35 protein-coding genes (1 of these 35 only partly in view) are annotated in these 57,671 nt (G+C 35.2%); 15 read left to right on the forward strand and 20 right to left on the reverse strand.

What is annotated here, in order from left to right; genetic code table 11:
• Positions 1-12: 12 nt before the first annotated feature.
• Complete coding sequence (locus tag AAYQ19_RS04935) at positions 13-1,332, forward strand: ComEC/Rec2 family competence protein (RefSeq protein WP_343534506.1); 1,320 nt, start codon at positions 13-15, stop codon at positions 1,330-1,332.
• Between the two features lie 227 nt (positions 1,333-1,559).
• Here the strand turns inward: AAYQ19_RS04935 and AAYQ19_RS04940 are convergent, their stop codons facing one another.
• From AAYQ19_RS04940 to AAYQ19_RS04955, 4 genes are all read right to left on the reverse strand, one after another.
• A complete protein-coding gene (locus AAYQ19_RS04940; protein WP_343534508.1) occupies positions 1,560-3,329 on the reverse strand; it encodes a RagB/SusD family nutrient uptake outer membrane protein in 1,770 nt (589 codons plus the stop codon).
• A 6-nt stretch (positions 3,330-3,335) separates the two neighbouring features.
• Positions 3,336-6,620, reverse strand: coding sequence for a SusC/RagA family TonB-linked outer membrane protein (locus tag AAYQ19_RS04945; RefSeq protein ID WP_343534510.1), 3,285 nt, complete (start codon positions 6,618-6,620; stop codon positions 3,336-3,338).
• Between the two features lie 72 nt (positions 6,621-6,692).
• A complete protein-coding gene (locus AAYQ19_RS04950) occupies positions 6,693-7,616 on the reverse strand; it encodes a FecR family protein (protein ID WP_343534512.1) in 924 nt (307 codons plus the stop codon).
• Between the two features lie 83 nt (positions 7,617-7,699).
• The gene (locus tag AAYQ19_RS04955; protein WP_343534514.1) at positions 7,700-8,224 is read right to left on the reverse strand and encodes an RNA polymerase sigma-70 factor; all 525 of its coding nucleotides are present in this window, start codon (positions 8,222-8,224) and stop codon (positions 7,700-7,702) included.
• 267 nt (positions 8,225-8,491) lie between these two features.
• On the opposite strand from AAYQ19_RS04955, the gene AAYQ19_RS04960 reads away from it, so the two are divergent.
• On the forward strand, positions 8,492-9,556 hold the full coding sequence (locus tag AAYQ19_RS04960) for a phosphatidylinositol-specific phospholipase C1-like protein (RefSeq protein ID WP_343534516.1): 1,065 nt from the start codon (positions 8,492-8,494) through the stop codon (positions 9,554-9,556).
• A gap of 266 nt (positions 9,557-9,822) precedes the next feature.
• Here AAYQ19_RS04960 and AAYQ19_RS04965 read toward each other — a convergent pair whose 3' ends face one another.
• The gene (locus AAYQ19_RS04965) at positions 9,823-11,760 is read right to left on the reverse strand and encodes a metallophosphoesterase (RefSeq protein WP_343534518.1); all 1,938 of its coding nucleotides are present in this window, start codon (positions 11,758-11,760) and stop codon (positions 9,823-9,825) included.
• 173 nt (positions 11,761-11,933) lie between these two features.
• On the opposite strand from AAYQ19_RS04965, the gene AAYQ19_RS04970 reads away from it, so the two are divergent.
• Positions 11,934-12,854 carry a bifunctional helix-turn-helix transcriptional regulator/GNAT family N-acetyltransferase gene (locus AAYQ19_RS04970; protein WP_343534520.1) on the forward strand — a complete coding sequence of 307 codons (921 nt, stop codon included), beginning with the start codon at positions 11,934-11,936 and terminating at the stop codon, positions 12,852-12,854.
• A 145-nt stretch (positions 12,855-12,999) separates the two neighbouring features.
• On the opposite strand, the gene AAYQ19_RS04975 is transcribed toward AAYQ19_RS04970, so the two are convergent.
• From AAYQ19_RS04975 to AAYQ19_RS04990, 4 genes are all read right to left on the reverse strand, one after another.
• Positions 13,000-15,663: a beta-1,3-glucanase family protein gene (locus AAYQ19_RS04975; protein ID WP_343534522.1), complete on the reverse strand. Its 2,664-nt coding sequence runs from the start codon at positions 15,661-15,663 to the stop codon at positions 13,000-13,002.
• A gap of 176 nt (positions 15,664-15,839) precedes the next feature.
• Positions 15,840-19,796, reverse strand: coding sequence for a family 16 glycosylhydrolase (locus AAYQ19_RS04980; RefSeq protein WP_343534524.1), 3,957 nt, complete (start codon positions 19,794-19,796; stop codon positions 15,840-15,842).
• A gap of 218 nt (positions 19,797-20,014) precedes the next feature.
• Entirely contained in the window at positions 20,015-22,945 is a 2,931-nt protein-coding gene (locus tag AAYQ19_RS04985) for a triple tyrosine motif-containing protein (protein ID WP_343534526.1), read from the reverse strand.
• A gap of 271 nt (positions 22,946-23,216) precedes the next feature.
• The gene (locus tag AAYQ19_RS04990) at positions 23,217-23,852 is read right to left on the reverse strand and encodes an HAD family hydrolase (protein ID WP_343534528.1); all 636 of its coding nucleotides are present in this window, start codon (positions 23,850-23,852) and stop codon (positions 23,217-23,219) included.
• Positions 23,853-24,068: 216 nt separating this feature from the next.
• Here AAYQ19_RS04990 and AAYQ19_RS04995 point away from each other — a divergent pair, with 216 nt between their 5' ends.
• The gene (locus tag AAYQ19_RS04995) at positions 24,069-25,238 is read left to right on the forward strand and encodes a BT3233 family polysaccharide utilization protein (protein WP_343534530.1); all 1,170 of its coding nucleotides are present in this window, start codon (positions 24,069-24,071) and stop codon (positions 25,236-25,238) included.
• Positions 25,239-25,343: 105 nt separating this feature from the next.
• Here the strand turns inward: AAYQ19_RS04995 and AAYQ19_RS05000 are convergent, their stop codons facing one another.
• On the reverse strand, positions 25,344-26,465 hold the full coding sequence (locus tag AAYQ19_RS05000) for a LacI family DNA-binding transcriptional regulator (RefSeq protein WP_343534532.1): 1,122 nt from the start codon (positions 26,463-26,465) through the stop codon (positions 25,344-25,346).
• 370 nt (positions 26,466-26,835) lie between these two features.
• On the opposite strand from AAYQ19_RS05000, the gene AAYQ19_RS05005 reads away from it, so the two are divergent.
• The 9 genes from AAYQ19_RS05005 to AAYQ19_RS05045 all read left to right on the forward strand — a co-directional run bounded on the left by AAYQ19_RS05005 (position 26,836) and on the right by AAYQ19_RS05045 (position 40,950).
• The gene (locus tag AAYQ19_RS05005; RefSeq protein WP_343534533.1) at positions 26,836-27,285 is read left to right on the forward strand and encodes a NanQ anomerase/TabA/YiaL family protein; all 450 of its coding nucleotides are present in this window, start codon (positions 26,836-26,838) and stop codon (positions 27,283-27,285) included.
• 2 nt (positions 27,286-27,287) lie between these two features.
• A complete protein-coding gene (locus AAYQ19_RS05010; RefSeq protein ID WP_343534535.1) occupies positions 27,288-27,956 on the forward strand; it encodes a bifunctional 4-hydroxy-2-oxoglutarate aldolase/2-dehydro-3-deoxy-phosphogluconate aldolase in 669 nt (222 codons plus the stop codon).
• A 4-nt stretch (positions 27,957-27,960) separates the two neighbouring features.
• Positions 27,961-28,773: an SDR family oxidoreductase gene (locus AAYQ19_RS05015; RefSeq protein WP_343534537.1), complete on the forward strand. Its 813-nt coding sequence runs from the start codon at positions 27,961-27,963 to the stop codon at positions 28,771-28,773.
• A gap of 17 nt (positions 28,774-28,790) precedes the next feature.
• On the forward strand, positions 28,791-29,978 hold the full coding sequence (gene uxuA / locus AAYQ19_RS05020; RefSeq protein ID WP_343534539.1) for a mannonate dehydratase: 1,188 nt from the start codon (positions 28,791-28,793) through the stop codon (positions 29,976-29,978).
• A 342-nt stretch (positions 29,979-30,320) separates the two neighbouring features.
• On the forward strand, positions 30,321-31,949 hold the full coding sequence (locus tag AAYQ19_RS05025) for a hypothetical protein (RefSeq protein WP_343534541.1): 1,629 nt from the start codon (positions 30,321-30,323) through the stop codon (positions 31,947-31,949).
• A 120-nt stretch (positions 31,950-32,069) separates the two neighbouring features.
• Complete coding sequence (locus tag AAYQ19_RS05030) at positions 32,070-36,161, forward strand: two-component regulator propeller domain-containing protein (protein ID WP_343534543.1); 4,092 nt, start codon at positions 32,070-32,072, stop codon at positions 36,159-36,161.
• A gap of 399 nt (positions 36,162-36,560) precedes the next feature.
• The gene (locus AAYQ19_RS05035) at positions 36,561-37,748 is read left to right on the forward strand and encodes a glycoside hydrolase family 88 protein (protein WP_343534545.1); all 1,188 of its coding nucleotides are present in this window, start codon (positions 36,561-36,563) and stop codon (positions 37,746-37,748) included.
• 84 nt (positions 37,749-37,832) lie between these two features.
• Positions 37,833-40,247: a glycoside hydrolase family 2 protein gene (locus AAYQ19_RS05040; RefSeq protein ID WP_343534547.1), complete on the forward strand. Its 2,415-nt coding sequence runs from the start codon at positions 37,833-37,835 to the stop codon at positions 40,245-40,247.
• Positions 40,248-40,386: 139 nt separating this feature from the next.
• On the forward strand, positions 40,387-40,950 hold the full coding sequence (locus tag AAYQ19_RS05045) for a DUF2911 domain-containing protein (RefSeq protein ID WP_343534549.1): 564 nt from the start codon (positions 40,387-40,389) through the stop codon (positions 40,948-40,950).
• Positions 40,951-41,335: 385 nt separating this feature from the next.
• Here AAYQ19_RS05045 and AAYQ19_RS05050 read toward each other — a convergent pair whose 3' ends face one another.
• The 3 genes from AAYQ19_RS05050 to AAYQ19_RS05060 are packed head-to-tail and all read right to left on the reverse strand — an operon-like array spanning position 41,336 to position 45,161.
• Positions 41,336-43,537, reverse strand: coding sequence for a xanthine dehydrogenase family protein molybdopterin-binding subunit (locus AAYQ19_RS05050; protein ID WP_343534551.1), 2,202 nt, complete (start codon positions 43,535-43,537; stop codon positions 41,336-41,338).
• 8 nt (positions 43,538-43,545) lie between these two features.
• Entirely contained in the window at positions 43,546-44,526 is a 981-nt protein-coding gene (locus tag AAYQ19_RS05055) for an FAD binding domain-containing protein (protein ID WP_343534553.1), read from the reverse strand.
• Positions 44,523-45,161, reverse strand: a complete 639-nt coding sequence (locus tag AAYQ19_RS05060; protein ID WP_343534555.1) for a 2Fe-2S iron-sulfur cluster-binding protein — start codon at positions 45,159-45,161, stop codon at positions 44,523-44,525. Before AAYQ19_RS05060 ends, AAYQ19_RS05055 begins: the two co-directional genes overlap by 4 nt.
• A gap of 367 nt (positions 45,162-45,528) precedes the next feature.
• On the opposite strand from AAYQ19_RS05060, the gene AAYQ19_RS05065 reads away from it, so the two are divergent.
• A complete protein-coding gene (locus tag AAYQ19_RS05065) occupies positions 45,529-46,665 on the forward strand; it encodes a cysteine desulfurase family protein (protein ID WP_343534557.1) in 1,137 nt (378 codons plus the stop codon).
• A gap of 126 nt (positions 46,666-46,791) precedes the next feature.
• Here the strand turns inward: AAYQ19_RS05065 and AAYQ19_RS05070 are convergent, their stop codons facing one another.
• Together AAYQ19_RS05070 and AAYQ19_RS05075 are read right to left on the reverse strand one after the other, a co-directional pair.
• Positions 46,792-47,415, reverse strand: coding sequence for a nucleotidyltransferase family protein (locus AAYQ19_RS05070; RefSeq protein WP_343534559.1), 624 nt, complete (start codon positions 47,413-47,415; stop codon positions 46,792-46,794).
• Complete coding sequence (locus AAYQ19_RS05075) at positions 47,384-48,514, reverse strand: XdhC family protein (RefSeq protein WP_343534562.1); 1,131 nt, start codon at positions 48,512-48,514, stop codon at positions 47,384-47,386. Before AAYQ19_RS05075 ends, AAYQ19_RS05070 begins: the two co-directional genes overlap by 32 nt.
• Before the next feature lie 226 nt (positions 48,515-48,740).
• Here AAYQ19_RS05075 and AAYQ19_RS05080 point away from each other — a divergent pair, with 226 nt between their 5' ends.
• Positions 48,741-49,073 (forward strand): YegP family protein, encoded by a 333-nt coding sequence (locus AAYQ19_RS05080; protein WP_343534564.1) that lies wholly within the window; start codon positions 48,741-48,743, stop codon positions 49,071-49,073.
• A gap of 58 nt (positions 49,074-49,131) precedes the next feature.
• Here the strand turns inward: AAYQ19_RS05080 and AAYQ19_RS05085 are convergent, their stop codons facing one another.
• From AAYQ19_RS05085 to AAYQ19_RS05105, 5 genes are all read right to left on the reverse strand, one after another.
• Positions 49,132-49,623, reverse strand: coding sequence for a hypothetical protein (locus tag AAYQ19_RS05085; protein WP_343534566.1), 492 nt, complete (start codon positions 49,621-49,623; stop codon positions 49,132-49,134).
• 158 nt (positions 49,624-49,781) lie between these two features.
• Complete coding sequence (locus AAYQ19_RS05090) at positions 49,782-51,719, reverse strand: glycoside hydrolase family 43 protein (RefSeq protein WP_343534568.1); 1,938 nt, start codon at positions 51,717-51,719, stop codon at positions 49,782-49,784.
• Positions 51,720-51,748: 29 nt separating this feature from the next.
• The gene (locus AAYQ19_RS05095; RefSeq protein ID WP_343534570.1) at positions 51,749-54,304 is read right to left on the reverse strand and encodes an alpha-L-arabinofuranosidase family protein; all 2,556 of its coding nucleotides are present in this window, start codon (positions 54,302-54,304) and stop codon (positions 51,749-51,751) included.
• Entirely contained in the window at positions 54,304-55,674 is a 1,371-nt protein-coding gene (locus AAYQ19_RS05100; RefSeq protein WP_343534572.1) for a beta-L-arabinopyranosidase, read from the reverse strand. The genes AAYQ19_RS05095 and AAYQ19_RS05100 overlap by 1 nt, the downstream gene beginning before the upstream one ends.
• A gap of 149 nt (positions 55,675-55,823) precedes the next feature.
• Positions 55,824-57,671 carry the 3' portion of a glycoside hydrolase family 2 TIM barrel-domain containing protein gene (locus AAYQ19_RS05105; RefSeq protein ID WP_343534574.1) on the reverse strand. Its footprint extends 573 nt past the window's final position, so the window shows 1,848 of its 2,421 coding nt (coding positions 574-2,421); its start codon lies beyond the right edge, outside the window — the gene reads right to left on this strand; the stop codon is at positions 55,824-55,826.

The raw sequence follows: 57,671 nt of genomic DNA on the forward strand, positions 1-57,671 counted from the left end.
TTCAAAATTATTATGGCAGACATTTACAAAGTAATTATCAGTCTTTATGCTGATGTTTACAAAAATATTGGGGCTGATGGAAAGCCAAAAGGAAAGAATAACACAATCCTAATGGGATCATTTGTCAAACTTTTACCGGAGGAAAATAATAATTGGCAAAAAATCCTAGCTTTTGGAAAAGAAGGCTGGATTGATAAAACCTCTTTAGGTTTTTCGCCAGCATTAAAGTGTTTTTATGTAGATGTTGGTCAAGGCGACGGAGCACTGCTCGAAGTTGGCAATGACGAAAACGGACTCAAAATAATTATTGACGGAGGACCAAATGATAATTTAAGCAATTATTTAAGCAAATGGCAATACAAATATTATTTTGACAAAAACATAAAAGTACATCTTGATTATATTTTTATAAGTCATTTTGATAAAGATCATTATCAAGGTTTAATTGACATTATTAATGACGATCATTACACCATCGGAACAATTTATCACAACGGAATTGCAAAGTTCAACAATAAAAAAACGAACTTTCCAAAACAGGAATACAATACCGAATTAGGAAAAAAATCGAAACACAATGGCGAATATTATCTTGAAACTACATTCAATACTTTAGCTGAATTTAATACTTTAAAAGAAAAAGGCGGTATGCTGGATTTACAGGAAAAATTTCTGAATGCAGTAAATACTGCCACAAGTCAAGGTCGTCTTGGTGACTTCGTACGTTTGGATCATACTAACGGCATAATTTCCTCGAAATCTATAAACAACAAAGATTTCAAAATTGAAATTTTAGGACCTGTCACTTCCAAAATCGACAACAAGGTAGTCTACAAATATTTTGATGATGAAGCCCACACTATAAATGGCCACAGTATTGTGCTGAAAATAACCTACGGAAATCGTTCTTTTTTATATGGCGGCGATTTGAACATTCCAGCCGAAGATCATTTACTGGAACATTATAATACGTCAAATCCGTTTGAGGTTGATGTGGCAAAATCCTGTCATCATGGAGCATCAGAATTTACAACTGCTTTTATGGCAAAAGTTAATCCGTATGCTACTGTAATATCGTCCGGAGATAATGAAAGCTATTCACACCCTCGTGCAGATGCCATTGGCTGTGCCGGAAAATACACCAAATCAAAAAGGCCGTTAGTTTTTTCTACCGAATTGGCCCGCTCATATTCAGAAGGAAGTACAAGAGTCAAATACGGAATGATCAATATGCGTTGCGACGGCGACAATATTATTATGGCACAAATGAAAGAAGCTGTAAGCAGTGGAAGTGTTTGGGATTTATACGAACAAAGTTTTTTTAATGAATGATTTTGTTTTAGGTTTTAGGTTTCAAGTTTCAGGTTTAACCGCAAAGTACGCAAAGGTTTCGCAAAGCACGCAAAAAATATAAAACTTTACGTTCCATAAAGTCAACTTGAAACCTGAAACTTGAAACTTGAAACTTTTTAAACTTCAAACAAAAAAAAGAAGCCTGTCTTTTCCAAGACAGGCTTTCTAATAAAAAATAAATAAAAATAAACTAACTAAACACAACTTTAGTTATAACCTTGATTCTGTGTAAATTGTTTTGTAACGTCAATTGTTGATTGCGGAATTGGGAATACTCTTCTAAAAGGTTGTGAAGCTGCTTTAGCTGTTCCTGGCAAATCAAATTTTCCAAAACGAATCATTTGTGGTCTTCTGTATAACTCCCAATACAATTCAAAACCAATTTCATTATATAATTGCGTTGCATCAAGTGAAGTAAGCGCTTTTCCTGCTACACCTCCAAATAAAGCTTCTCTCTTTCTGCTTGTACGCAATTTGTTTAAATCGTCCATTGCCAAACCTACGCTTCCTTTTCTGAAGTAAGCCTCAGCCCTCATGGTGTAAATTCCACCTAAACGGAATAATGGAATATCAACATTACTGTTTCCGTTTCCTCCTTCTGGATCAAATTCATATTTAAACACACGTGCTCCTTGATTGATTTCGTTTTGAGCAAAAACAGCTTGAGCAGGGTTTTTGAAAGTCAATGATGGTGTAAAATCCATTCTTGTTGTAGTACTTTTTTCCATGTATAATGGAGAAACTTTGATACGTCCGTTGATCATTTCTAAAGAACCTGATGACAATAATATTGGTCCGTATTGTGGTCCGTATTCAATTCCTCTATTAAAGTGGAACCAAGGTAAATTAGCACTTTTCGGAACAATATCAGTTGCTGGAACACTTACATCAGTTCCGTCATTTTTAAACCAAGTTCCATCAGCATATTGGTATTTTTGTTGAAATCTTGGATCATCATGATTTCCGTCCCAAGTTGCGAAAAATTCTGGAGTTGTACACGCTGCGTTAGTTCCTCTGTTTGCTGCAGAAGTTCTTTGGTTACGTTCCATACACACATATGCAAAACTGTTTGAACCATTTCTGATGTAATCAATCTTTTGAGAAATCGCAAAAATCAATTCTTTTCCATTCTCATTATCTCTTGCAAAGTTTTTGAAATAATCACTTTCTAAAGAATATTTCCCAGAATTGATTAGTAATGAAGTGTAGTAAATTACACGATCCATATCGGTTCCACCACCTGAAACTGCTCCTTCGCTGAAATTAAAGTTTGAAGTCGCGTTAAAACGATCTTTAAACACAGCACGGTTCAAATACATTGTTGCTAAAAACCCATAAGCCGCTTCTTTTGTAAAACGTCCGTGGTGCGTTTGTTGCTCGCCCATGCTTGCTAAATCTGGAATCAAAGCTTCAACATCTGTAATCAATTTATCGATTTGAGTATCAGCTTTTAAAATTTGCAAAGGTGCATTAGGATTCATTGGATCTCTAAAAGGCGCTTGTCCGTACAAATCCAAAGTAGTGTACAAGTAATACGCTAAAAGTCCTTTGGCTTCTGCCAAAAATAATTTCTTCTCCGGAATTGAGCTTTCTTCAACCGATTGAATTGCAGTCAACGAACGTGTGATTCCGTTAGTCAATTTGTTCCAGTTGTCACCAACAATCGCGTTATCCGATTTCCATGTAAATTCATGCATGTCTCTCCATTTTCCTCCATCTCCCCAGTCACTTCCACGCGTTGGCAAAATCGCTTCGTCTGTTGTATATTCTTGCAATGAGAAAACACCACCATGATCTACAAAAGTTCCGTCTCCTAATCTATCATAAGCAGCTGCAAGAGCGCCTGCCGGATTTGAAGCATTATCTCCCAAAACTTCGTCCAAAACTACTTCGTCAAGATTTGTACAGCTGGCAAACAACCAGATAAACGAGAACAATGCAATTGATTTGATACTAAAAAATGTATTTGTCTTCATAATAAATTATAGTTTTAAAGTTGCTCCAAAACTGAACGTTCTAGAAGTTGGATAAGCCGCATAATCAATACCAATTGATTGGTTTCCACCGTTTGATTTCGGGCTGTTGATTAACGGATCAAAACCTGTGTAATTTGTTATTGTAACTAAGTTCTGTCCTGTAATGTAAAGTGTCAAACCATTTATCCAATTGATTCCTTTTAAATCAAAATTGTAACCAATACGAGCTGTATTCAATCGGATGAAATCAGATTTTTCTAAGAAAAGTGTCGATAAAATTGGAGAGTTTGTTGGATTTGCACCAGATTCATAATAATTTGTAGCTACGTTACGATCAGAAGCTAAGTTGTTTATGTTTAAAGCATTCAATCCTGTGTTGTTCAATAAATAACCACCTGTTTGACCAATGATTGAGAAAGAGAACGTAAAGTTTTTGTATCTCATATCACTGTTAAAACCGTAATAGAATGTTGGCAATGCACCTTCAATAATAATTCTGTCGCTGTTGTCGATTTTACCGTCTCCGTTTTGATCTTTGAAAATATTTGCTCCATTTGCATCAAAACCAATGTGTTGCAATAAGTAGAAAGAACCCGCCGCGTAACCGCTTTTGTAAATATTAGCATTTACACCAGATTGTCCTGGTCCTGAAATTGTTCCAGTCAAAATTTCTGAAACTGGCAAATCTTGAATTTTGTTATTCAAAGTCGCACCGTTCATATCGATATTCCAAGAAAAATCTTTTTTGTCAATGATTTTTGAACCTAACATAAATTCAAAACCTTTGTTGATGATTTTTCCGTCGATATTTGTCCAAATTGTCGTTGTTGGGCTTAATGCTTGTGATGGCACGTTCAAGATCGCATCTGTAGTCGTTTTGTTGAAATAATCAAAAGTTCCGTACAATTTGTCATTCCATAAATTGAAATCCAAACCTAAATTATATTGCGTAACAACTTCCCATTTCAAATCAGGATTTGGTGTTCTGTTTACTGAAACTCCATTTACCAAATTCAAATCGCTGTATAAATAATATCCGTCAGCTCCTGAAAGCGAATAACTTGCTTGCGTAATTTTGTTTTCAACTTCTTGATTTCCTGTTTCTCCCCAGCTTGCTCTTAATTTCAAGTTGTTAACCGCTGTAACATCTTCTAAGAATTTTTCTTTAGAAATATTCCATCCCAAAGCAAATGACGGAAAGTAACCATACTTGTTGTTTTCTCCAAAACGAGTCGAACCGTCAGCTCTCATTGAAGCCGTCAAAAGATATCTGTTATTGAACGTATAATTTAATCTTCCAAAATAAGACTGAAGCTCATTTTCTTGCGCATATCCAGAAACTCCAGATTGTGTTCCCGTAAAACCAGGATTTATAGATGGAGGCACGCCAACACCTTGATTTGCTATTCCATCAACACTGAAAGCTGTTCCTGATCTTTCAAATTTTTGGTATGAAAATCCACCTAAAGCTTCGATTTTGTGTTTATCCAAATTCAAATTGTAAGTCAAATAATGCTCGATCAAAGAGTTTCTTGAATCTAAATTATTTTGAACATATTTCCCTTTCGGATTCAAATCAGTTAAGTTTGGAAAAATAGTCGTATTTCTTTCTGATGCCGAACGGTCGAAACCAATGTTTAACTTATATTCTAATCCGTCAACGATTCTTAACGATGCTTCTAAATTTCCTAAAACTCTCAATGTACGTGTTACGTCATCATAAATGCTTAACAAATAAGCTGGATTATAATGCGCGTTCATGTTGAAGTTCGTGTAATTTCCTTTCGAATCAAAAACTGATCTTGTTGGGTTTGCCATCAAAGTATGCACGATCAATTGTCCATTAGAACCTCCGTCATCACTTGTTGGAACACCATTATCTTTAGTCTCACTTGCTGTAAGATTCATTTTTACTTTCAAACGTTTGTTGTCCAAAAACGATTCTGCCGCATTAATTCTTCCTGACATACGTTTGAAATTACTTTTATTGATAATTCCCTCTTGGTTCATTTGTGCAATCGAAGCGTAGTAATTTCCAGACTCCGTTTGTTTTGAGAATGCCAATGAATTATTTGTTGTAATAGCAGTTCTAAAAATTACATCTTGCCAATCTGTATTTCCTCCGTGATCAAACGCTGGATCTTTGATTGCTTTTCTATATTGATCTGCATCTAAAACATCAAGTTTGTGTGCAACATTAGAAATTCCTGTGTAAGAGTCAAAAGTCAAAGTTCCTTCGCCTTTTGATCCTTTTTTAGTCGTAACCAAAACAACTCCGTTTGATCCTCTTGCACCATAAATTGCTGCTGCCGAAGCATCTTTTAAAACTGTAATCGATTCGATATCACTTGTATTCAAAAAGTTCAATGGATTTTTAGCCGATGAATTTCCGAAACCAACATTACTTCCAGACGGACTCACATCATCATTTGACAAAGGCACACCGTCAACAACGAATAAAGGCGTACTTCCGCTTCTAATAGATCCAACACCTCTAATCGTAACATTTACTCCCGCTCCTGGCTCACCGCTTGTATTCACTACTCGAACTCCGGCAACTTTTCCTTGCATTAAATTATCTACAGAAATGTTTACACCTTGTTTGAAACTTGCTGCTTCAAGTTGTGTAACTGCACCTGTTACATCTTTTTTAGACTGTTTTCCGTAACCTACAACCAAAACTTCGCTTAACTCAGAAGTATTTGGTTCTAACTGAATGGTCATGAAAGTTTTTTGTACAGCAACTACTTTAGTTTTGTAACCTAAATATGAAACCTCAATTGTTTTTCCATCGCCCACCGTAATTTCAAATTCACCATCAAAATTAGAAACAGCGCTGTTTGACGAACTTGTTTCCATAATCGTTGCACCTGGAATTGGCACATTGTTTTCATCAACTACTTTTCCTTTTACTTTAACTCTGTCTGCCGCTTTTGTAGTTGTAGCTTTTGGCGCCGCAGTTTTCTGAATCAAAACTAATTTTCCGTTGATATTATAATTGAAATTTGCTTTTTTTGAAAGATCATTCAAAATTGCAGAAACAGTTTCGCCAGCAAAATTTACTGTATAAGTCGTGTTATCAGCAATTACAGCTTGTCCGTAGCTGAATTTGTAATCGGTTTGTTGGCTCAATTTTGAAAATATAGAAACAAGAGTTGCTTTTTCTATTTTATTTTCTAAATTTGATTTTTTTACTAAAACTGTTTTACTATAACCTGTCTGCAAGGCTAGTAAAGCTAGAACTAAAAAGAAAAGACTCTTTAGATTTAAATAAGAAGTTTTAAAATACATGATTTAAGTTATTGGTTTTTTTACGATACTTAATTTATTCAAAGGCAGTTGTTCTCAGCAACTGCTTTTTTTTTAATCCACTTTTACTATTTCGCCATAAACTCGGAATTTAAGGTTGGTGATATACTTTATTTGCTCTAAAACATTCTCTAATGTTGCGTCTTTCTTAATGAATACCGTTAACGGCGTTGCTAATACGCGTTCATTATCATACTCAAATGAAACTCCGTATTTATATTGTAAAATGGTGATGACTTGTTTAAGTGTGGTTTGATTCAGCGTAACATCGGTGTTGTACCAATTCACCAAAAATGATTTGTCTGCCAATTGTTTGCTCAATTTATTCGATTCGAATAAAGCTTCTTCATTTGGGACCAAATCAACGCTTTGTCCTTTTGAACTCACGTTTACTTTTCCGGTTACGACAATCACTTCGCATTTTGATTTTGAAAGCTGAATGTGAAATGATGTCCCAACTACTCTAGTTTTGATTTCTCTTGAAGTAATGATAAAAGGATGTTTTTTGTCTTTGGCGATTTCAAAAAATGCATTTCCTTTTAATAGAGTAACTTTTCTTTCCTCTCCCTCAAATTTTTCAGGATATTGGAATAATGAATTTGCTGCCAGATAAATTTTCGAGCCGTCACTTAATTTGATAGATTTGGGAATCGATGACGTTTTAAATGATAATTGCTTTTCGACTGCAATTTTGGGTTTCAAGAAAAATCCTAAACCAACAAGAAAAAGAATACTGGCAGCGGCCATATATTTTAAATAAGGATAAAAAGTTTTCTTTTTTCCTATTCGAAGCTGAATATTATCGTATATATCTTGAGAAACTTCATCAGGATTTCCCATTGAAGCATCATCCCATTTTGATTTTTGATATTGAGTAAAAGCAAAATCATTCAACAGATTTTCCTCGGCAATTGTTGTTTTGTTTCGTGAACTTTTATCTACTAAATGTTCTAAACTATGTGTGATTCTTTTTATCATAATACTTATTGTTACCTATAAGTACCAGAATCTTGAAATCGTACTATCGGCAAATATTATGAAAACATCAACTGAAAGTTATCTTAAAAGTTTTTATGAAAAATAATGAATGGCGCCAGCCAAGCCAAGTCTTTCAAGCCTTCGCGCAATTGTTTTAATGCCGATGAAATTTGGTTTTTCACTGTTTGTTTCGAAATTCCAAGCTCATCTGCAATCTGATCGATTGACATATCCTGAAATTTGTACATCAATAAAACTTCTTTTCTTTTCTCCGGAAGTTTATCTAATAAGGCATAAAGCAAATCCATCAATTCGGGATCAATCGATGCAAAATTGTCAATGATATAATCTTCAAACTGATCTTCTAAAATTGTCTTATCAAAGCGATTATTTTGATAGTGTTTGAAAACCTGATTTTTTACGGCACGAAATAAATAAGGTTCGATCGCATTAATATTAAGGTCGTCTTTTCTTTCCCATAAATCAATAAAAACATCCTGCACAATATTCTGCGCCAAGTCTTTATCCTGAGTCATCGTATAGGAAAAAGCATTTAGCTTTTTCCAGTATTGTGTATACGTTTTTTCAAAAATTTCAGGGTTTTTCATGGTGACTTTTGGTAGCATTTGGTGTTGTAAAATAAGGAAATACGGCACCAATACTTTTTGCCTGAAAGTTATCTTTAAATTAAATTATGAATTGCTTTGTTTTAATAATACTACTATTTTTGAGGAAAAATGATATTTGGTTTGCGATTTCTTTTCGTTTAGCTAACACAAAAAATAAATTGCAATCCTATTTTAGTAACCTCTAAAAAAGCAAATTCTCTTTTTGCTGCGTCCTCAATAGTTCCACAATCCTAATTTCATAAAATCATGAAACAAATTCTGCTTGCAGCATTATTTGCCGGGGCTTTTCAATTAAGTAACGCGCAAAATGACAATTTAAAAATCAATCAAATTCAAGTTATTGGTTCGCACAACAGTTATCGCCATGCCATAGAAACTGACTTATACAATACCATTCAAGCAAAAGATACCTCGCGTTCATTAAAAGGACTGCAATACACACACATTAGCATTTCCGACCAATTAAATAAAGGACTGAGAAATTTAGAAATCGATATTTATGCCGACGCAAAAGGCGGGAAATATGCACATCCAAAAGGTTTGGATATTGCAAAATCTGAAGAAGCTTACGACCCAAACGGAGAAATGAAAAAACCAGGCTTCAAAGTTTTCCATATGCCCGATATTGATTTTAGAACTTCTTGTTATACGTTCGAAATCTGTTTGCAGGAATTAAAAAAATGGTCGGATGCTCATCCAGATCATGTTCCTGTGTTTATTACTCTGGAACCAAAAGACGGCGATGCTAATTTCTTCGGAACAAAACCAGAGGATTTTACTGCCGAAGTTTTTGACCAAATGGATAAAGTAATTCGCAAAGAATTAGGAAAAGATAAATTAATAACGCCAGACATGGTTCGCGGAAAATACAAAACGCTTGAAGAAGCTGTTCTCCACAACAACTGGCCAACGCTAAAAAATGCGAGAGGAAAATTTTTATTCTTATTAGATAATAACGGCGCAAAAAGAGATTTGTACGCATTGAATCATCCGTCCCTTAAGGGACGCGCCGTTTTTATTAATGCAGAGCCAGGAAAACCAGAAGCGGCATGGTTATTCCGAAATAATTCTGAGGATCCATCAATTTCTGATTTGGTGAAAAAAGGCTACATCATAAGAACTAGAGCCGATTCTGATACTAAAGAAGCTCGCGCGAACAATTATTCACATTTTGAAGCCGCAAAAAAATCAGGCGCTCAAGTGATTACCACAGATTATTATTTGCCGAGTACGTTCTTTAATTCTTCGTATCAAATTAAATATGACGATGGGACTTATGTTAGGACAAATCCAATAAACGGAGCGAATTAATTTATTTAACGTTTATTTTGTTTCAGGTTTCAGGTTCTTATTGGAACCTGAAACCTGATTTTTTTTGTAAAGAAAATGGCGCACAGATTTTACGGGTTAAACGGATTGGCACAGAATTGTCTTCCTGAGCGAAGTCCAAGGACACTTTTGTTGAGACATATTGAGAGTTTTTGCGCATATCCTTCAACTTCGCTCAGGAAGACAAAAAAAATCCGCGACAATCAGTTAAACCAGTTTAAATCTGTGTGCCAATTTAATCCAATAATTTATTTCATACTCCTAATCTCGCCCGATTTCAAATCAACCGTAAAATGATCTGCTGGAACTTCGTGCATGAATTTATTGAAGATAATCAAGAATAATTTCATTTGTTTTTTAAGAAGTGTCTCATTCGAAGCATCATTATTTTCCAAAAACAATTTCGATAACACTTTATATTGTTTTGCTCTTTCTGTTCCAACATCAATTAGAGCCAATTCATCGGCGCTTCTAAAACGGTAAAAATCAATCAAAAGATCATTTCCTGTCCAATTGAAATCTTCAAATTTGAAATTATTTTGAGTTAACATTTGTTCCGATTTCAGTTCTGCTTCCTTCCATTCTTTCTCAAATTGGGATTTATTTTTCAGAATAAAATCAAAATCCTTATCTGATTTAATATTGGCTAAAACCAATAAATCTCTGGCAGAAACATTCAGAATAAAATCTTTAAACGCAGAAGGCCAATCGTCTTTTAGAAAACGAAGTCGGACTAATTCCTTCAAATGAAAATCGGTAAACTCATGATAACTTTTGGTTTTCAAAATAGCTGCATTCCAAATGTCCTTATCATTTTGACTTTCCAAAAACTGATATTCCATTTTGTACAAATCAAAAAGTTCATCAAATCTTGGCACATTATCAATCGTAATGGTTTGAATATCTACAAAATTATTTTTTTGAATCGTCAACAATTTATAAGCCGGAATATATGCTGCAAGCGAAGGTGTTTGAATATTCACCAAAGTATTGCCGTTTTTGGTTGTTCGCGTTCCCGTATCATTAATGTGCATGTGGCCTCCAAAATGAATTTTCAAACCAGCATCAGCAAAAACCTGCGCTACTTCTTCAACCGGAACTCGGTTTAATTGCCACTTATTTGGCCCTAAAAGTTCTTTAATTTCCGCGGAAGCGTCATCATTAAAATCAATCATTGGAAAATGGCTAAAAGCAATCAACGTTTTTCCTTGAAGTTTGGCTTGCGCCGAAATATCCTGAACCCACTTTATAAGGTGTTTTTTGTTGGAAAGTACATTATTATAACCTGTACTGGCTTCAGAATAACTTTTGGAATCTTTTGGATCTTCTCCATTTTTCTTCGGAATGTAAACATTTCCGTCAATCGCCATCAACCAAAGACCGTCAATGGGTTCTACAACATAACTTACATCTGGAACTTCGTAGCCTGGTGCAACTTCATACACTCTATTTTTCAGAGCTGAAGCTTCGATAGCTTTTGAATAATTATAGTTTTGACTGTCGTAAGACGAAAAAGGAGTTGCCCAAAACTTGTTTTTTTTATTCGGATAAAAACCGAAATTCTTGAGATCATCGGTTATGCCTAAATAACCCATTTTAGCAATATCGGCTGTTATGACAACTGGCTGTTCGATATTCATGTTTGGCTTATACATGCCGTCTTTGCTAAAAATGGGTTGGCTTTTTCCTTCTTTCCCTAAAAAATCTTCTTTCCCCGATTCCTGAGCAAATGGTCCAACCGGATCATGATTTCCAGTGGTTATAAAAAACTCAATACCATATTTTTTTTGATATTGATCTAAAATTCTTTGCAATCCGCGCACGTGTATCGGTTGTCCGTCATCGGTGTAATCGCCTGGAAGCGCAACGTATTTTATCTTTCTTTTTGAAATATCTTCCAGCGCTGCGATGAAGGCAAAATAATTTTCATTGAAAATTCTCGTCGAATGTAACTGCGAGGCCATCGTTCTTATTAACGCATATTTTTTTGTTTTGGTATTCAAAACACCTTTAAAATCATTATCTGAGAATGTTCCAAACAAATCTTGAAGATGAACATCAGACAAAAAAGCGACCTGAACGCCTTCTAAATTCTTTGTTTTTTGAGCCGAAATAGTATAATTGGAAAAAATAAAAAAGAAAAGAACTGCGTATATTTTATATAGAGGTAAAAATTTAGGATTCATAAAAATGGGAGGATTTGAGGCATTTAAAATGGTTTGGCAATTTTATAAATTTAATCGCTCAACATCTTTATCTTATTGTTATCGAATGATAATGTTTTCTTTTAAATTATATTTAGTTGACAAAAGCAACTATATTTCATATATTTGTAATCTAAAAATCAATTTTTCAAATTATGAATACGCTTACTTCAAAAATTAGAAGTTTCAATCGCTTTTATACTACACATTTAGACATTTTAAGCCAGCATTATCTTGACAGCAATTATTCTTTGACTGAAGTTCGAATTCTGTATGAAATCAGCGAAAGCGAAATGATTACGGCTCAAAAAATTGCACAAATCTTGAACTTAGACAAAGGATATTTAAGCCGAATTTTAAAACGTTTTTTGAAAGAAGATTTAATTGAGAAAGTTTCTTCTAGCGAAGACAAACGCGCATTTCATTTAAAACTGACTTCAACAGGAAATACCTTGATGAAAGATTTTAATTTGAAATCTGAAAAACAAATTGAAAACAAAATTGAAAATCTGAATTTCTTTGAAAAAGAAAATTTAGTGCAATCCATACAAACTATAAAAAATCTTTTGACGGAAACTAAACCAAGTCCAGAGGATATAAGTTACCGATATAACATTTCTCCTGGCGACATTGGGTATATTATTTATTTGCACGGATATATTTATGGAAATGAATCTAATTTTTCAAATGAATTTGAAAAGTATGTCATCAAAACCTTTTATGATTTTTTAGAAAAATATTCTCCCGAAAACGATCGCCTTTGGATGGCGGAATACAATAACAAAATTGTAGGTTGCATCGCCATTGTTCATCAACCAAAAGAAGAAGCGCAATTAAGATGGTTTCTTCTAGATCCCGCTTTCAGAGGTTTAGGAATCGGAAAAAAACTTTTAAATGACGCAGTAGCTTTTTGTCGTGAAAAAGAATTCAAAAATGTCTTTTTGCTTACCACAAGTCTGCAAAATACAGCACTTGAAATGTATAAGAAAGTTGGTTTTCAACTTACAAAGTCTGAAGAAGTGGAAGAATGGGGAAAAACTTTCAATGAAGAACGATACGATCTTAAATTGGATTAGAATTATAAAATAAGAAATGTATTGTTTTTTTTTAATCTTCTTTCGAACTTCTAAATAATAGAAAAGGCTGTCATTTCTGACAGCCTTCAATTACATTAAAACCTAAAATTAATGTATTTAAAGCCATATGGCGAATGGCTATAAATTATTTTTTGATAAATCGTCTGGTCGTTTGTTTGCCATCTTTTTCAAAAACAATAAAATAAATTCCTTTTTTCAAATGTGAAACATCCACACTATTTGAGTTTATTTTTTGTGATGAAATAGTTGTACCAGATTGCGAATCAATAATACTTACATTTCCGCCAGAAACATTGCTGGTAACAAAAAGCGTATTATCGGTCGGACTAGGATAAACATTCAAAACAGTAGTTTCGGGTTCGGTTTCTACAGTTTGTGAGGCCATTTTAGCTGTTCCGCCAGTTTTTGTAATTTTAATCCAGTTAATATTCATTCCTGTATTTTGAATGTAAATTCCAAAGTTGTAAGTTCCCGCATTTACATTTACGGTTTGAGAAACTGTTTGCCAATTTTGCCAGCCACCAGTGTTTGGGATATCAACATTTCCTAAAACAATTGATCCTCCATTTAAATCAGAAGATAATTTACCTCCAGTAACCGCACTTGCAACTCGGTATTCAATCAAATAAGAACCCGTAGTAGGGAAATTAATATTGTTATAAGCCATCCAATCACCAGTTTCTGTATATCCCACGTTTGATCCTCCACCAGTGTCTGTTGTGGCTTCAACCTGAATTCCACTCATGGCTGAATAATCCTCAGCCTGAATTAAAACTGAAGTTTGAGAACTCGTTGCCGGAATTAATTTCCATTGTCCACAAGTCTGATTGTTATTGTCCCATTGCTGTATAATAGCGCCAGAAGCTGTACTTGCTCCAGCAACCTCTACAATTCTACCACTGTGACGCGCAACAATTTTATAATAACCGTCTCCAGTAGAGACCAAAATAAACTGCTGATTTGTTGTTGCGTTATAAGGATATTGCTCTAAACGTGCTCCATTTGCTTTGTTAAAGCCATTAATATCTAAAGACAAACCACTGTGATTTGCAATAATCTTATACATTCCATCTCCCAAATGTGTAAATACAAATTTCTGATTGTTTCCAGAATTAAGTGCACCCTGGTTAATTCCAGCGGCATTTGCCATACTAGAATTCCAAACATCCATATATAAGCCACTGTTTCTATTTTGAAGAAAATAAGTCTGATTTCCTAAAGTTGTGGTTCCATTTGCAATAATACGAATTGAGCTTACTTTGTCATTCCAAGTTGTGTTTAAACAAGAGTTATCCGAATTAATTACGGTTGAAGCACCTGCAAAATTATCGTCCTGATATAAAATTGCCTGATAACCTTGCGTAATTTTAAGCGACGAAATATCATCATTTAAAACGCCTAAAGTATTTAAACGCGCTAAATTATAATCACCAATTGTTAATCCGCCAGAAAAGCCCGTATAATTACAATCTTTATAAACCGTAACTACATCTGTTGTAGCGGGAACAGAAGGCACAGTTCCGGCATATCCTCCAAATACCGCAATTACTTTTGTAGGTTGAGGCGAATGTAAGGATGGCGATTGATCTGCAACATCATCATAGGCAAATCCGTAAGCAAGATTATCAATACTGATTCCTGGTAAATGCCAGAATTTTGAATAATGATTGGTTGGATTTACCTGATAATATTTCGAAGCATCATACCAATTTTGTTGTCCCGGATTTGTTGTTGTAACATTTACAACATGCCTGTTTATAGCGGCAGTTAATTGTGCCTGAATTACTAAATCCAGATCGCCGTCTACAAGTCTTCTGTCCAGAACACCTTTTCCTTCAAGAGCTTCCTGCGTTGATGGTCGATATTGAACTCTTCCTGTTCGTCCCACAAATCCACCTGATTGTCCAACCATTTCCAGTTGTTCACCTATAACTCTTCCTTTAAAAACTCCGGCATCTCCAGCATAAAAAATTAAATCTTCATTTTTGTATTTGTTCCAAATTGCATCAATGTATGATTTTAAATAATTAGCTTGTGGGCCAGCTGTAGTCCCTCCTGTTCCATCGGCAAAAGCTGGAGTTTTAGAAGGCGCTGTAATTTCGCCAGTTGCATCATTAACACAACCTTGAAATTCGGCTGGAACATTTGCTTTAAATGCTGCCACGATATCAGCGTGTTTTTTTAATTCTCCAACACGTTTCTGATAACCATTTGCTCCAAATAATTCAAGTCCCATTGGATATTTATACGAATCAACGCGAGTTGGATTCCCGAAGAAACCATATTGATTGTTACTTAATTCAATCATTTCGTAAAGAATTCCCTGATTTGGATCTGTCGCATTTTGCGGATTTGGAGATGCATAACCTGAAGGCGCACCACTAGCTCCAAAAAAGTAGAAATACAATTGTTGCCCTTTTGATATAAAAACCCTGCAACCTGCAATTAATGGCAAAGTGAAAGTTTTATTGGGAATTTCACTCAATTTTGTAAAGCAAGCCGCGTATTTAGAATTTTGCCCCGGTCCTGTATTTCCCCCGATCGTTGGTCCTGTAACCGTATTATAAGAGGAATTCATTGGCAAAACCTGGCTTGTTTTGGCATCTACCCAAACATGGTTTCCTGTGGTATAATCTATACCTACAATGGCCACATAGAGTTCATTATCATTAAATGTCGAAGCATTTGTAATTGTAAAAGGAATTGGACCTTGCCCGTACATAACATTTGATAACACTAAAAATAGTGTTGCCAGAAAAGAAAATCTTTGAAGTTTAATTTTTTTCATATCTAAATAATTTTGGGGTTATGTAAATAGATTTTAAACCAAAGCCACTTCTTTATAATGACTTTTTTTTTATGATCCATCAGGTGTAATTATTGTGCTATTCTTAAATTTAAACTTCAGTTATTGAACCGATATTTTTTCTTAAAATTTAAATTACACCCAATGGATTTTTTTGATTATTTCTTAATCAGTTTTTTAGACCAGCTTTTTTGGTCTGATTTGAAGTTCAGAATATAAATGCCACTTTTAAGTTTACTGACATCTATTGTACTTTCATTACTTTCCGATTTTGTCTGAAGTATCAAAGTGCCCGAATTATCATAAATTGTGATCACTTTATTGTCTAAATTATCTGGTGATGAAAGCTGTACATAATCGCTTGTAGGATTTGGATACATTGTAAAAATGGCTTCTGCTTCCTGAGGCTCTTCAATACTATTTAATGCTTTTTTCGCAGTCGACGCTGTTCCATAAGCTTCAATTTCATACAACGAATATCCGTATGGAGCCAAAGCTTTTGCGGTACATAAAATCCTGATGTATCTTCCTGTTCCGCTTACGGCTAGATCATCTGTACCTCCGTCACTTGCCGTTTGAGTATTTATGGTTTCGTTTTCAGTAAAAACATTATCCGTAGAAATCTGAATTTTATATTGTGTAGCATAAGCTGCTTCCCATTTTAGAACAACCCTATTAATGTTGTAATTGCTTCCCAAATCAACATAAATCCACTCTGATGCATTAGCAAAAGAACTTGCCCATCTTGTTCCGGCATCACCATCTGTGGCTTTGGCCGATGTAAATGTTGCATTTTCTTCTGTAGACGCTGTTGTAGTTTTAGCCAAGGCCAAATTCACATTCGGGTTTGGCGCAATAGTCTTAACTGTTACATCACTGAAAACTCCTGTTGTCAACGTTCCGTTTGCGTGAGAAGTAACCGCCATTCCCACATAAATTGTACTTGCCATTGCTATAGTTCGTGCTGAGCCAATTTGCGTCCAAGTTGTTCCATTATCCGAGGAATAGGATGTAAATACATTTCCTGATCGTACTAAACGAACCCATTTTGGCGCAACTCCTCCAACACCTTCAAAAACAGTAGTTCCAGAAGTTGTATCTCTTGATAAAAACTCAATACCAGCACCCGGGCTTGCATCGGTCATGGCGTGTTTGGAAGTTGGTGTAAGCGTTTCACGAAACATAACTCCCGCTTTAGCGTATGTACTGGTATTAGTTAATGAATTTACTTTTGCAATAATTTCAGCATCACCTGTTATAGGCTGATATACATATTGAAACTGATCACTTCCTTCCCAAATATCGTTTCCTGAGCCTTTTATTGTGAAAGTTCCGCTAGCATATGTTGCTTCTCCTGCAGGTGTAACAGCTCCCAAATCTGTACTAACCCAAGGAGATGGCAATCCTGCTGGTGGATTTTCTGTAGAAACTAAGTCTAAAGCTCTTATGTTATCAAAATAATAGGTGTTTCCAGAGCTTGTTCCAGGTTCAAACAAAAACACAAAACGGCTAATTTCGCTATCCAATGTTGAAGCATCTGGCGAACTTGCATACGTAAAAATTACAGTATGCCATGCATTTGTTTGTTTTACAACGCCTTGATAAACACTATGTCTTCCGGCAGGATAATTTGACGGAATCGAAGCATTACTTTCAGCTTGCCACGAAATTATAGAACCAACTGGTGCCGAAGTATAAACATCCATTGCAAATCTTTTAGTTCCGGCTTTGAAATCACCAATATTTGCCATTGTTGTATTGAATGAGAAATTATCATACAACTCGGTTGATTTACGAACGTATTTTGCCACGTTCGATGAAGTATTTATTCCGCTTGCATTTGGATTTGCCGTGTTTGGAGTATACGTTCCAATGGCATCTCTAAAAGTAATATTGTGTGTATTTTGATAATCTTCATACACAACGCCTGGATTAAATGTATCCGGAAGTTTTGTTGAACCAATTCGAATATTGTCAAAATAATACGTATCACTTGTATAAGAGCCCGAATTGAACAACAAAACCATTTGGTTGACAGCAAGATTTGAAGTTCCTAAATCTGGACTTGAATTATAATAAAAAGTCAGTGTTTCCCATTGATTTTGTTTTGTTGTAATCGCTACGTAATTACTATTTCTTCCTGTTGGATAATTTGCAGGGAGTGAAGTTGCACTGTTTTCTAAATTCATACTAACCACAGTTCCAATTGGCGCTGTGGTATAAACGTCAATCATTACTTTGTTCGTCTGATTTTTTATTAAACCTGCATCTTCAATTGTGCTTTGTGTATTAAAGAAAAGTACATCATATTGTTCTGTTACATTTCGAACGTACTTTGCCACATTCGCGGAAGCGTTAACAGAATTTGATCCCGGATTTGCCACAACAGAATAAGTTCCTGTTGTTGTTCCTTTTATAATTTTATTGATTCCGTCGTAATTTTGCAGAACATCTGTCGCAATAATTGGTTTTTCTGGCGCCGCTTTTGTCAGCAAATTATCAAAATAATATGTCGCTCCCGAATTAGAATTAGATTCAAAAAGAATTACAACATTATTGATTGACAATGCGCTTGTATTAGGATCAATTACTTTTTCGAATTCAAATTCTATAGTTTCCCATTTGTTTTGAACTGTAGTAGTCGCTTTAAATCCGCTATGTCTTCCTGAAGGATAATTAGTAGCAGTCGTAACTAAACTGTTTTCTAACTGCATTGAAATTTTCGTTCCAACAGGCGCAGAGGTATAAATATCAAAAGAAAGTTTTTTTCTCCCATAAACATAATCATTCGCATTTGTAATGGTTACATTTTTAATATTCAAGACATCATATAATTCTGTTGAATTTCGAACATATTTTCCAACCAAAGTCGAAGTGTTAATTCCTGTGGCCGAAGGATTTGCAACAGCTTCGGTCAAAACACCCGTTTTAACAGGGTAAAGCACGTTTCTGTTCGTTTGGAAATCTTCATGAATTTTCTCCACCGGAAGCGGAACTTCTGTTGTTACGGGTAATTTATATGTATTCGCATTACAACCACTAACTGTTGCGGCAACCGAAACATCTCCACCCGTTGTTCCCCAATTAACTGTAATTGCATTTGTTCCTTGTCCAGAAACTATAGTTGCTCCAGACGGAACTGTCCAATTGTAACTTGCACCAGAAATTGTATTGATTGAGTATGTTTTACTGGCTTCATTTTGATACACTTTATTATCTCCAGTTACTGCATATTTAAAGCTTCCGTCATAAACGCGCACATAATCAACTTGTAACTTTGCTGGAAAATCACCCGGAATTGGTGCTACACCAGAACCATTTACACTTGTGTAAGGCGTTCCTGCACTACCAACAGCAAGATTTAAAATGATATAAAATTGATTGTCATTAAATGGCCATCCTCCATTTACAGTAGTATTTGGCGTTGCGGTATGGAATAAAACATCGTCAACATACCATTTAATGATATTTGGCCCCCATTCTACTGCATAAACATGGAAATCAGACGACAAATCTGTTGGAGAACTGTAACTTCTTCCTGTGAAGTGATAACCGCCGCCATCATAATGAATGGTTCCATCTATCGATTTTGGATTTCTGTGTTTAGCTTCCATAATATCGATTTCACCCGTATATGGCCAGTTTCCTACACCATTTGCAGGCAACATCCAAAATGCTGGCCAAGCTCCTTGTCCGTTAGATAACTTCATGCGAGCTTCAACTCTTCCGTATTTAAAAGAGTATTTTCCATCCGTAATTAATTTTGCCGAAGAATAAGGCTGATCCGGATAAGCTGCATTTGGATTGTATTTGGCTTCAATGTTGAGATAGCTGTTTGATCCTTCTTTTACAATTGTTGCCTGATTTGGATCGTAGCGTTCTGCTTCCGCATTTCCGAAGCCACATAGCGATGGACAACCATTTCCTGAGACACTTTGCCATTTGGAAGCATCAACGGTCGTACCATTAAATTCATCAGACCATACTAAAGTATTACATTGTGCATGAGTCTTTAGAAAAGGCATAATTACAAATAATGCCGTAATGCATAATCGTTTAAATAAATAGGAATTTCGTTTCGGTGGTCGGCCGAAAAAAGAGTCATTTTGTTTCATTTTTTTTTTGGTTTATTTGTTAGTAAAGCACATTCGTTCGATAAAAATCTATTTCTAAAAACAGACTAATATTCCGACGAATACAGCGCAATATTAATTAATAAACCAGTCAAAACTTACATTTTCGACTACGGTTTGACTACGGTGTTCATAAAAAATTGTAATAAATAGCGTTCAAAACCAATAAAACTGCTTGAGATTTTACCTATAATAAAATTTTAAAAATTGAGGATAAATTCAGTAATGTTAGCATCAGAAGGCAACTGCAATTTTTTCCTTATGCGGTATCGCGTATCTTCAACACCTCTTACAGAGATCCCTAAAAGCGGCGCAATTTCCTTTGTATTAAAGTTCATTCTAAGATAGGCGCACAAACGCATATCGCGGGGAGTCAATTCTGGAAATCTGGCTTTGAGCCTTTGCATAAAATTGTCATGAAGTTGGTTGAAGATTTCTTCAAATTCGTTCCAATGTTTGTCGCCCTGCAATTCATGATCAATCAACTTATTGATTTTTGCAAGTAAATTAAAATTCACAGTTGGATCATTTTTCTTGTCTATTTGTCCAATAAGTTCTTTAATTGAAAGCAGAATCTCATTCAAATGTATCAGATTGACAGTATTCGAAGCCACTTTCGCATTTTTAAGATTGATGGTTGCTTCGAGGTTTTCACGCATTATTGCCATATTTTCTTGTTCCAAAGCTAATTTTTGCTCATTAAGTTCTGCTTTATTTCGAAGCAGTTCTTTCTCCTGACTTAAAATTAACTGTTGTCGTTCACGCTCAGCAACCCTTTTTTGGTATTGAATAATGATATAAATCAAGATTACAAATAGTGCCAAATATAAAATATACGCCCAAGTTGTCCTGTACCACGGTGGCAAAATTTCGAAACTAAAAACTGCTTCCTCGCTTACAACATCATAAATGTTTTTTGCTCGAACATGAAATACATATTTATTTTCAGGAAGATTTGTATATTCCTTTTCCGTCTGAAGGCTATATTCTGACCAAGTTGGTTCAAAACCTTCAAGCCAATATTCATATTTAGTTGCTTCAGCATCATCAAAACAAAGCGAGGCAAACGAAAAATGCATGGCATTATTAGAATAAGGTAAAACAGCAACTAATTTATCATTGATCGATCCTGTTTTATTTGGCAAAACATCATATCGGCTGGAGAATAACAAACTGTCTTTTGGAAAAATACATTTAACTTCAGAAATAACAGCTTTGTATTTCATCTCATAATTTTTCCTCTTAGAAGCACTATAGTGAATTAATCCATCTTGAGTTCCAAAAAAAACATCGCCACTTAGAGTAGTCTGAATATTTTCAAATCCAGGAACATACAAATAACGAAGTTTTCTAAAAGGCAATTCTTCAATTTTAAATTGTCCATTAGATTGTTTGCTCATTTTTCCAGTATTTTCTCCCGAAACATACCAAATGTTGTTTTGATTATCTGGTTTTAGCAAACGAATATGATTTTCTAATCCAAGATATTGTTTAAAAACAGGGTCTGGAATCATTTTTTCAGAAGACAAATTTTGTTTGTAAACACCTTTTGTTGTTCCAAAATAAATTTGATTTTCAATCTTAAAAGTATTCAAAAACAAACTCGACGGAAAGCCGCTTTTGTCATTATAAAACTGAATTTTTGAAACTGAATCGAATTTTTCGGAAAACTTCAGTTTAAAAATTCCCTTATAACCATGTGCAATCCAGACATTTCCTTTACTATCTGTTTCGATAACGCGACAACTTTCTTCAAAGCCTTTTATTTTGTGTTGATAAACCCAAGAATTGTTTGTTTTCTTTAAAAGATACAAACCTGTATAACCGCCAACTAACAATAATTCAGGATGATTTGGCATAAGAATTCCTTTCCATGCGCCATCAATTTTGGCTAACGCTTTCGCAGAATTTCCATTGATTTCAAATATTCCGTTTTTTTCAAAAGCCAAAAGTGTGTTGTTAAAAATGCCAATATTCCAAACATTTTCAGACATTCCAGCAATATGCTGAAAGCTTATATTTTCTCGTTTTCCATTTTTATAATCTTCCCAATCGATCCAGAACAAACCATTATCTGTACCGATGTACAATTTATTTTGATAAATCTGACTACAATATATTTTGGTTTCAGAATTAGAACTATCCAAAATTCTAGATAAAGGTGAAGAAATCTGGATCAACGAAATTCCTTCTTTTAATGTTACCCATAAATTCCCCTCTTTATCTGTTCTAAGATTAGTCACATAATCATTTTGCAGACCCATTTGTTTATCAATATGCTGAATCATTTTTCCTTCACCATTTATGACTATCAATCCAGTTTGACGGGTTCCAATCCCAAAATAACCATCTGAAAGCTGGATTCCTGCCGAGATTTGATTCTGCTTCAATAAATAATCTGCTTCAGTTGCAAAACGTTGGACAATTTTATTTTTATAAGTGAAAAGACCATTTTTCTGTGTCAATAATAAAAGTCCATTTTGAATGGCAAAGATTTTCCTAATCTGCATTCCGGCAAATTTTTTGCCATCGCCGACAGCTACTAATTTATCATTCTGCAATTTCAAAAGACCTTTTACATTATCGGTCACAAACAATTCATTGTTGACTTCAAAGAAATCATCAAAATTTTCTTTTTCCTGTAAAACTTTGATTTTATTATTTTTATAGATAAATATTCCTTCATAAGAAAAAAAAATCACCTCATTATTTCGGACAATGGTACGCTGAACATCACCAAAATTGCGAGCTGAAACCGGAATCAATTTTACTAAAGAATTATATTGATACTGACCGTTTGGTAATTGAATTACATATCCCAAATCGCCTTGCGCTCCAATATAGATTTTATCTTTTTTATCAATCGCCATAGAGCGGATCATACTTCTATTTTCTGGTTGTGTTACGATACTCCATCTAACGCCATCAAATTGCATGATCCCAAAATGATTGGCAAAAAACATCATACCTTTTGAATCCTGCAATACATCCCAATTTTCTGATGCTGCTTTGTATGATTTTGAAGTGTAATTAGTAATAAAAGGGACCCCAATCTTTTTGATTTGAGATTTGATGATTGGCGAAATAAATAATAAGGATAAAACTAAAATTCTAATTTTAAATTTTGTCATTCTCATTTTGTCTGTAGGTTAATTTTGTGATCTTAAGAAATCACGATCTATAAAATGCCCCTTTGGGAAAAGGCTATTTTATGAGAAAACCATGCTATTTTCTTTGCAAATCATTACAAATTCATCATAAAATACTTGCTAAAAAAACGAATGCATAAAATCAAATATATGAAATTTAATTTTAATGTAACAAATTACATTCAAATAAGAGAATATGATAATTTAAAAATTCTCAATCCCAACCATGAATTTTGACAAAATTATATCCGAATTAGAAATCAAGTTTTTCAATTAATTCTTCATAAGAACTAAAAAGCTCTGCTCCCTCATCTTTTAAATCTTGATTATTGTAGCCGTTGGCGAAACCGTACACTTTAAATCCGCCTTGAATTCTGGCCTTTACTCCTGCTTTGCTGTCTTCCAAAACAATGCAATCTTTCACTTCGAAACCCATTTCTTGTGCAGCGTGCAAAAATATTCCAGGCTCTGGTTTCCAACTGTTGATTTGATACGAACTGAAAATTTTATTTTCGAATTTATCCAATAAACCCGCTACTTCAAGATTCAACCTTATTTTTTCGACCGGGCCACTGGAAGCCACGCAATACGGAATTTTTAATTTTTCGATAAATTCGACAACACCTTCCATTGGTTTTACCTGTGTTTTGAAAGCTTCAAAACTTTTTTGACGATATTCTTCTTCAAAATTTTCAGGAAGTTTTTGATCAATTGCTTCTTCAATATGTCGGAAACAATCTTTTAAATTTCGTCCGTTAAAATTGCGGTAAGCATCTTCAATATGCATTTCGAAACCATGTTCTGATGCCATTTCAAGCAAAATTCCATTCCCAATTTTTTCCGTATCGACTAAAACTCCATCGCAATCAAAAATTATACATTTAACCATTTTACTGATTTTCACTTAATTAGAATTCATACTTGTACAAAAGACAAGTATTGAAATTTACTAAAAAAAATCCAAGCCAAAAAGCCATTGAAATGCAAACCCTACCAGATATTCAATACTTCTGTACAAAATTACCCTACTTCTGTATTTGTATGTGGCATTTGATTTGTAATTTTATAATCCTATCGAACCTATTAAAAATAAAAAAATCAAATTGTGAAAAAACAACTTTTTCTACTAACCCTTTTGACTGGCACATTTGCCTTACATGCTCAAAACAAAACAATCACAGTAAGCAATTCCCTAAAAATTGATCGCGAATTTGAAACAGTCGAATTGACTAAAAAAGCACTCGGATTAGATGCCAATGCTAAATTGGAAAATTACGCCATAAAAGATAAAAGCAACAACACTTTCGTAGAAACCCAAACGGTAGATAATGACGGCGACGGAACGGCCGATGTATTATTATTTCAGCCAAAACTCAAAGCTTCATCCAAACAAGATTTTGAAGTTTTTGTGGGAACAAATCCGAATGCTTCGAAAGTAGTTAGTTGTTATTCTCGTTTTGTTCCAGAACGAACAGACGATTATGCGTGGGAAAATAACAAAGTCGCTTTTAGAACCTACGGACCTGTAGCACAAAAAATGGTGGAAGATAAAGTTCCAGGCGGTACTTTAACGAGCGGAATGGACGCGTGGCTGAAAAGAGTCGATTATCCAATTATCAATAAATGGTACGAAAAAATGACTTCTGGAAAAGGAACGTATCATAAAGATACTGGCGAAGGTTTGGATAATTTTCATGTGGGCGATAGCCGTGGCATTGGCGGAATTGCAGTAAATGTAGATGGGAAATATTATTTTTCTAAGAATTTCATCAGCTGGAAAACCATCACGACGGGTCCAATTAGAACGAGTTTTATTTTGACTTACGCCGATTGGGATGCGAAAGGAAACAAGATAACCGAATCAAAATTAATTAGTTTAGATTACGGAAGTTATCTTTCTCGTTTTGAAACTACGCTTACCGGAGCAAAAACAATTTCAGTTGGATTGACTCTTCATGAGAAAAAAGGAACTATTGGTACAAACCTAAAAAATGGCTGGTTGAGCTACTGGGAACCAATCGACGATTCTGAAATCGGATTAGGATTAGTGGCTCCAAAAAACACTTTAGCAAGTTTTGACAATCACGTTACAAACGAAACTGATTTAAGCAATTTGTATGGAAATATTCCGCTTAAAAACAACAAGGCAATTTATTACACCGGTTTTGGATGGAAAAAAGGAAGTCCGTTTCAAAACAAACAAGAATGGGAAACGTATTTGACTTCTTTTGCAGAAAAAATTAATAATCCGCTTATTGTCAAAGTGAAGAAATAAAACTATTGGCCACGGGTTTTACGGATTTAAACAGGTTCATACTGATATACTTTTAAATATAACCTGTATAAATCAGCCTAAATCCTTAAAACCCGTGGGCTAATATTATCTTGAAGAAGGCAAATAATTTTCTTTTAGTATAATTTCTAAAGGAATATAGTGCGTGTTTTCGGCCGGCTCTTTAAGAACTAACTTTTTGTATAGATAATTAATTCCCATATAGCCTTGCTCCTCTGGCCTTTGGTTAATTAAGAAATCAATAACGCCCTTATTCAAATATTCGACATTCTCTTTCAATAAATCGAAGCCAATAATTCGCACGCCCTTAATATTGTTTTTTTCTAAAAATCGAGCGACAATATAAGCTCTTGAATTAGGCACAAAAACACTGTGAATGTCTTTAAACATCTCAAGATTGAGCTGGTCTGTTCCAGAATCTTTTACAGTAATTTCCGAAAACTTAAAATTGGTAAGATCATTATTATCTTTAAAATAAGAATAAAAGCCATCTATTCGTTGCAGATATACGGATGTACTTTCAATTTCTCTTGCAATTTTGAAAATCAAAACTTTCCTTTCATTTTTTACTGCAAAACTAATTAGTCTTCCGGCAAGGTAACCACTCTGAAAAGCATTTTGCCCCACATAAGCATGTTTGCTTTCTTCAGAAATATTTGAATCGATCATCACAACTGGAATATCCTTCTTTTCATATTCCTTTAAAAACCGAATGGAGTCTTCATAAAAAATAGGTGCAAAAAGCAATCCTTCGCAATCAAATTCCAAGACTTTTTTAATTTGCTTCTGAAAAGATTCTGTATTAAAATCGTAGAAAAAATAATCCAATACAATTCCGAATTTCACAAATTCTGCTGCCGCTTTTTCTACTCCCGAAATCTGACTTTTCCAATATTCCAAATTTTCATACTTCGGCAGAAAAACTGCAATATGAAATTTCTTATTTAATGCTAAATTACTCGCTAAAATATTTCGTTTATAACCATACTCTTCGATAATAGCATTCACCTTATCGACGTTCTCCTGAGCTACCTGTCCACGATTGTGAATAATCCTGTCGACCGTTCCTGGTGAGACATTAGCAAGTTCTGCAATTTTTTTAATCGTTATAATATCGCTTATTTTTAAGTTAAAAAATTCTATTAGCTCTGTAAAATTATTATTTTTTTTATCAAATATAAGTTGTTTTACATCACTTTTTATATACATTTGTAAAAAACCGTGTGCGTACACGCAAAAATACACAAACCATCAAAAACAGCACTATTTTTTGTGATATTTTTTTCGCTTTAGCGGAATGAAAAAATTTAATCAAAATTAATAATGATTACTGATTCAAAAAGTTCATTATCAAATATTTTAATCGAATCATTTAAACAAAAACTATAAATAATACAAAACGATAAAATAAGCTGTTTCAATTGTTTAAATTCAAGCGAAAAGCAAAACATGACAACAGGAATATAAATAACACGTAAATTACTAAAAACCAGTATTTTAAAATATTTTATCTAAACAAAAAAGTAAAGACTATTTGTTCTGTAAAAACAGACAATAATAAAATATAAAACCAAATAAAATGATAGTAGACTCATTACACAATGCAGCAAAATATTATGGATTACATCCGAATTTCAAAAAAGCTTTTGATTTTGTAAATCAGAATGATATTAGCGAGCTTGAAGAAGGCGTTATCGAAATTGCTGATGGACTTAAAGTAATTGTAATTGCAGGACAAGGAACAACTAAAGAGGAAAGCATAAAAGGTTTCGAATGCCATGACAAAAATATCGACATACAAATTGTTGTAAAAGGTCCAGAAACTTATGCATGGAAGCCAAGAGAGAAATGTGTAAGTCCAAATGGAGATTATAGTGATGAAAAAGATGTTCGTTTTTTTCATGACAAACCAGATATGTTTTTTCAGTTGCAGGAAAAACAGTTTACTATTTTATTTCCAGAAGATGTTCACGCCGCTATGATTGGCGATGGTCAATTGAAAAAACTTGTTTTCAAAGTAAAAATTTAATCATGAAATCTATTCAAAATACAATTGAAATTATTGCAAACCAAGGCATGCTCCCTTTGTATTTCAATACCGATCAAACAGTCAGTATAGAAGTATTACGTGCTCTATATAAAGCAGGAATCCGAGCAGTAGAATATACAAACCGTGGCTCAGAAGCTTTAGCAAATTTCAGAAAGATGGTTGAAGTACGAAATGCCGAAATGCCCGAAATGCTTTTAGGGATTGGAACCATTAAAAATGAATCACAAGCCAAAGATTTTCATAGTGCAGGCGCTGACTTTTTCATCAGTCCGGGTTTTGTTCCAGAAGTTGCGAACTTTCTAAAAAGCAACAACTTATTATACGCACCTGGATGCATGACGCCAACCGAAATTATTGCAGCTGAAAATGCTGGCGTTTCATTCATAAAACTTTTTCCTGGAAATATCCTTGGTCCTGACTTTATGAGCAGCATCAAAGATGTTTTTCCTAATTTGACTTTCATGGTCACTGGTGGTGTTGATACTACTTACAGCAGTATTCAGAGTTGGTTTACAGCTGGCGTAAATGCAGTTGGATTAGGAAGCAAATTGATTACTAAAAAGCGCATGATTGAAGAAGATTATGCAACCATCGAAAAGGAAACAAAAACGGTCCTAGACATTATTCAGACTACTAGAAAACAATCATAACTACATGGATTCATTATTAAACTTAAAAGGAAAAATTGCGCTTATAACAGGCGGTGCCGGCGTACTTGGAAGCAACTTTGCTAATGTTTTGGCCAAACAGGGCGTTATCGTTGGAATTGTTTCTCAATCGCTTCAAAAAGCGGAAAATACAGTAAAAACAATTGAAGAAAACGGCGGTCAAGCTTTTGCTGTTCAAGCCAATGTTTTGAATAAAGAAGAAGTAGAAAAAGTACGAGATCATATCGTTGAAAAATATGGCCGTCTGGATATATTGATCAATGCGGCAGGTGGAAATATGCCTGGGGCAACGATCCAGCCAGACCAAGCGGTTTATGACATGAAAACTGAAGATTTACAGCAAGTAATCGATTTGAATATCATTGGAACAATGCTTCCTTCTCAAGTTTTTTCGTCACTTTTTGCAAAACAAAAACAAGGAAACATCATCAACATTTCATCTGCTTCGGCACAAAGACCTTTGACAAGAGTTGTGGGTTATTCGGCTTCAAAAGCAGCAATTGACAATTTCACGCAATGGATGGCTGTTGAACTTGCCTCAAAATACGGCGAAGGCATTCGTGTAAATGCTATTTCTCCAGGTTTCTTCATTGGTGAACAAAACCGCGCCTTGTTGCTTACTCCAGAAGGAAATCTTACTCCTAGAGGCGAGAAAATCATCGGACAAACTCCAATGGGACGATTTGGAACCCCTGAAGATATAGACGGTGCCCTTTTATATTTATGCAGCGACATGTCAAAATTCGTTACCGGAACAGTATTAAAAGTAGATGGCGGTTTTGCTGCTACAAGTATTTAATTTTTTAAAACACAAAAATGGAACAAACATTAAGATGGTTCGGGCCAAATGATCCAGTTTCTTTACAAGATATTGCACAAACCGGAGCAACCGGAATTGTCACTGCTCTACATCATATCCCAAATGGAGAAGTTTGGAGCATTGATGAAATCATTAAACGAAAAGTTGAAATTGAACACCAAGACGGCGATCCTAAAAAAGGAGCTTCTGGCTTGACGTGGTCTGTTGTGGAGAGTATTCCCGTTCATGAAGACATCAAAAAGCAAACAGGAAGATACCTTGAATACATTGACAATTATAAAGAAAGTATTCGAAATTTGGCTTTGTGCGGCATCAAATGCGTATGCTATAATTTCATGCCGGTCTTAGATTGGTCAAGAACAGATTTATCCTATACTGTTGAAGACGGCTCTAAAGCGTTGCGTTTTGATATTAATGCTTTTGCTGCATTTGAATTGTATATTTTAAAACGTCCAGGAGCAGAAAAAGAATATTCTGAATCACAAATTCAAAAAGCAAAAAGCTATTTTGAAACAATGACTGCAGAAGACAAAATCAAATTACAGCAAAATATTCTCGCAGGACTTCCTGGAGCTGAAGAAGCGTATACTGTTGAAGATTTCTTGGTAACATTAAGTGCTTACAATCATATTGACAGGCAAGCCTTAAAAAATAATCTGTTTCACTTTTTAAAAGAAATTATTCCGGTTGCGGAAAGCAAAGGCGTTCTAATGGCCATTCATCCTGATGATCCTCCCTACCCGATTTTAGGCTTACCGAGAGTTGTCAGCACCGAAGAAGATTTGATCGAATTAATGAACGCAGCTCCTTCAAAATCAAACGGATTCACGATGTGTACAGGTTCATACGGCGTACGCGCCGATAACGATTTACCGGGAATAGTAAGACGTCATGGTGATAAAATGAATTTTATTCACTTAAGAAGCACACAGCGCGATGAAGAAGGAAGTTTTTATGAAGCAAACCACTTAGAAGGTGATGTTGATATGTATGAAGTCGTAAAAGCGATTCTTGAAGTTGAAAAAAGAAACAACAGCAAATTGCCAATGCGTCCGGATCATGGACACCAAATGTTGGATGATTTGAAGAAAAAAACAAATCCGGGGTATTCTGCGATTGGCCGTTTGAGAGGTCTTGCAGAGTTGCGAGGTCTTGAATTAGGAATTAAACGTTCTTCTTTTTAGGGACTAAGGCTCTAAGATACTAAGGCACTAAGTTTTTTTAAGCTTTGTGTTTTAGTCTCGCAATCCCGATAGTTATCGGGAGCTAAGACGCAAAGTTTCAAGTTCTATATGTCATTCCGAGAAACGAGGACACGAGCGACAGCGAACTGGCGTAGCAATCTTCACAAGTAGCTCCGCATAGAGTATCTCCACTCTTTGTAGAGCTCCTTGTGGAGATCCTTCCTTCGTCAGGATGACAAAAATCCGCTAAATCTGCGGAATCTGCGAGAGAAAAAAACTTAGTGCCCTTAGTGACTTCGTGGCAAACAAAAAAACTAACTAACCAAAATAACCACCAAAACCATGATTCGTCAAACCATTTTTATCTGTTGCTGTCTTTTTGCGAATAGCATTTCAAGTCAGCAACTGCCAAAAATCTTGTCGGATAAAACGAATTATCTGCCAGATTTTAGTTATGCGGGGTATCATTTCGGCGAAAGCCAAATTCCTGAAGCAAACGGGAAAATTATCAATGCAACAGACTTTGGTGTTAAAGCCAATGATAAGTTAGACGATTCAAAAGCGCTTTTAAAAGCTTTTAAAGCCGCAAATGCTGTTGACGGAAATGTGATCCTCCAATTGCCGGCTGGCAGAGTTATCCTAAGCGAAATTCTCTATATCGAAAAAAGCAATTTTGTACTTCGCGGTGCGGGTTCTGCTGAAAATGGCACGGAGATTTATTGCCCAAGACCGATGATGTATCTTAAGGATTCTGAGGCTTTATCAGAACTTCGTGAATATCTCACAACTTTGGACAAAAGACAACGCGAACCTGAAAACAATATTGACTTGCCTTTTTCACAATATGCTTGGTCTGGGGGTTTTATCTGGACGCAGGTTCCTGGCGAGCGTGTTAAATCATATTTGGACAAATACGAACCTGAATCGAATCCTTTGGCAAAAGTCAGTTCAGGGAAAATGGGCGAACATATTATTTCCGTTTCAGATGTGAAAGGCTTGAAAATTGGCGACATTGTCGAATTGCAATTATTTAATAAAGATGGCGAAAAAGGCGAAATTGTAAAAGACTTATACCAAGGAGCAAACGTAAAACCGGGTTCGCATCACTGGAAATACCCGAAACTTCCTATTGTAAGGCAACAAGTTGAAATCATCAAAATATCGGGTTCAAAAATCACTTTAAAAACGCCTTTAACCATTTCGATCAAACCAAGTTATCAAGCGCAATTGGTAGAATGGAAACATTTGAATGAAGTGGGAATCGAACATCTTCGTTTTACTTTTCCTGATATTCCAAGAGTGGCGCATCACGTTGAACCAGGAAATAACGGAATTTTCTTGACAAGACTTTTCAATAGTTGGGTAAAAGATGTCAAAATCACCAATGCTGACAGTGGAATATTAGCAGAGGAGGTAGCAAACACTACAATTCAGGATATTACAACAGACGGAACACATTTGGCGCACTACACTGTCACTTTAGGCGGTGTTCATAATATTTTGGTGAAGAATCTAAAAATATACAACTCGGCTGTTCATCCTTTAAGCTTCAACACCTTTGCGACTAAAAACGTCTATCAAGATTGTGAAATATTTACAGATCCCGTTTTAGACCAACATTCTGGAGCGAATCATCAAAATTTATTTGACAACATTACAGTTCATTTAAAAGCCGACAAAAATAATGGTTATGCCGTATTTGGTGGTGGTGGCGCCGATTATTGGAAACCGTCACATGCGCCTTTTAGTACATTTTGGAATTTAAACGTTCAGGTCGAAAATCCAGATCCAACAAAACCTGTTTTATTGTACGGAATGAAAGACGGTGCTTTTGCCAGAATTGTTGGCGTTCACGGAAATACAAAATTTGAAATCAAATACGACGTCGATCCATACATTGAATTTTTGAACGCATCAATAGAAAAAGCGCCTTCGCTATATGATTATCAGTTAAATAAACGCTTAAAATAGGTACAAAGAATCAAAAGGCACAAAGTTCCAAAGGTTTTTCACTCGCAAGTTAACCTTTGAACCTTTACCCCTTTGTCGCTTTGCACCTTAAAAATAATCTTAACCAAAAAAATAAATGCTATGAAATACACGAGCGTCTTTCTAGTTTTTCTTTTTATTTCAGGAAATCTGTTTTCCCAAAATAAATTTCGCCTTAAAAATTTCTCAACCACCGATGGGCTTTCACAGAGTTCGGTTATTGCCATTCATCAGGATAAATTTGGACAAATGTGGTTTGGAACCCGTGATGGTCTGAATAAATATGATGGAAGCCGATTCACTGTTTACAGGAATAACATTTCTGACAAATATTCCATCAGCAATAATGATATTCTATCTATAGAAGAAGATAATTCAGGGAAAATCTGGGTAGGAACCTACAACGGACTAAATTGCTATGATCCCGTTTCAAATCGTTTTACAAGATATTTAACAACCAAAGTCAATCATACCATAAACAACAGTGCGGTTTGGAGTCTTCGCGAAATTGGCAACGAAATATGGATTGGAACTTCAAATGGCTTAACGGTTTACGATAAAAAAACCTCAAAATTCAACTCTTTTTTTCATTCGGATGCTGATGCTTCTACCCTTCCAGCCAATAATATCCTAAGCATTTTAAAAACCAAAAAAGGTGAAATTTGGGTTGGAACTACAAAAGGTCTGTGCCAATTAACAAGCCGAAGAAATGGGAAGTTTTCATTTAAAAACTTTCCTTTAAATCCTGTTGACTTATTGACTGTACAATCTGTGATTGAAGCACAAGACGGCTCGTTATGGGTGGGGACAAAAAATAAAGGGCTTTTAAAATTCGACACCAAGAAAAAATCGTATGTTTCCTTTTTACCTCAAGAAAAATATCGTGAAATCAATACCGAAATTAGATCGTTAGTAATTGACAAACAAGGTTCGCTATGGATTGGTGCTTATGACGGAATTTATATTTTAGGCAAAGACAACAGTTTACAAAAAATCAATAGTAGTAATAACAGCACCGGAATCGAAAAAGTGAAATCCATATTTATGGATAAAAAAGGCTCGATTTGGATTGGCTGTTATTATAAAGGCGTAAATCTGTGGGATATTTCAAATGTCAATTTCTCCAATTACAATAAAACTTCAACCAAGATCCCGATGAGTTTTGATGTTGTAAGTTCTATTATTGCCGATAAAAATCAGAATATTTATTTCGGAACAGAAGGTGGCGGTATTACAATTTTCAATAAAAACACCGAAGTTGTAAACTACATCAACAGCAAAACCGGGCAAACTCATAAAGATGACATCAAAGCAATGTGTCTTTCTGAAGATCATATTTTATGGATTGGAACCTTTTCTAAAGGACTGTCAGCTTACAATACGATTTCAAAAAGAATTGAAGACAATCGAATTGCACCAGATTTAACCGCTTTTTTAAAAGAAAGCGGTGTCTACTCGATAAAAACGGAAGGGCCTATTTTATGGATTGGAACATTCGGAAAAGGATTAATTCGTTACAATACAATTAATAAGACTTTCGACCTAATCGGAAATGATGATACAAAACCTGTTTTTTTAACTAATAATATTATTCGAACCATTTTAGTCGACAAACAAAATTCGCTTTGGGTTGGAACTCAGAATGGTCTGAATCACATTCCATTACGTAATTTCAATACACAGAAATATTCGATACAACATTTCTTTTTCGATAATGCTACTTTAGCAGGCGATGATATTTTAACTCTCTTTCAAGACAGTCAAAATAAAATTTGGGTAGGTACTAAAGCAAAAGGATTACATTATTTTGACGGAAAAAAATTCAACCGAATTAATCTTAAAGTTGGAAATACAAATATTACGGCAATTCACTCGATTTTAGAAGATGACGATAAAAACCTATGGATCAGTACAAATCAAGGAATTATAAAATACAATCAGAAAAAGAAGTCGGTTTTGCTGTATGATCAAAAAGATGGTTTGGCAAGTAACGAGTTCAATGATAATTCGGCTTTGAAATTAGGCTCGCATCAATTTTATTTTGGAAGCCCTTCGGGAGCATCGTTTTTTGATGCGGATAAAATTTCTCTAAATCAGCATGCACCACAAGTTTTAATTACCGATTTGAAAATCAAAAACGAGACAATCAATGCACATGATAAAGATGGGATTTTAGAACAAAGTATTGGTTTCACTAAAACCATTACTTTAGATTATGACAAAGCAAATTTCTCCATCAATTTTGCGATTCCAAATTACATTCGTTCCAAAAACAATCAATATAGCTACCGTTTAGTGGGCTTAGAAAACAACTGGACAACCACTAAAAACAGCGAAGCAAATTTTGCCATTCAAAATGCAGGAACATACACTTTTGAGGTTCGTGGCGCTAATAACGACGGTGTTTGGAATCAAACTCCAACCACTTTAACCGTAATTGTAAATCCAGCCCCTTGGCGTAGTATGTGGGCATTTTTGCTTTACGGAATCATAATCGGATCAGGATTATATGGTTTGATTTGGATCATGAAATCAAAAACCAGATTGAAGCAAAAATTAGAACTGGAATATCTGGAAACACAGCGTATTGAAGAAAACAACAAATTGAAACTGGATTTCTTTACTAATATTTCGCATGAATTCAGAACGCCTCTGACCTTAATTTTAGGTCCGTTACAACAAATACTAGCCGATTATAATGGTACTAACGAAATGTACAAGAAGCTTTTAGTCATTGAAGGAAGTGCCAATCATCTTTTGAGTTTAATTAATCGTTTGATGGATTTCAGAAAACTGGAAAATCATCAAGTTTCATTGGAATCGGCAAACGGAAATATTGTCAAATTCACTAAAGAAATCTTTTTATCCTTTATCGAATATGCCAAAGATGGCGGTTACGATTACACTTTTGAAACTGAAAACGAAGAAATTCTGGTTTATTTTGACCGATACAAATTGGAACGCGTTTTTTATAATTTGATTTCGAATGCTTTTAGATATACACCAAAAGGCGGTTCGATCAATGTCAAAATAAATCAAGACTCACAAAATCTTTTTATTGCTGTTGAAGATTCAGGTGTTGGAATTTCGGAAGAGCACATTGACAAAATTTTTGATTTGTTTTTTGAAATTCCGATGCACAATCAGGTTCAGAAAAATTACAATAAAGGAACCGGAATTGGGCTTTCGATTGTAAAAAACATTGTCGAACTCCACAAAGGCAAAATTGATGTTACGAACAAAGCTACTGGAGGTGTAGTTTTCAAAGTGACTTTGCCGCTTGGACGCGAACATCTTTTAGACAACGAAATTATTTCAGATTTTAAAATCAGTGATGATATTGAACAATACAATGCGCAACTTGAACCTTCGGAAATTACCGAAAATGAAGATCTTGAGGATTTAATTGTCAATGAAGAAAAACAAACCATTTTAATTGTTGAAGATCATAAGGTTTTGAGAAAATTCATGAAAAATCTTCTCAAGAAAGACTACAATATTATTGAAGCTGAAAATGGTAAAATTGCATTAGAAAAAGCGCTAAAATTTGTACCTAATTTGATTATCAGTGATGTCATCATGCCGGAAATGGTAGGAACCGAATTATGCTCTAAAATCAAAGAAAACATCAAAACGAGTCATATTCCAGTCATATTGCTGACTTCAAGGTCTTCGTTGGTCTACAAATTTGAAGGATTAGAAAGCGGTGCGGATGACTACATCAGTAAGCCTTTCAATTTAATGGAATTCAAACTTCGCGTAAAAAATCTTTTAAATACAACTGAACGCTTAAAAATCAAATTCTCAAGTGAAGACAATTTTATTCCATCAGAAATCACAGTTTCTTCATTGGACGAAGAACTATTGAAAAAAGCTTTCAAAATTGTTGAAGAAAATATTTCGAATGAACAATTCGATATTCCGTTTTTTTGTTCAGAATTAGGTGTCAGCAGAACCATGTTGTTTCTAAAAATAAAAGCTTGGACAAATTGTACGCCAAACGAATTCATTCATGAAATCAGATTAAAACGTGCTGCGCAATTATTGGAACAAGACAAGTTGACGGTTTCTGAAATCAGCTATAAAGTGGGCTTCAATAACCCGAAATATTTCAGCAAATGCTTCCAGAAAAAGTATGGTGAAACGCCTTCACAATATGCTGACAAATTTTACAAATCTTCAACCGTAATCTAGCAATCCTAGTATTTTAAGGGCTTAAAAAAGGGTATCTGTATTTTTAGATACCCTTTTTTGTATTTATATATCGTTTTCGGCTTCTACATTTGCGGTATGAAAATCAAAAAACCGAACTATTCGTTTCTTCAAACTTTATTTGTCGTAATCATAATCGGAATGAGTTTATTGCTTTTCTATTTTATCTAACCTTAACCTTAAAACCAAAACAATGACTGATCACCAACCAAAAAATCAAATACTATACATGATGTGTTTTTGATATGTGTATTTTTGACACATAGATATGCAAGAACTTATATAGATTAATTACATTTAATAAAAATACAGAAATGATTCCAAACCCAAATTTAAAGCCAATCAATTTTGGTTATTTAAAACAGTCCATTAATTAGTAATATGAATAAAGTTAGTTTCATTTCTTTAATTCTGGGATTTGCATCGCTGACAGTAGCGTGCAAATCCGGAATTAATTCTCAAAAAACAGTTGTCTCTCCAGCGACAGAAAAATTGCTGGAAACCCGTTACAAAATGTTGCTCGATTATCCAGTCGATTCACTTTCGATGCCACGAAGCATGGATATCAAAACTAATGAAATTCGAAAAGTACGTTCGTATGATTGGACAAGCGGTTTTTACGCCGGAAATCTTTGGCAGTTATACCGACTTACAAACGATCCTAAATACAAAGAACAAGCTCAAAAATGGACGCCTTTTAGCAAAGTAGAAAGTGTCAACCGTACTTCGCATGATGTAGGTTTTAAAGTGTATTGCAGTTTTGGAGAAGCTTATAAAGTAGAACACAAAAAAGAATATGCAGCTGTAATCATTAAAGGTGCAGAAACTTTATCCGGCAGATTTGATCCAAAAATAGGCGCGATTCGTTCTTGGGATTTCAATAAAAAAGTCTGGGATTTCCCTGTAATTATCGATAACATGATGAATTTGGAATTGCTTTTTGAGGCTTCAAAATTATCTGGGAATCCTAAATACCGCGAGATTGCCATACAACATGCCAATACTACTTTAAAAAATCAATTTAGAGAAGACAATTCGTGTTACCACGTTATTGATTATGATCCAAAAACGGGTAATGTCAGAATGAAAACCACCCTTCAAGGATATAATGATGATTCGGTTTGGGCGCGCGGACAAGGCTGGGCAGTTTACGGATTTACAATGTCTTATCGATACACAAAAGATCCGGCTTATTTAAAACAAGCCGAAGCTACAGCAAAGTTTTTTATGAGCAATAAAAACTTGCCAGAAGACGGAATTCCGTATTGGGATTTTAAGGATCCAAGTATTCCCAATGCAGCACGAGATGTTTCGGCAGCTATGATTATGGCATCAGGATTATATGAATTGTATGGCTACACAAAGAATAAGAGTTATTTGGCTTTCGCCAATAAACTAATGACTTCAGTGCAGTCTGACAAATACATATTAAACGAAAACATTAAAGCTCCTTTTCTATTCGATCATAGCACAGGAAACTGGCCAAAACATGATGAAATTGATGTCCCGATGATTTATGCCGATTATTATTTTTTAGAAGCATTGCTTAGAGAAAAAGTGACAAAGTAACAGAGTTATAAAGGGACATAGTTTTTTAGCCTTTGCCCCTTGTTACTTTGCAACTTTGCCACTCAAAAAAAAGCCTTATTAACTATGAAACAACCACAAAACCATACATTTTTACTTTTTACACTTTTTGTTTTTTTTCAGATTTGTCTGAGCAGCAGTTTTGCTCAGACAAAGATGAATATTAATGACAACTGGCTTTATTTAGAAAACCATACTTCAAGCCTCAGCGAAGCTCAAAAAAATCAGAATTGGGTTTCATTGAACTTGCCTCATACTTGGAATGCAGAAGATGCAACCGACTTATATCCGGGATATAGACGCGACGCTAGCTGGTATCAAAAGAAATTAAATATTCCTCAAATTGACAAAAATCAGCGTTATTCTTTATACTTTGAAGGTTCAAATATTACGACAAAAGTATATGTAAACGGTAAAGAAGCTGGATCACATATTGGCGGTTATATCGGTTTTTCAATCGATATTACGAATTTGATTAAAGAAGGAAACAATGATATTTTTGTTCGTGTTGACAACAGTTATGATATCGAGATTATTCCATCTCAAAAAAGCGATTTTTTTATTTATGGCGGTATTACGCGTGATGTCTGGTTCGTTTCTAAATACAAAAGTCACATTGAAAATCTAAAAATTACAACTCCAGAAGTTTCGGCTAAAAAAGCTTCAGTACAAATTGTTTCTTCAATTGCAAATCCTGATAATTCAAAAGATTTGTCATTAACGGTAACTTTAAAAACTCCGAAAGGAAAAAAAGTAGCCAGCAAAACAATTTCTGTTTCGGAGAAAACTTCGACAATCACTTTTGAAAACATCAAAAACCCCGAACTTTGGGATACAGATAATCCAAATTTGTATAAACTAACAGCTTCCTTATCTGAAAAAAATCAAATAAAAGACAGTGTTGTTGAAAAAGTTGGTTTCAGATGGTTTGAATTCAAAGATCACGGTCCTTTTTATTTGAATGGAAAACGACTTTTAATTCGCGGTACGCATCGTCATGAAGAGCAAGCAGGTGTTGGTGCCGCTATGACAAATGCACAACATTGGGCGGATATGAAATCGATCAAAGAAATGGGCGCAAATTTTGTTCGTTTGGCGCATTATCCACAAGATCCAGAAGTTTACAAAGCTTGTGACGAATTAGGATTATTGGTTTGGGATGAATTGCCTTGGTGTCGTGGCGGAATTGGAAATGAGGTTTGGAAAACGAATGCCAAAAACATGTTGGAAGAAATCATCAATCAAAATTATAACCATCCGAGTATCATACTCTGGTCTTTAGGGAATGAAATAAACTGGCTTCCAGATTTTCCTGACGGAGATAATCCAGAAAAAACAAATGCATTTTTAAATGAATTAAATGATATTGCGCACAAACTTGATCCAACAAGAAAAACGGCAATCAGAAAATATTATGAAGGTTCTCATATTGTCGATGTCTTCTCTCCTTCTATTTGGTCAGGTTGGTATTCTGGCAGTTATAAAAGCTATCAAAAAGCAATTGACGTTTACAAAAAAGAATACAGCCATTTCATTCACGCCGAATATGGTGGAGACAGCCATGTGGGACGTCATAGCGAAAACCCAATTACAGGCGAAAATGTCATAAAAGCCGAAGGTTGGGAAGAAGCTATCGTACAAACTAAAGTGGCCAATATTGCTCAAATTGGCGACTGGAGCGAAAATTACATCGTTGATTTGTTTGACTGGCATTTGCATATATCCGAGAATGACCCAACTTTTGTGGGAAATATTCAATGGGCATTCAAGGATTTTGCAACGCCGTTACGTCCGGAAGATGATATTCCTTATATGAATCAAAAAGGATTGACAGACCGAAACGGAATTCCGAAAGACGCGTATTATGTTTTCAAAAGCTATTGGGCAAAAGAACCTTTTGCATACATTGAATCACATACCTGGACAGAACGTCAAGGTCCTGAAAATACGCCAAGAACAATCAGCGTTTTCAGTAATTGTGAGAAAGTGACATTTTTCCATAACGGAAAATCAATGGGTGAAAAACAACGCAATCTTTCGCTTTATCCTGCAAACGGTTTGACTTGGGATATTAATTTCACAAAAGGAGAAAATATCTTAGTTGCCATCGGAAAAACAAAAGAAGGAAAAACAGTTTCGGATACTTTAAAAGTTAATTATCGCTTCAAGAAAAATGAAGCAGCAACATCGCTTCAATTATCTTCTGAAAAATTAAAAAATGGCAATTATCTGGTAACGGCAATTGCGATTGACAACAATAATTTGCGTTGTTTGGATTATGAAGAAAGTGTTTATTTCCAATGCATCAAAGGTGGAAAAACTTTAAGAAACCAAGGAACTCCAACCGGAAGCGAATCCATCAAAATGGCAAATGGAAAAGCATCAATTGAAGTAATTCCAGACGGTTCGAATACTCCAATTGAAATGACGGCCCTTAACCAAAGCTTTAAAGGAGAATATTTGAAGATTCCTGTGAATTAACATAAAGACCAGAGATTTTTCTATAAAAATGATAAAGGAGAAAAATCATTACCAATTCATTAACAAAAAATGAACTGTAATTATATGATTTTTCTCCTTTATTAACTTACTTTGTAGTTATTCTAAAAATTGTAATCCTATGAAAAAATTTTATTTATTAGCAGTTACTTTGTTTGCTGCTTTTACAGTTCAGGCACAAGATGTGGTGAAATTTGCTCCGCTTGATGCTAGTCCAGCTGATATTGCGTATTTCCCAAACCGATCTGTTAAATTCAAAAAAACAGATACTCCAAACCCAGTTGTCAAAGTTCTTTACTCAAGACCTTCTGTAAAAGGAAGAACTATTTTTGGCGACATTGTAAAATTTGGAGAAGTTTGGAGAGTTGGTGCTAACGAAAATACAGAAATCAAATTCTACAAAGACGTAACAATTGGTGGTAAAAAAGTTCCTGCAGGATACTACAGTTTATTTGCTATTCCAGAAAAAGACAAATGGACAATCATTATCAATAAAGAATTAGATTTATGGGGAGGTTATGCTTATGACGAAAGCAAAGACGTTGTAAGAGTTTCAGTTCCTGTTAAACCAGTTTCTGATGTTATCGAAGCTTTATCTATCGCTTTTACAACGCAAGGAAATGTAGCTAATTTAGTTATTGGGTGGGACAAAACAACAGTTGAATTGCCTATTACGGTTAAATAAGTTTTATTAACTACAATATATGCCACAAAGGCACAAAGTCGCAAAGTTTTTTTAAGCTTTGCGATTTTTTTTTACCGCAAGGTTCGCATGGCTTTTTTAATCTCGCGAAGTCGCAAAGGCGCAAAGTTTATTCATACAGATTATTACACAATCTTGTCATTTCGACGAAGGAGAAATCGCACTAGAAATTCCGCAAAGAATTGTCTCCAATCTTTTTCGATTACCGCGTGCGATTTCTCCTTCGTCGAAATGACAAAAATGAGGTTACTTTGCAAAAAAACTTCGCGTCTTTGCTCCCGATAGCTATCGGGATTGCGAGATTTTTTCATAACAAAAAAATCCCTTTAAGATCAGCCTTAAAGGGATTTTTTGAAATTTTATATACTTAAACCTTTACAGTCTCTATAATCTTATCTAATGTAATTGGCAAATCTCGAACACGTTTTCCTGTTGCGTTGAAAACCGCATTTGCAATTGCAGGCGCCATTCCAACTAAGGCTGTTTCTCCCAAACCTTTTGTTCCCATTGGATTGCTAATCGGGTCTTTTTTATTGACGAAGAAAACTTCCTGTTTTTCAATATCAGCATTTACAGGGACGTGATAATCGGCAAAATTATTATTGATGGGACGACCAAAACGATGATCGATTTCTAAAGCTTCCATCAATCCCATTCCGATTCCGCCAACCGCTCCGCCAAACATTTGTCCCGCCGAAGTTTTTTGACTGATTACAGTTCCGATATCCGCACAAGAAACCACATGCGCTAATCTAATTTTTCCGATATTCGGATTCACTAAAACTTTTACAAAATGAACTGAAAACGAATAAATCGAATATTTTCTTGCTTCTTCTGTTCCTTTTGACATATTTTCAACTGCAAAATCTTCCAATTTGTTTGATGCCAATAAAGAAGCTAAAGAAACGGTTTTTGAATTGTTTTTTGAAGAAACTACACCATTTGCAAAAGTCAGATCGGTAATTGCAGTTCCTTTAAAAGTTGGGGTTTCGCTAGCTAATCCCAGAATTTTGCTGACCAATAAATTACACGAATCATGAACTGCAGAACCCACAGATGAAGTCGTCGCCGATCCTCCTTGCGTTGGACCTTTCGGCAAACCGCTTTTTCCCATTTCTACAATTACATTTTCAGACGGCATTGCCATAATTTCGGCACCAATAGCTGTCATCATCGTTGCCGTTCCTGGCCCCATGTCGTTGACACTGCATTGTAGTACTAAATTTCCATCAGCTAAAAATTTTGCTTTCACAGTTGTAGCGCTTCTATAACAACCAAAAGTTCCCGTTCCCATTCCGTATCCCACCAACCATTCTCCTTCACGAACAGATCCCGGTTTATTTTTACGGTTTTTCCAACCGATGCGCTCCATTCCGCCTTCATAGCATTCTAACAGGTATTTACTGCTCCAAGGTTTATTTTGTTCCAAATCTTTCTCAGCATAATTGCGTTTACGGAATTCAATTGGATCTAAATCTAATTTATAAGCCATTTCGTCCATGGCACATTCTAAGGCAAAAGAACCTGTTGCTTCTCCCGGACCACGCATCCATATTGGCGTACAGGTGTCTAAAGGCACAATACGATAACGTGTTGAAACATTGGCACAATCATAAATAAATCTAGACATGTTTACCGTTCCTTCCATGAAATCTTCATAGCTTGAAGTCATTGCAACTGCTTCGTGCGTCAAGCCAGTCAATTTACCATCTTTGGTAGCGCCTAAACCCATTTTCTGAATTGTGTAAGGTCTGAAACCAACATTAGTAAACATTTGTTCGCGATGCAAAACCAATTTCACTGGACGATTTAGTTTTTTTGCACCAATCAACGCCGCAATTTCATACGGCCAAGTGTGCAATCCCATTCCGAATGCACCACCAATATATTCCGAATGTACCGAAACATCTTCTGCAGGAATTCCGAAAACCTCACCAATACTTCTTCGAGTTCCCTCGACACCTTGGCTTTTCGTATAAACAATTGGCTTATTTCCTTCCCATTTAGCAATTATATTCGCCAATTCCATTGGATTATGAACTTCAGTCGGAATCGTATATTCGGTTTCTAAAACAACCTCCGCATTTTTATAACCGTCATGTTCGCCACGGTGATAATCATTTCCTTTATCGGTTTCGACTTTCTTTTCTTTATCAGCAGCTTTTTTCAGCTCAGTCGAATGTTCTTCTTTTAGATAATCCGCTTTTATCAAACTCGCCGCATATTGCATTCGCTCAAACGAATCGGCAATTACAAGTGCAATTGGTTGATCGTAGTACAAAATCGAATCATCTTTGAAAATTTGGAGCGGTTGCCCAAAATTATGCTTGTCTTTCGCTTTTTGATATCCAGAAGGTTTGTCAACATTCAAATGTGTGATTACAGCCAAAACTCCCGGCGCCCATTCTGCTTTTTTAGTATCAATGGTTTTAATTCTTCCTTTTGCAATCGTACTTCCCACCAAACAGGCATAAACCACGCCATCCGTTTTATATTCAGCCGAATAAGTTGCAGAACCTGTTACTTTAGCAAATCCATCTACTCTATTTATATTACTTGTCTTGCTCATAATTCAATTTATTTAGATGATGCTATAGTTAATGCTTCTACAATGGCATTTGGTCCAAGAGTCAATTTGAAATCATTGTCTCCATAACTTTTTGCGCCTTTCATTGCCAAATTAGCGGCCTGTCTAAAAGTATTTTCAGAAACTGTTTTTCCTTTCAAAAATTCTTCTGCTTCTGTCAATCTCCAAGGTTTATGTGCTACACCGCCCATTGCTAAACGCGCGCTGTTTATTTTATTATTTTGAATATCTAAAGCCACCGCTACAGAAACCAATGCAAACGCATAACTAGATCTGTCACGAACTTTTAAATAATGAACATTTTTATTGAAATTATTATCCGGAATTTCAACAGAAGTAATCAATTCTTTATCCAGAAGCGTATTGTCTTTTTCTGGTGTATTTCCAGGTAAACGATGAAAATCAGTGAATTTAATTTGTCTTTTTCCCTTTGGTCCTTCTACCAAAACTGTTGCATCAAGCGCCGCCAAAGCCACACACATATCACTTGGATGAACTGCAATACAACTTTCAGATGCACCAAAAATTGCTGCCATTCTATTTGATCCGCCAATCGCACCACAACCGCTTTTTGGAACTCTTTTGTTGCATGGCATATCAGGATTATAAAAATAAGAGCAGCGCGTACGTTGTAACATATTTCCACCAACAGTCGCCATATGTCTGATTTGTTGTGATGCTCCAGCCGCTAAAGCCAATGCTAACAAAGGATGTTTCTCTTTTATCGAAGGATCTTCAGCAACTTGGCTGTTTTTTGCCAGTGCACCAATTGATACTTTTCCGCTCAAGAATTCAATCTTTTTTAAATCTAAAGCCGTAATATCAACCAATTTATCTGGAGTGGCGATGTTCTTTTTCATCAAATCAACAAGATTTGTTCCTCCTGCAATAAACATAGCCGAACTTTCTTTGCTAATATTTGATACCGCAGAACTTGCTGATAACGCTTTTATTATTTGGAAATTTTTCATGACAGCATCCCTCCTTCCTTCACTTCAGTAATTGCATCAACGATATTATGATAAGCACCGCAACGGCAAATATTACCGCTCATATATTCTCTAATTTCTTCTCTGCTATTGGCATGACCTTCTTTAATGCAGGCAATTCCGGACATGATTTGTCCCGGTGTACAATAACCACATTGAAAACCATCATGTTTAATGAAAGCTTCTTGCATTGGATGCAATTTTTTTCCCTTCGAAAGTCCTTCGATTGTGGTTACTTGAGCATTTTGTTGCATGGTTGCCAATGTCAAGCAAGATAAAACTCGGGTTCCGTTTATATGAACTGTACATGCACCACATTGCCCGTGATCACAACCTTTTTTTGTTCCGGTAAGTTGCAATTGCTCTCTTAACAAATCAAGCAAAGTGGTTCTTGGTTCGATATTAAGATTGTGTTTTTTGCCATTTACTTCAATAGAAAGCGGCACTGTCTCTAAATATTCGGCTATTTTTTCATCCCATTTATTCTCAGAAGCCATCACTAAAGATGGTGGTGTCAAAGCGAGAGCCGTCAAAAGCCCCGATTTTTTTATAAAGTCACGACGGGAATTTGCATTTTCCTCTGTTGCTTTATTCTGATTTGTTTTTTTAGAAGCCATTCAGTCTATTTTTTAAATTAGCAGAAACACCTTAGTTATTCTAACAAATTTAACAATCTTAAAGCATAAAAAATTATAAAATTCAAACATTAGCTTTATTTAGAATAATTACAATTTTGTTTTTATTTAACCGCAAAGCACGCAAAGATGTACGCTAAGGACGCAATTTTTTTTCTCACGCAGATTTAGCAGATCAAGCAGATTATTGTGGCGCTTAAAAGATTTACGCTGATTTTTTTATGAAGAAATAAAATAATCTGCTAAATCTGCGGGAAACAATTTTATACGCTTTCAATCGGATTTTTATTTTTTCTATTTTTCGAAGAATGTTTTCAAAATTGTATTTTTACTGAATTAAGTCCGAATTATGTCCCAGCAATCAAACATTTATCTTGACAACAATGCCACAACTCGAGTTGATGATCGTGTTTTGGATACGATGATTCCGTATTTTAAAGATTCATATGCAAATGCTTCAAGTTCTCACATTGCCGGACTTAATGTGAATGAAGCTGTTGAAAATGCTGCATGGCAAACTGCAAGTCTTATTGGTGCTAAAGAAGACGAAATCATTTTTACTTCTGGCGCAACCGAATCGATAAATTTAGCGATGAAGGGTTTGACAAATCATGACCGAAAGCATATTGTTACTGTTACAACAGAACATAAAGCAGTTTTAAAGACCTGCGAGTTTATGGAATCTCTTGGTTTTGAAATTACTTATTTACCAGTCGCTTCAAATGGGATTTTAAATCTTGAAGCTTTAAATCAAGCCGTAACAGATAAAACATTGTTAGTCGCAGTGATGATGACAAATAATGAAACTGGCGTTTTGCAGAATATTAAAGAAATTGCCCAAATTATCCACAGAAAAAATGCTCTTTTGATGTGTGATGCCACTCAAGCTGTCGGCAAAATTCCAGTTGATGTAAAGGAACTCGGAATTGATCTTTTGCCTCTTTCTGCCCATAAATTTTTTGGACCAAAAGGCGTTGGCGCGCTTTATGTTTCGGCGAAAGCCAAAATTAAACTGGAACCGCAAATTCATGGTGGCAATCAACAACGAAAATTACGAAGCGGCACGCTGAATGTTCCGGGAATTATAGGTTTAGGGAAAGCGAGCGAGATTGCACTAAACGAAATGAAAAGCGATCAGGAACGAATTGAAAAATTAAGAGCCAAACTAGAAAACGGTTTGTTGCAATTTGAAGGTTCTTTCATAAACGGAGATTCTTCTAACCGAATTTACAATACCACAAATATTTGTTTTCCGAATGTAAATTCAGAACAATTGATTTTAGCTTTGGGAAATATTTCAGTTTCAAATGGTTCTTCTTGTTCCGCTGTAACTTCTGAACCTTCGCATGTTTTAAAAGCAATGGGATTATCGGATGAAAATGCTTTGAGTTCTATTCGTTTTAGTTTAGGAAGATTTACAACAAATGAAGAAATTGAGGAAACTATTGAACAAGTGCTTTCATTGGCACGACAGTTATGTTTTTAAGTTTATTGCACGCAGATTTTACTGATTTAAGCTGATTTACATCGATTTTTTTAAAACTAATCTGCTAAAATCTGCAAAATCTGCGTGAAACAAAATCATATTAATCCGTTTAATCTGTGGCAAAAACTAAAACTCAGAAATCAATTTATTATAATCGTCTTCGGTGTCGATATCAATGTTTCCATTTTCAAACAAAACTGAAGCTGTATCCTCTGAAAATTTATTGATTATTTTTTTTGCGCCTTCCTGCCCTTTCAGTTCTAACAATTCATTAAAATATTTTTTATTGAAAAGAACTGGCGTTCCCAATGTTTCTGAATACGCCGAAGCCACAATTCCCTTTCCGGTTTTATGATGTTCCTGAATCAAACTTTCGAAAATTAAACTCGAAACATACGGCTGATCGCAAACTGCAAAAATACAATTTTCACAATCAGGATATAAGCTCAATAATTTATGAAGTCCGTTTACAATGGAAGACGACATTCCCGATTCCCAATCAGGATTAAAGCTTATTTTTATTTTTGACGGATCAAGTTCTTCTTCTATCAATTGATGATTGGCGCCAGTTACGACAATAATTTTTACAGCTGGAACAAAAGAAGCTTCGGCAATTGTATTTTTCAAAAGTGTAGAATCTTTATATCCCAAAAGCTGTTTTGGTTGCCCTAATCTTGAAGAATTTCCGGCGGCCAAAATCACAATCCCAATTCTATTTTCATCTTTCTGCTCCATAATAAATTTCGTCATGAATTTTACCCGACTTGTATTTTAAAGAAGTTCCAATTTTTCCCGATTCATAAGCTTTGATTTCAGAAACGATTGACAAAGCGATTTCCTCTGAAGTTTCGGCACCAATATCCAGTCCAACTGGGCTGTGGATTCTTTTTAGTTGCTCATCATTTACTGAAATTCCTTCCAATTGAAGATCATCGAGCATTCTGTCCAGTTTTGATTTTGGGCCAAGAATTCCAATATATCGGCAATCTGTATTCAATAATAATTTCAAAACAGCCAAATCATATTTGTAATTGTGCGTCATCAAAACAAAAAAAGTTTGATCGTCGATATTTACATTTTCCAAAAAATCCTCCGCCTTTACAACAGAAACTTTATGCGCCGATGGAAAACGTTTTTTCGTTGCATGCGCATTTCGTCCGTCGCCAATCGTTACTTCCCATCCTAATAAAGCGGTCATTTTCACCAATGGTTGCACATCATTTCCAGCTCCTGCAATTACTAATGAAACGGGAGGTTTTATGTATTCAATTAAGGCTTCATCTTCTGAATTTTCTTTGATTTTCTTTACCGAAGTCATTTTGGTCAGAAGCACTTCTTTTGCCTCGGAAATTAAATTTAATCCATTGTTATTGTGATGCAAAACTGGGCTGTCTTTTCTGAAAAACAAACTTGTTCCAATTTGATTTGCTCTTTTATTTAATGAAAAAATGCTAATAATTACCGCTTCTTTTCTTTCTGATTTTAATTGGCTCAAAAGCTGAATTGGATTATTTTCTAATTCGTCATCAATGTATTCGAATAAAATATGGACAATTCCGTTGCAACCTAGTTGAAGACCAATTTCAGCATCGTCTTCATTGCTTGTATTGTAAGTAACTAATTTATTCTGCTTTTGATTGATGGAAAGAAGCGCTTTTCGCAATGCATCGCCTTCCAGACATCCTCCACTTATAGCGCCAGTCAGCAAACCATCTTCGGTAACTAGCATTCGCGCGCCTGGTTGTCTGTATGACGAACCTTCCACTTTAACGACTGTTGCCAAAGCTGTTTTTTTGCCTTCTGATTTTGCTTCTGAATATGCTTTTAAAATTTCGCTGATTTCCTTCATAAAATAATTTTCACCAGTAAAATAAATCGCTGATGATTCTTTTAAAGTTTAAAATTAAAAAATAATATAAACTTACACGCAGTAAAATCACTTAAGTTGAAAATATTCGGTGTTTGCTTAACAATCTGGAAACAATTATTTTTTCTTGCAATATCATTTGTATAAGTAAGTTTTGTATTTTTATAATTAGCAAAAAAAATATTACCTAACCTTAATAAAAAGCTACATGGGAAAATTTGTAATTACTAAAAGAACCAACGGAGAGTTTCAATTCAATTTAAAAGCTGGAAATGGCCAGACTATTTTGGCAAGTGAAGGGTATACAACTAAAGCGGCTTGCACAAACGGAATTGAGTCTGTAAAAACAAACTCGCAAGACGATGGCCGTTTTGACAGAAAAGAATCAAGCAACGGAAAACCTTATTTCAACCTAAAAGCCAGCAACGGACAAATCATTGGAACAAGTGAAATGTACGAAAGTGTTGCTTCTAGAGAAAACGGAATCGAATCTGTAAAGAAAAATGCTCCTGACGCTGAAACTGATGATCAGACTGCATAAGCCTTACAATTTTATATAAGACAAGGCGGTTTCTTTAATAGAAACCGCCTTTATTTTTTTATAAAAGTTCTTTCTTCCAAGATTTTATATAATCGACTTCAAACATAATTTTTCGCCCATTTTGATCTTTAATCACAAATTCACCTCCTTTATTAAAAATGGTAGGATAAAAATGAAATGAAGCTAGAGAACTCAGAAACCATCTGTATTCTTTATTATTAAGACTTACAAAAATTAGTTCTTCATCTGTGAGGCAAAGTTTTCCAGACACCAAATCGTCTTCAATTTGATGATTCGCTATCCCTTCCAATCTTGATTTTACAGCATCATCAGCTTTAAAAGTAATAGCTCTTAACTTCTTTTCTCTTTTTGTAAATCTACTATATATCAGTCCATTGATCAATAAGGTTATTAGTGCAATTGGGATAGAAACTTTGAGAACACTTTTAGCTGGAATGCTGCAGATAAAGCCAAGAAGATGACATAAAAGAAAATAATAAATTCCGTACGCGATTCCGTTTCCTGCAATTTTTTTCAACTTATCAATCATAATTAATTTAGTAGTATTTTATTCTGTTCAACTAAAAGTAAAGATGCAATTTTTATTTAATTTTTCTTTACGGAAAACCTCAACCAGAACGAACAATAAAAAAGCTGTTTCTATAAATCTAGAAACAGCTTTTTTCATTGAAAATTAAACGCTAAAAATTATTTTTTAAGAGCCGAAACACCACTATGCGTTGGAACAACTTGTTTGATGCTTCCATCAGCATTGAACTCTAATTTATCCATACAAACTTCACGGTGGAAACCTCCTGCGTCGCCCATTTTAATTCCGGTTGGGTAAGAGAATCTGTGATATGTAATGTACCATTCATCTTTGTTTGGGATTTGTAAAATCGAGTTATGTCCCGTTGCATAAATTCCTTGATCTGGAATTCCTTGAATTACGATATTGTTTTGCGGAATTTCAATTGGCCCAAGAGGCGATTTTGAAGTTCCGTATCTTACTTTGTAATTCGGACTTCTGGTATCGTCTTCGCTCCAAAGGAAATAATACGTTCCTTTTCTGTAAAATATATACGTTCCTTCACGGAAAGTTTTATCGACTTTGATCACTTGTGTGCTTTCTGGTTTAAGCGAAATCATGTCTGCATTCAATTCGGCTACAGCCATATATCCGTTGCCCCAATACAAATAACTTTTTCCCGATTTTGGATCAGTGAAAACGTCTGGATCAATTTCCTGACCGCCTTTTATGCCTTCTGGTCTTGTGCTAACCAATGCTTTTCCACTGTCCGTAAATGGTCCAGTTGGATTATCTGAAGAAGCTACACCAATTTTTTGTGCCGCTGTGAAATAATAGAAATACTTGTATTTTCCTTTGATCTTTTTCTCTACAATACATGGCGCCCATGCATTTCTGTTTGCCCAAGTAACATCTTTTTTCAAGTCGATGATGATTCCTTCGTCTTTCCAATCTACTAAATCGTTAGATGAGAATGTTTTGAAATAATAACCCGACCAACCATCAAATCCGTCGCTTGTTGGGTAGATGTAATATTTTTTGGTTTTGTTTGAATACAAAATTTCAGGGTCGGCATAATAACCTTCTAAAACAGGATTATTATTTACTTTCGGAAGTTTTTCTGGCGTTCCCCATTTTGCTGTAATTCTTTTTAATTCAGAACGCGTAATTGGTAATATAGTTCCGTGACGCGGATTAAAATCCATTGAAATATCATTGTCTATAACTGTAAAGTTTTCTAAATCTTTACTTTTTGTAAACTGATATCTTCCTTTTGTGTAAACATCATACATCAAAATATAATCGTCAGAATTGTTCAGTTTGAAAACACTAGAACCTTCAACACCGTCGTTTGTTTGTTGCAGATAATTATCATTTTCTGTCCAATTTCCCGAAGTCAAATCAGTTGTTGTAGCGACTTTAATGCCGGCTTTTCCACCTTCGGTTTTATAAAAAAGATGATACACGCCGTCTTTTTCAATTATATCGCCGTCAATACAAGCTCTTTCTGATTTTGGAACAAACAATAATTTTGGAGCACTTTCTAGAGCAGTGAAATCTGCATTCGCGTAAGCGTAATAAATTTTATCTGGGCCTCCCGCATATTGCAAACTGAAATAAATTAAATATTTTCCAGCTTTGGCATCAAAAATAGTTTGAGGCGCCCAAACCCTTTTTAAGTTTTCGTTTCCAGGAAAAGTCGTCTGAATATTAACAACACTGCTTTTCCAGTTTACCAAATCGGAGCTTTTTAATAAAATCATAGCACGATTGCTGTCCCAACCTTTTGATGAAGTCATATCCGTCAAAACCATATAAAAAGTCTTTCCGTCGTCGCCACGCAAAATATGCGGATCACGCACGCCACCAGTAGAACTGATCACTTTGCTGTCTAAAACCGGTTTGTTGTCATTTAAATGATAATAATGGTAACCGTCGGCACTTACAGCATATCGCACTGCTTCTTCTTCAACTTTATTTCCTGTGAAATACACAAATAAATAAGCTGTCAAATCTTTCTCGGCTACAGGCGGAGGTGTTCCTTTTTGGTTATTCTGAGCTTGTAAAACACTAAAAAAAGAGGCTAGTGCAACAAGGCTAAATTTTAATTTTTTCATCGATATTTTTTTATTTTTTGCTTTAAAGCTTATTTTGTTTTAATGCGCATTACGACAAACGAATACGGAGGCAATTCTTTTGAAAAGGCTTCTTTAACTGTCAGCTTTTGCGTTGAAGGTCTTGCCGTTGTATTTTCTGGTGTTCCAGTTAATATTGTATAATCAACATTCTCTATCAAATTGAAATTTGTTGTTTCAATAGATGGCGTTACCGCAACCGGAAGCACATTCACTAATTTAATAATCAAATCTCCCGAAGTATCATCTTTTACGACCGAAGCTCCAATTCGTTTGCTCACTTCTGGATTTGCATCTGATACTTTAATCGAACTTTCGATGTATTGATTCCCCGGATTTTGTCCGTATAACTTTTGAACAAAATAATTTACCGTTGGCTTTACTTCCTCATTATTGAAATAAATTAAATCGGGATTCCATTGTGTGTGTTTTTCTTTCGCTAAAAGTGGTGCATACGATGCCATTTCAACCACATCACCGTTACGCTCCACTCCTGTTAAATATAGAGCTTCCGCCAAAGCGTTGTAAAATTTATTGCCACGAGAAGCATATTCACCCAAATACACTTTCGATTTTGTACGATCATAACCATCATAAAAATTTTGATTGTTGATGAACCAACCCGGCGTTTGATAATAATGTTCGTCAACAATTGGCAATTTCATGTCATCTGCCAATTTCCAGCCTTCAACATAATCTGTTCCTTCAAAAAATGGTCCAACAGTACCAATCACGATTATTTCAGGATATTTCTGTTGTACCGCTTTTACAATCATTCGGTAGCGTTCTTCAAAAACATCGCTGATCAAATCTTCATTTCCAATTCCGATATACTTTAAATTAAATGGTTTTGGATGACCTGCTTCTGCACGTTTTTTACCCCAAGTTGTGTTCACGCTTCCATTGGCATATTCAATCAAATCCAAAACATCTTGAACATATTCGTCCATATCTTCCATCGGAATTCCGAATTGCTGTCCTGAACCTCCATCAGAAGAATTTTGGCATGGAACTCCAGCCGCTAAAACCGGAACTGCTTCGGCACCTAGATCTTCACAAAACTGAAAATATTCAAAATATCCTAATCCCATTGATTGGTGATACCCCCAAATATTTCGCATTGGAATTCTGCTTTCTAACGGCCCAATCGTATTTTTCCATTTGTAGATATTATGTAATCCGTCACCGTGCGCCACGCATCCGCCTGGAAATCTTACGAATTTTGGATGCATGTCTGCAATCGCATCAGCAAGATCTAAACGAAGTCCATTTTTGCGGTTTTTGAATGTCTTTTGTGGAAAAAGCGACACCATATCAACAGCAGTTTCGCCGTTGGTATTAATTTCTAAATGCGCGTCTTTAACCGTTTTAGACGATTTTAAAACTACATTTATCTTTTTCCAAGAAGTTGATGACGAAAGTACGGCTTCCGCCAAAGTTTCTCCACTAGCCGATTTCAAACGAACAATTGCTTTTGAACCTTTTGCAAAAACACTAAAATCGTATTTTTCATTTGCTTTTAAAGCAATTCCGTCAAAACCTGAATTGCTGATATTTCCTTTTGAAATTATGGCATAATTTGGATTGTTTGGATGAATTGGATTCTCTTTTGCAATTTTAAAATCGCCGCTCCAAGCCATTGTCGCATTCCATTTTTCGTCTCTTTCCTTTTTGTCATGAAGCGCATATTCAAAATCACGATTCTGAATCAATTCTCCATACAAACCTCCATCAGCAGCATAATTGATATCTTCAAAGAAAACACCTGTCAACATATTGCTGATTTTTTTTGATTGTTGCCCATTCACAGAAATTTGAGCTTTAACAGGTTTTAAACCCGCAAAAAGCAAACTGTCGCTTTTAGGAGTAGAACTGTCTTGTTTATCTCTAAATTTAGCCGATTCCATATTGCGAATCATGTTGTCAACCAAACTCCAATCAACATGAAACAAACTTCCTTGAACTGCTTCGCCTTGAATCGTAATTTCGTTTCTTAATTTTAAAGAAGAATTGCCATCAATTACTGATGGACTGTAATTTTTAAAATCTTTTGTAGTGCTAACATAATTTTTGCCGCTTTCGCTAAAGTGAACCAAATATTGACGGCCTTTTTGCTCCACTTGAACATTCAAAATGACCGATTTGTCTTGACCTTTTCCAACAAAACTTTTCATTCCTTGGATGTAATTTTGTCTTCCCCAATTCACTAAGTCCTTACTTTCAGAATGCGCAAAAACGTTGTCTTTTACGCTCCAAAAACAATGAAAAACCCCAGCATTGTCGCGAACTACAAACGGCTCCGACATGCTTTTTCCTGTTGGTCCCCAGCTTCCAAAATCTGATTTTAAGAAACTATATTCAGGACCAATTGAAAACCAATTTTTCTGATCGGTGCTCCACGCAAAATGAAGTCCGTTTTTTCCATTATTTTTTAAGGTCGAATAAGCGAAAAGATATACTTTGTCTGGTTTTTCTTCAGAAGATTTTACCCCAAATGCTGAGAATATAAAAAGAATTGAAAAAAGCAATACTAATGCTAAAAGGCTATTTTTTAAAAAGCGTACCATTATTTTTTACCTTTTAATTGATATAAAACTGAGGCATGCGCTTTTAAAACTGCACTAATTTCTTTCGATGAAACTTTTGATTTCTCACCTGTCCACATATTCAAAACTTCTACAGAACCAGTAAATCCAAGATCTGAAAGATTTACAGAAACATTCTGAGCCACGATATCTGAAATATTGAATAATGCTAAATAAACACTTCCATCTTTAGGATTTTTTGAAGTCACGGCAATTTTTCCGTCTTTCTGGAAAAGTTGTTTTACTTCAGTGCTTTCATTGTGCATTTTCACTACATCTTTATTTGTTAATAATGACAAAGTGAAAGCATCATTACTTGGCAAATCTCCTCCAAAAAATAAAGGCGATTTGAAAATATTAAAGAATGAAATCAAAGTATATTGTTCATCTTTTGTCAAACGTGTCATACGATCTTCACCACGCTCTCCCCTAACTGAAATACGTCCTAACGGAATCATATCACAGTCTGGCCAAGTTCCTGGCGCGATGTATGGATACCATTTTTGAGCGACATCCATTAAGTGTGTGATGTGTGGCCAAGTGTCCCAAACATCATCCACCATTCTCCACATATTCGCATGCGTTGTAACGTGTGGCGCTGCCGAAATTGGTGTTTCTCCCGGCGATGTACTTAACACAATTTTACGTCCGCATTTATCAATCGCATTTCTGATTAAGTTGATTTCACCTTCGTGATACGGTCTTGACAAATCATCAATTTTAATAAAATCAACACCCCATTGTGCATATAATTCAAAGATTGAATTGTAATATTCTTGTGCACCGGGTTTGTCTGCCACAACTGTATAATTGTCTCTCAGCCATTCACATTGCAACGCTGTCGAATAAACCTGATCTGCCGTAATTCCGTTTGCGCCTTTGATTGGCATTTTGTCTTCAACTGCTTTTTTAGGAATACCACGCATAATGTGAATTCCGAATTTCAATCCTTTTTTATGAATATAATCAGCCAAAGGTTTAAAACCTTGTCCATCTTTTGCAGAAGGAAAACGGTTTACCGCTGGCAAATATCTTCCAAATTTATCGATCACATAACGCGGATCTGTCTGGTTGTAACCACCTGCTTTGTCATTTTCAACAAACCATCTAATATCAACTACAACATATTCCCATCCATATTTTTTAAGCTCTTTTGCCATATAATCGGCATTAGCTTTTACTTCGTGTTCTTCTACTGTTGGTCCGTAACAATCCCAGCTGTTCCAGCCCATAGGAGGCGTTTGTGCCCATTGTTTGAATTCTTCTTTTCCAAATGTTTTAGTCTGCGCATTTGAAGAAACTGATACCAAAACAATTCCGACAGCAAGGGCAATTCTATTTTTTATTTTCATTTTGACTTAAATAAATGTGAATATTACACTTGTAAATATAGTAAACTTTTCTATATAAAAAACAATTAACCTGCCTGCTAACCAAAAAAGCAGACAGGTTAATCGAAAATTTAAAATAACTAACTAATTTTCTGACTTAGAAAATGCTTTTATTTCACGTTAATAGTCACTTCAACTGGTTTTAACCATTGACTCGTGAATTTAACTTTGATTGGTTGTGCTTCTCCAGTTGCCTGAATGTAAGCCGCAATATGACCGTGAAAAACTCTTTGAACGTTATCTGTATAATCTGTCATGTCGCTGTTGTTTCCTGCTTCAAGTCCTAATAAAGTTCCTGGCCCACTGATAGTGCACGTCACTTCATTATCTGAAAGCATTACAGGAAGACCGTTTTGATCTTTAACCTGAACCATGATTTTAGCAACACCTTTGTCTTTGCTTATTGTAATATCTTTTTCAGCAATTGTTAATTCTACTGGTTGTTGTGTCGAATTGATTGCGTAACGACTTACTTCTTTATCATTTTTGTCTAAACCAACTGCTTCTAATTTTCCAGAAGCAAATGGAATGTCCCAATAGATAATTCCAGTTTTTTCATCGTATGCTTTTGTATCGCCAACTACTTTTCCGTTTAATTCCAAACGCGCTTTTGCAGCATTTGTATAACAAACCACACGGATTTTTTGACCCGCTTCATAATTCCAAATTGCCCATGCATCTTTAGAAATATCCTTGTCATTTGTCAACGGATAAGTTCCAAGGTAAGCCATCGGTTTATCTGACCATAATGACTGACGGAAATATCCACGAGGTTTGATCACTCCAGCAAAATCAACTAAACCTGAGTAAAATCCTCTTGAAGGCCATCTTCCAGATTCTCCTAAATAATCAATTCCTGTCCATAAAAATTGGCCGAAAATATGTTTGTTGTTTTTAACCGCCAACCAAGGTTCCATATCGTGAACATTTTCACTTCCAAAAATCACTCTGTTTGGATATTTCTCGTGATCCGATTGGTATTTGCTTTCTGTATAATTGTAACCTGTAATATCTAAAGCACCAGGATATTCTGTTTCATTAGACATTGCCACACCTGCTAAACCAGCTGTTGTTGGGCGTGATTTGTCGTATTTTTTAACTGCAGCAACCAAGCGTTTTGCAATCGCTCCAAGACGCATTGCATCTGGTGCATCTTTTTTATAACCGCCGTAAGTTGCTTGTCCAAAACCATCTTTTCCTTTATCCAAAACTGGGTGAGAATATGGATCGTTTGGATAATCTACTTCGTTACCAATACTCCATCCGAATACAGAAAGGTGATTTCTGTCACGACGTACAAAATCTTCTAAATCTTTTTCTGCATAATCAGCAAAAATGTCGAATGTACCTTGGAAACCTGGAGTTCCGTAATTCCAACCTTCTAGCCATTTACGTTTTGGGAATTCCCATTCGTCATACGCTTCGTTTAAAACCAATAATCCTAATTCGTCGCAAAGTTCATAGAAATCTGGCGCTTGCGGATTGTGGCTCGTACGGATTGCATTTACACCAATTTCTTTCAACGTTTTTAATCTGGTTTTCCAAACTTCTCTTGGAACTGCAGATCCTAAAACTCCTGCATCATGGTGCAAACAAACCCCTTTCATTTTCATCCATTTTCCATTAAGGGCGAAACCATTATTTGGATCAAATGTGAAGTTTCTGAAACCAGTCTGAGTAACCGTTTTATCGATTTCTTTTCCGTCTTTTAAAACTGTTGTTTTCAGTTCATATAAATTCGGATTGTCTAAATCCCATAATTGCGGATTTTTGACATTTAATTTCGTTGAAATTTTACCACTTTGTTTTGCAGCAACATCGACTTTAGAAGATGATTTAGCAACCGATTTTCCGTCTTTTGAAAACAACTCATTGATGACTATCAAAGATGATTTTGCTGAAGAACCGTTTTCTACATCAACCTCAACATTCAAAGTTCCAGCTCCTTTTTTCACTTC

The sequence above is a fragment of the Flavobacterium mesophilum genome (assembly GCF_039581405.1).
Classification (GTDB): domain Bacteria; phylum Bacteroidota; class Bacteroidia; order Flavobacteriales; family Flavobacteriaceae; genus Flavobacterium.

What these genes read in the sequence shown, in the direction of transcription:
- AAYQ19_RS04975 (WP_343534522.1), bottom strand. Translation starts at nt 15,663, where the DNA reads ATGAAAAAAATTAAACTTCAAAGATTTTCTTTTCTGGCAACACTATTT.
- AAYQ19_RS05095 (WP_343534570.1), bottom strand. Translation starts at nt 54,304, where the DNA reads ATGGTACGCTTTTTAAAAAATAGCCTTTTAGCATTAGTATTGCTTTTT.
- AAYQ19_RS05070 (WP_343534559.1), bottom strand. Translation starts at nt 47,415, where the DNA reads ATGACGAAATTTATTATGGAGCAGAAAGATGAAAATAGAATTGGGATT.
- AAYQ19_RS04965 (WP_343534518.1), bottom strand. Translation starts at nt 11,760, where the DNA reads ATGAATCCTAAATTTTTACCTCTATATAAAATATACGCAGTTCTTTTC.
- AAYQ19_RS04985 (WP_343534526.1), bottom strand. Translation starts at nt 22,945, where the DNA reads ATGACAAAATTTAAAATTAGAATTTTAGTTTTATCCTTATTATTTATT.
- AAYQ19_RS05005 (WP_343534533.1), top strand. Translation starts at nt 26,836, where the DNA reads ATGATAGTAGACTCATTACACAATGCAGCAAAATATTATGGATTACAT.
- AAYQ19_RS05015 (WP_343534537.1), top strand. Translation starts at nt 27,961, where the DNA reads ATGGATTCATTATTAAACTTAAAAGGAAAAATTGCGCTTATAACAGGC.
- AAYQ19_RS05025 (WP_343534541.1), top strand. Translation starts at nt 30,321, where the DNA reads ATGATTCGTCAAACCATTTTTATCTGTTGCTGTCTTTTTGCGAATAGC.
- AAYQ19_RS04935 (WP_343534506.1), top strand. Translation starts at nt 13, where the DNA reads ATGGCAGACATTTACAAAGTAATTATCAGTCTTTATGCTGATGTTTAC.
- AAYQ19_RS05045 (WP_343534549.1), top strand. Translation starts at nt 40,387, where the DNA reads ATGAAAAAATTTTATTTATTAGCAGTTACTTTGTTTGCTGCTTTTACA.
- AAYQ19_RS05010 (WP_343534535.1), top strand. Translation starts at nt 27,288, where the DNA reads ATGAAATCTATTCAAAATACAATTGAAATTATTGCAAACCAAGGCATG.
- AAYQ19_RS05100 (WP_343534572.1), bottom strand. Translation starts at nt 55,674, where the DNA reads ATGAAAATAAAAAATAGAATTGCCCTTGCTGTCGGAATTGTTTTGGTA.
- AAYQ19_RS04955 (WP_343534514.1), bottom strand. Translation starts at nt 8,224, where the DNA reads ATGAAAAACCCTGAAATTTTTGAAAAAACGTATACACAATACTGGAAA.
- AAYQ19_RS05085 (WP_343534566.1), bottom strand. Translation starts at nt 49,623, where the DNA reads ATGATTGATAAGTTGAAAAAAATTGCAGGAAACGGAATCGCGTACGGA.
- AAYQ19_RS05080 (WP_343534564.1), top strand. Translation starts at nt 48,741, where the DNA reads ATGGGAAAATTTGTAATTACTAAAAGAACCAACGGAGAGTTTCAATTC.
- AAYQ19_RS04940 (WP_343534508.1), bottom strand. Translation starts at nt 3,329, where the DNA reads ATGAAGACAAATACATTTTTTAGTATCAAATCAATTGCATTGTTCTCG.
- AAYQ19_RS05000 (WP_343534532.1), bottom strand. Translation starts at nt 26,465, where the DNA reads ATGTATATAAAAAGTGATGTAAAACAACTTATATTTGATAAAAAAAAT.
- AAYQ19_RS05060 (WP_343534555.1), bottom strand. Translation starts at nt 45,161, where the DNA reads ATGGCTTCTAAAAAAACAAATCAGAATAAAGCAACAGAGGAAAATGCA.
- AAYQ19_RS05055 (WP_343534553.1), bottom strand. Translation starts at nt 44,526, where the DNA reads ATGAAAAATTTCCAAATAATAAAAGCGTTATCAGCAAGTTCTGCGGTA.
- AAYQ19_RS05090 (WP_343534568.1), bottom strand. Translation starts at nt 51,719, where the DNA reads ATGAAAAAATTAAAATTTAGCCTTGTTGCACTAGCCTCTTTTTTTAGT.
- AAYQ19_RS05035 (WP_343534545.1), top strand. Translation starts at nt 36,561, where the DNA reads ATGAATAAAGTTAGTTTCATTTCTTTAATTCTGGGATTTGCATCGCTG.
- AAYQ19_RS04945 (WP_343534510.1), bottom strand. Translation starts at nt 6,620, where the DNA reads ATGTATTTTAAAACTTCTTATTTAAATCTAAAGAGTCTTTTCTTTTTA.
- AAYQ19_RS04970 (WP_343534520.1), top strand. Translation starts at nt 11,934, where the DNA reads ATGAATACGCTTACTTCAAAAATTAGAAGTTTCAATCGCTTTTATACT.
- AAYQ19_RS04950 (WP_343534512.1), bottom strand. Translation starts at nt 7,616, where the DNA reads ATGATAAAAAGAATCACACATAGTTTAGAACATTTAGTAGATAAAAGT.
- AAYQ19_RS04990 (WP_343534528.1), bottom strand. Translation starts at nt 23,852, where the DNA reads ATGGTTAAATGTATAATTTTTGATTGCGATGGAGTTTTAGTCGATACG.
- AAYQ19_RS05030 (WP_343534543.1), top strand. Translation starts at nt 32,070, where the DNA reads ATGAAATACACGAGCGTCTTTCTAGTTTTTCTTTTTATTTCAGGAAAT.
- AAYQ19_RS05075 (WP_343534562.1), bottom strand. Translation starts at nt 48,514, where the DNA reads ATGAAGGAAATCAGCGAAATTTTAAAAGCATATTCAGAAGCAAAATCA.
- AAYQ19_RS05040 (WP_343534547.1), top strand. Translation starts at nt 37,833, where the DNA reads ATGAAACAACCACAAAACCATACATTTTTACTTTTTACACTTTTTGTT.
- AAYQ19_RS05050 (WP_343534551.1), bottom strand. Translation starts at nt 43,537, where the DNA reads ATGAGCAAGACAAGTAATATAAATAGAGTAGATGGATTTGCTAAAGTA.
- uxuA (WP_343534539.1), top strand. Translation starts at nt 28,791, where the DNA reads ATGGAACAAACATTAAGATGGTTCGGGCCAAATGATCCAGTTTCTTTA.
- AAYQ19_RS05065 (WP_343534557.1), top strand. Translation starts at nt 45,529, where the DNA reads ATGTCCCAGCAATCAAACATTTATCTTGACAACAATGCCACAACTCGA.
- AAYQ19_RS04960 (WP_343534516.1), top strand. Translation starts at nt 8,492, where the DNA reads ATGAAACAAATTCTGCTTGCAGCATTATTTGCCGGGGCTTTTCAATTA.
- AAYQ19_RS04980 (WP_343534524.1), bottom strand. Translation starts at nt 19,796, where the DNA reads ATGAAACAAAATGACTCTTTTTTCGGCCGACCACCGAAACGAAATTCC.